Below are 57,671 nucleotides of genomic sequence, written 5' to 3'. Positions count from 1 at the left end.
GGCCATGCTGCTGTCGCTGCTGCCCACCGAGCGGGCACTGCGGCGGCGATTTGACCGCGACGGGCGGCCGCGGGACGGCATAGACGGGCAGTGACCGCACCGCCCGGCACACTGTGACCGGGTACCGGGGACTGGGGACCGGCTCCCCTTTTGCGTCCTGTAAGACGGATGCAGACGGATGCAGACGGATGCAGACAGATGCAGATCGATACAGACAGATGACCGAAAGAGGCGTCTTTATTCTCGCGCGGCGGGAATAAAGGCGCTTTTTTGATGGGACGATGGGGGCCGCTGCGCAGCGAGCTGGGGCGTTGGCTGGAGTTGGTTGGGATCGGCCAGGACGGTGTGGGGTGGGCTGGAGGTGGGACAAAGGTTGGCGGGGCGGCGCTGGGCCGCAGGGTGACGGCAGGTGGCGGTGGGTAGCAGCGGGCGACAGCAGGTGACAGCAGGTGACAGCGGCGGTCAGGGCTTTGCGGGCGGCGGCCCGCGGCTTATTTGTATGACGGCTCTCCCCTGTTTTTTGCCGGGTGATAGCGGGCGAAAAAAGCGCCCCCACTCTCTGATCAGAGTGGGGGCGCTTTATGGGCACAGCCGAGTCACTGCTGCTCGGGTGACTTATAGTGCTCGGACAGGCGGATGAGCTCGTTGCCCCAGTCGGGGTCTGCCTTGTAGCGCCGGTGCTCGCTGCACCACTCGGGCAGCAGATCGATCACCTTTTCTTTGTCGGGGTAGGCGCTCAGCAGCAGCACCTTGAGCTCTTTGGCGGTGATGGAGCCGGCGGCGCAGAGAAAGCTGAGGTCATTTTTGGCCGTTAGGCGCATGTGCGTCTCGGTGGCGAGAAAATCGCCCCGGGCACAGGCGGCGGAAAAGGGATTGTCGTCGCCGAGGATGCGGCCGAAGAGATAGTCGGGCCAGGAGGCGTGCATATCCTCTGCGCAGATGGTCTTGTAAAAACGGCCCCAGCAGCTGGCCAGCTGGGAAAAATCCTGCCCGAAGGCGCTGCACAGCGCATCGAGCGCCTGGGCGCCGGGAGACTGGGCCACCCGGTCGTACAGAGCCACCATATGCAGGTAGATCTTGACGGTATCGAACTTGTTCATGCCGCACCTCAACACAGGGGCCGCAGTATGTGCGGCCCGGAATTCTACTCTATTCTACCTTTTTTGCGCGCCGGTTGCAAACCGGTAAAACTGCACAAACCGGACCGACCAGATTTTACATAAAAAGTGACCACTGTCTTTTACGGCCGGCCTGCCGGGCCGCTATACTGGTGGTAGCAGCCGGCGCAGCGCCTGCTCGTCGAGCAGCTGTACCCGGTGGGCCGAGGCGCGGATGAGCCCCTCGTCCTGCAGCTGGCGCAGCGCCCGGTGCACACTGCGCAGGGTGATGCGCAAAATGTCGGCGGTCTCCTGTTTATCCAGCACCACTGTGCCGCCGGCGTCGGCGCTGTCCAGCAGCAGCTGGGCCACCTTTTGGCGCACCGTAAAGCTGCGGCGGGCGTCGACCCGGGGGACTTCCTCCAGCTGCAGGGCGGCCAGCTTGTGCAGCAGGTACATGCACAGCCAGTTCTCGCGGGCCAGCAGCGGCAAAAAGTCGGCTGCCGGGATGCGGTAGCCCCGGCAGTCGGTGGCGGCGTACACGGTGGTGGCGACGTTTTGGCCGCAGATGAGTTCCAATTCGCCGAAGAGCTCGCCGGGCAGGTAGCGGTGGAGGATGGTGGAGCCGCCGCGGCTGTCGAGTGTGCGCACCACCGCCTGACCGCTCTCGAGCAGATAGGCGCCGTCGGGCGGCTCGCCGGCCAGCAGGATGGCCCGCTCGGCCGGGGTGTGGAAGGACGGCAGCTGCGAGAGCAGACCGTGGCGCTCGAGCTGTGTGAGCAGATCCCCCATTTTAATCCCCCCCTTTTTAAGTACATCATACAAAATAGCCGGTTGCCCGTCAACCGGCGGCAGCGGCCGCTTTTAAGGCGGCAGAGAGGAGCACCTATGAAAAAGATCATCATCGACACCGACACCGCCTCGGACGACGCGGTAGCGCTGGTCATGGCCCTGCGGGAACCCGCTTTGGAGGTGTTGGCCATCACTGCGGTGGCCGGCAATGTGACGCTGGACCTGGCCACCAAAAACGCCTGTTTGGCGGCCACCTACGCCGACACCTACCTGCCGCCCATTTACGCCGGCGCTGAGCGTCCACTGGTGCGCGCGCTGAATACGGCCACCAACGTGCACGGCGAGGACGGTATGGGCGATATGCCGGCCGGTTTTTTTAAAGAGCCGGCGACGGAGCCGCAGCCGCAGCGGGCGGTGGATGCGATCATCGACCTGATAGCCGGCGGCGACGGCGATATCGAGCTGGTGACACTGGGGCCGCTGACCAACATTGCGCTGGCTATTTTGCAGGCGCCGGAGGTGATGAAAAAGGTGCCCCACATCACCATGATGGGCGGGGCCGCCTTTGCCGGCAATGCCAACCCCACCGCCGAATTTAACATTTGGGTGGACGCCGAGGCCGCCGACGTGGTGTTTGCCAGCGGCATCCCCATCACGATGGCCACCATTGAAGCCTGCTTTGGCAGCGCCAAATTTACGCCAGAAGAGATAGAGCAGCTGCAGCGCAGCCAGTCGGAGGTCGCGCACTTTTGCGCCGACTGCAATCGCACACTCATCGATCTAAATGCCAGCCTGCTGGGCGAGCCGGGGCTGGACCTGCCCGACCCCACCGCTATTGCCATTTTGGCCCGGCCGGAGCTGATACAGGGATACTTTACCGGCTATGCCCGGGTGGAGACTGCCGGCAGCGCGCTGACCGACGGCATGGTGGTGTGCGACCGGCGGGCGCCCCAGACGGTGCAGGCCATGGCTAAGGGCAGCAGCCTGCACCGGCACAACGCCACGGTGGTTTACGAGATAGATGGGCCCGCCTTCAAAGAGTACCTGCTGAGCCTGGTGCTGTAGGCCGACACGAGAGGAGCATACTGCATATGAGAAAGATCATCATCGATACCGATACCGCCTCGGACGACGCGGTGGCGCTGGTGTGCGCACTGCGCGACCCCCAGCTGCAGGTGGTGGCCATCACCACGGTGGCCGGCAACGTGCCGCTGGAGCTGGCCTCCTACAATGCCCGCATGAGCGTGGAATACGCCGGCACCTACGCGCCGCCCATTTACGCCGGCTGCGCCGGGCCGCTGTTTTGCCCGCTGGAGACCGCCGACCAGGTGCACGGCAAAGACGGGATGGGCGACTTAGACCAGACACCGGGCTGCACCCCGCTGCGCGCCTCCACCATCCCGCTGACGCCGGGACACGCGGTGGACGCGCTGATCGCACACATCGAGGCGGAAAAAGAGCCGATCGACCTGATCACCCTGGGGCCGCTGACCAACGTGGCTACCGCCATGCGCAAGGCGCCGGAGGTGATGAAAAAGCTGCGGCACATCACCATAATGGGCGGCGCACACCACTACCACAACCCCCACACCGTGTGCGCGGAATTCAACATCATGGTCGACCCGGAGGCGGCGGACATAGTGTGCACCTTTGGCGTGCCCATCACCATGGTGACACTGGAGGCCTGCGCCGGCAGAGCGCGGCTGGGGCCGGACATGATCGAAAAGCTGCGGGCCTGCGGCGAGATCGGCGACTTTTTTGTGGACTGCAACCGCACCATGATCGAAAACGCCCGCGCCGCCGAGGGGGTGCCCAGCTTTGACCTGCCCGACCCGGTGACGGTGGCGGTGTTCTCGCACCCGGAGATGGCCACTACCCGCTTTGAGAGCCACCTGCGGGTGGAGACCAAAGGCGACTACACCCGCGGTATGACGCTGTTTATAAAGCCGGACGACTTTTACAGCCTGACCCTGCCCGAGCCGCTGCCCCTGACCGCTGAGATCGTGACCGAGGTGGACCCCCAGCAGTTTTGGCAGTACCTGCTGGCCTGCGCCCGAAAGTGACGCCGACGCGCCGAAAACTGATATAGAGACAGTAGCGGGAGGCCGATGGGGCCCCCGCTTTTGTTTTGCGGCGAGGAAAATGCGGCGAGGCATGACAATTGTCATAGGTGGGTGAGCGGCAGCGGCGGTATACTGGGAAAAAAGAAAGGAGCGATACCATGATCACACAGATCTACGGCATTATCTCGAAGGAGCAGGCGCTGGCATGTTTGGAGGCCGGTGCCGACTACATTGGGCTGGTGCTCAACGACTCGATCAAAAAAGACCACGTGATGCTGCCGGAGGCCCTGGATATCTTTGCGGCAATCGGCGACCGGGCCAAAAAGGTGGCTATTTTAGACCTGGGGCTCTGCGGTGAGGAGGCCGTGCTGGCGCTGGCCAAAGAGCTGCGCCCCGACATTTTACACCTGTGCGGCAGTGTGACCACCAACCGCGATTTTTACCGGCGTTGCCGCCAGGAGATGCCGGGTATGGAGATCATGCAGGCGGTGGGGATGGTGGGGCCCGAGGCGGTGGACTTTGCCACTGCGCACGCCGAGTGGGCCGACTACTACATTTTAGACACGGTCAAGACCGGTGAGAGCGGCGTTGGGGCGGCGGGAGCCACCCACGACTGGAACCTGAGCCGCCAGATCGTGGAGGCGGTGGGCGACCGGGTAAAGGTGATCCTGGCCGGCGGGCTGGGGCCCCACAACGTGGCGGCAGCTATTGAGGCGGTGCGGCCCTACGGGGTGGACAGCCTGACGATGACCTCGATCGAAAAAGACGGCGTGTTTTTGGGCAAAGACGTGGAGAAGGTGCGGGAGTTCTGCCGTATCGCCCACACCTACTAGGCGCCGCATGGACGGGCAGATACTCTGTGTGGGGGACCTGAACCCGGACCTGGTGGTACCCTACGGGGAGATGAAACGGGCGCTGCGGCAGGACCTGCCCGGGCCGACGGCGCAGCTGCTGCCGGGCGGCGGGATGGGCAACACGGTGACCGCTCTGGGGCGCATGGGGCTGCGACCGCTTATTTTAGGTATGGTGGGAAACGACAGCACCGGCGACATGATTGCCGCCGACCTGCAGAAAAATGGCGTAGACACCCGCTTTTTGCGGCGGCAGCAGGCCCCAGCCATGGCAGTGGTGAGCGTGATCGAAGAGGACGGGGAAAAGGTGTTTTTTCAGTGGTTCCCCCCGGGGGGACAGGACAAAGCCTTTACCCCGGCGGACTTTTCCGAGCCGGTGTTGGAGCGTTGCAGCTTGCTGCACCTCAACGGAATGGTGGTGCAGGACGGCGGGCCCAGCGCCCGGGCAGTTACCGAATTTTGTGAGCTGGCGGCGGCGCGGGGGATACCGGTCTCGATAGACTTGAACCTGCGCTGTGCACAGTATCCCCTGACGCCGGAGCGCCGGGCGCTGTTGGGCCGGGTGCTGGCAGTGGCCAGCCACATTTTGGGCTCTGGCGCCGAGGAGTGGTGCACGCTGACGCCGGGGCGCACCAAGGAGCAGGCCGCCCGCCGCTGGGCCACCGCGCAAAACACTGTAGTGTGCCGGGACGGGGCACAGCCGGTGCTGCTGATAGACCGCCTGCACGAGAGCCGCCATGCCCCGCCGCCGGTGGAGGTGGTGAGCCGAAACGGCGCCGGCGACATGTTCGACGCGGGATACCTGGCCCGGCTGGCGGCCGGCGGCACACCGCGGGAGGCCGTTTTTCACGGTCTGGCGGTGGCGGCCCATGCGATCTCGCACCGGCAGCCGCGCAGCGTGCCGGGGCCGGCAGAACTCGCACATCTGCTGGCCTGTATAGACCCATAGCCGGGAGTTTAAGAGCAGCTCCCAGACCTGAATAGACCGGGGCGGCCTACTCTTAAAAAGTGTAGGCCGCCCCGACTTTATTTTTTCAGATACCGGAGATGACCTGCGCTGCCGGGCGGGGGACAAGAAAGCGGTACCCCTACCCCGCCCGAGCGGCCGCGGCTATTTTTTTGCGGGGCGCGGCGGCGCGTATCACTGGATCTCGTCAGCCAGTTTTTGCAGGGCGGGATGATCGCTGATGCGATAGCCGTCTGCCTGCTTTTGCAGCAGCCCCTGTTTTTGCAGGTCGCCCATGACGCGCAACAGGTGGCGGTAGGTGACCCCCAGATAGCGGGCAACACCGGTGAGCGGCTGGGAGAGCGGCGCCCCTTTGGGGATGACCAGCAGCAGATAGGCCGCCAGCCGATTTTTGAGCGGATAGGCCTGGCCGGCAGTGAACACGTCGCGGTTGGCAATAAGCTTGTGGCCCATGAGCTGACAGAGATGCTTTAAAAACAGCGCGTCGCCCAACAGCTTTTCGCGGCACTGTTTTAGCGGAAAGCCCAGACACCACACATCGGTCATGGCACAGGCCTCCTGTGGGCCGCACTGGGCGCCCACCAGTTCCAGCTCACCCAAGACCCCCTGCCCGGGCACCAGCTCTACGGTGCTGGTGCGGCCATTTTTTTGAGTGAGCGACACCGACACCTGCCCGGACATGACAAAATAGAGGCAGTCGACCGTGCCGTTTTCACGGTATAGGGCGGTCCCTTTTTTAAAATAATAAAGCTGGATATAGGGGCGGATATCAAATGAAAAAAGATGTTGTATACCGCTTTTACGGATAAAGTCGTCACGGCGCGCCCAGTTGGTGCTGCGCACAGCGATCACCTCCTGACCCCAGTATGCAGCAGCGGCGGCGGATATGCAAGTGGTGCGGCGCGGTTGGACGCAGCGCGGATCTTGTAGTAGGATAGGGATGTATATTGACAGCAGCGCCTTTTTACAGGGCATGGCCGGCGCCGGACGCCGGATGGGGAGGAAATGACAGTGCTGATACGAGACGGCGAGAGACGGCTGCGCGACTTTTCGCGGCAGAGCTACCGGGAAGAGGTGCGCGAGGTGGCCCCGGGCGTGTGGTTCGTGCTGGGGATGGGGCACAGCAACGCGGTGTTTATAGAGGGGCGCACCGGCGTGTTGCTGGTGGATACGCTGGACACGCTAAAGCGGGGCGAAAAGCTGCGGGCGGTGATAGGAGAAAAGACCGGCAAAGAGGTAAAGACCATCTTTTACACCCACGGGCACCCCGACCACCGGGGCGGCGCCGGGGCCTTTAGCGACAGCGTGTCGGAGATCATCGCCTTTGCGCCGGCGAACCCGGCCCTAAAATATAGTGGGTACCTGGAGGAGATCGGCCGGCGGCGGGGCGAGCGCCAGTTTGGCTACGGCCTGACCGACGAGGAGGCCATATCGCAGGGGATCGGCCCGCGGGAGGGCATTACCCACGGCGAGCACCGCGCTTTTGTGGCGCCGACGACGCTGTACCAGCAAAGCCGCGTGGTGCGGGAGATAGATGGGGTAAAAGTAGAGTTGGTGCGCCTGCCCGGCGAGGCCGAGGACGGCATGATGATATGGCTGGAACAGACGGGGGTGCTCTGCTGTGGCGACACCTACTACGGCTGTTTTCCCAACCTGTACGCGATACGGGGCGGGCAGTACCGCGATATTGCGGTGTGGATAGAGAGCCTTGAGACGCTGCGCAGTTACCCGGCGGTATGCCTGCTGCCAGGACACACCGGTGCGGTACTGGGCCGGGATCAGGTGGAGGCGACGCTAAAAAACTTTGCGGGTGCCTTTGACTACCTGCTGACCCATACGCTGGCGGGCATGAACGCCGGCAAGAGCGCCGAGGAATTGGCCGCCGAACTGGTGCTGCCGGCAAAGTACGCCGAGCTACCCTACCTGGCGGAGCACTACGGCTGTGTGGAGTGGACCATACGGGCCATTTACACCGCCTATTTGGGGTGGTTTGACGGCAACCCCACCCATCTGCACCCGCTGCCGCCGGCAGAGCACGCCCAGAAAATGGTGGTGCTGATGGGCGGGGCGCCGGCGGTGCTGCAGGCGGCCCAGCGCGCCGCCGCAGACGGCGAGCACCAGTGGTGCCTGCAGCTGTGCGACCTGCTTTTAGACAGCGGCGACCGGGAGACAGACCGCGCCGCCCGCGGGCAGAAGGCAGCCGCTCTGCGGGCGATGGCGGCGCTGGAGACCAGCGCCAACGGGCGGCACTACTACCTGGCCTGTGCCCGCGAGCTGGAGGAGGAGTAGGCGGGGCACCGGCACACCGGCGCGCCAGGCGACTGCGGGGGCGCTTATGGCCGAGATGCGGCGAGGCTCTCCCGCCTTTTGGCTGTTTTGAGCGGCGGTCAAGAGTGGAACACGGCCTTTTTATAGCTGTACTAAAAGCGGTGCTCTGTCAGGTGCGCCGGGACAAGCGGGGCGACTGGTATCGATATCTGTACAGAGCGGGTACTGAGCGCTGCAAACGCCCCTTATCCCCTGCCTGCCGAAGATCGATAGCAGGCAGCCCACCCGCTATCGATCCTATTTTAGGCGGCGGTTCGGCGCGCGGACGGAACGCGGACGGGCCGTGGCGCGGGCGGCTGATCCTGCGCAGGGCCTGCACCTGGGGCGGCAAGCGGTCGCCGCTGCATATGCCCGAGGTGAGAACCCCCCAACATCGGTGTGGTACCGGTTGTGGCCCTGATCGCAGTGATCTGCCGCTCTTTGCTATGTGGAGTAAGAGCTCTTCCCCGATAGGAGATGACGGGGGGCGCTATGGCAAGCGGTCGCCGCCTGTATTTTGGGCATGGCCGCCGTAAAAAGCAGCGATCCGGCTGCAAAAAGAGCCCCCCGTACCGAGACGGGGGGCTCTTTTTGGTCTGTAGGGCGCTGGAGGCAGAGTTTTTTTACCCGATGCGGTCAGCTCTCGGTGAGGATGCCGTCGAGAGCCAGGTTCACCTTGAGGACATTGACCCGCTCCTCGCCAAACACGCCCAGGAAACGGCCGGTGGTATAGCGGTCGATGACGGCCTGCACCTCGCTCTCGCTGACGCCGCGGGCAGCGGCGATGCGCGGCACCTGATAGGCGGCGGCTTTGGGCGATATCTCGGGGTCGAGGCCGCTGCCGGAACAGGTGACGAGATCGACGGGGATGTTGTCGGGATCGGCCTGCGGGTCGGCGGCGCGGAGCTTTTCGACGCGCTGGGCGATGAGCTGCTCGTACTCGTCGCTGGCGGGGCTGAGGTTGGAGGCCCAGGCGTACAGCACCGGCTGGCCGTTTTCATCGGTAAAGGTGCTGACGTCTACATACATGACCCGGCCCCAGAGGTGGCCGTCGTCGCTAAATTGCTGGCCCAGCAGCTCGGAGCCGTAGGTCTTGCCATCGATTTCGATGATGCTGCCACCGGCCTGGTGGGGAAAGAACAGCTGGCCGATACCGGTGACTGCCAGCGTGTAGATGAGGCCGCACAGCAAGCTCATGCAGAGCAGCAGACCGGCGGCGCGGGACAGAACTTTTTTCATGGGTGATCTTCCTCCTTAAAGCGGGGTAACTACAGGACGGCCAGCAGCGGGGCGACGACGAGATCGATGAGCTTGATGGCGATAAACGGCACGGCGATACCGCCCAGGCCGTACACCAGCAGATTGTGGCGCAGCAGCTTGCCGGCCGGCACCTCGCGGTATTTGACCCCTTTGAGGGCCAGCGGGATGAGGGCCACGATGATGAGGGCGTTGTAGATGAGCGCCGACAGGATGGCGCTGGCCGGGCTTTGCAGATGCATGATGTTGAGTACACCCAGCCCGGGGTAGAGGGCCATAAAGATGGCCGGAATGATGGCGAAGTACTTGGCGATATCGTTGGCGATGGAAAAGGTGGTGAGGCTGCCGCGGGTCATGAGCAACTGCTTGCCGATGCGCACGATATCGATGAGCTTGGTGGGCGAGGAGTCGAGATCGACCATATTGCCGGCCTCTTTGGCCGCCTGGGTGCCGGAGTTCATGGCCACTGCCACATCGGCCTGGGCCAGAGCGGGGGCGTCGTTGGTGCCGTCGCCGGTCATGGCCACCAGGTGGCCCTGCGCCTGATATTTGCGGATCATCTCGAGTTTTGCCTCGGGGGTGGCCTCGGCCAGGAAGTCGTCGACCCCGGCCTCGGCGGCGATGGCGGCGGCGGTGACCGGATTGTCGCCGGTGATCATGATGCTCTGGATGCCCATTTTGCGCAGGTCGGCAAATTTCTCTTTAACCCCGTCTTTTATGATGTCCTTTAGGTGGATGACCCCCAGTACACGGTGGTTTTTGGCCACCACCAGCGGGGTGCCGCCCTGACGGGCCACCTCGGCCACCAGCTGGCGGCACTGCTCGCTGTAGCTGCCGCCGCCCGCTTTGACGTAGCGCTCCACCGCCTCGGCGGCGCCTTTGCGCACCTGACAGCCGGGGTAGTCGACGCCGCTCATGCGGGTCTGGGCGGTAAAGGGGACAAAGGTGAGCTGATCTTTTGGCACCGACACGTCGCGGATACCGAATTTGCGCTTGGCCAGTACCACCACCGAACGGCCCTCGGGGGTCTCGTCGGCCAGGCTGGAGAGCTGTGCGGCCTCGGCCAGCTGGCGCTCGGTGCAGCCATCGACCGGTAAAAAGGCGGCGGCCTGACGGTTGCCCAGCGTGATGGTGCCGGTCTTATCCAAAAGCAGGATATCCACGTCGCCGGCGGCCTCGATGGCGCGGCCGCTCATAGCCAGGACATTGGCCTGGTTGAGCCGGCTCATACCGGCGATGCCGATGGCCGAGAGCAGCGCGCCGATGGTGGTGGGGGCCAGGCAGATGAGCAGCGCCACCAGCCACACCACCGAGGTGGGATTTTCCACCCCCAGCTGGCCGGCGGAAAACAGCGAGTAGGTGTAAAGCGACGCGGTGACCAGCACGAAGATGATGGACAGCGCCACCAGCAGGATCTCCAGCGCGACCTCGTTAGGGGTCTTTTTGCGGTCGGCCCCCTCGACCATGGCGATCATCTTGTCGAGAAAGCTCTGCCCGGCCTCCTGGGTGACCCGGACCACCAGCCAGTCGGAGAGCACGGTGGTGCCGCCGGTGACGGCGGAGCGGTCGCCGCCGGCCTCGCGGATGACCGGGGCCGACTCGCCGGTGATGGCGCTCTCATCTACCGAGGCGGCACCGGCCACCACTTCGCCGTCGGCGGCGATGAGCTCGCCGGCGCGGGCCAAAAACAGGTCTCCCTTTTTGAGCTGCGGGGCGGCGACGTCCTGAAAGTGGTCGCGGTCGTCGGGCGACTGCAGCAGGTGGGCGGTCATGTCGCGCTTGGAGGCGCGCAGCGTATCGGCCTGGGCTTTGCCGCGGCCCTCGGCTATAGCCTCGGCGAAGTTTGAAAACAGGGTGGTGAGCCAGAGGATGACGGCGATGGCGGCGATGTAGCCGGCGCCGACGATGCCGTCAGATACCCCACACAGCGCCAGTATGAACAGGGCGGTGGTGAGGATCGCCGAGAGGTAGACTAAGAACATGACCGGATTTTTTATCTGGTCTTTGGGGGCGAGTTTTAAAAAGGCATCTTTGATGGCCCGCCCCAGCATGGCGCGGCTGGAAAAGGCCGCTCTTTTTTGTTTTGCAAGCACAGATAACACCTACCTTTAGCCGAGGCCCAGCATCTGGGTGAATTCGGCGATGGGGCCCAATGCCAGCGCGGGGAAGAAGCTGAGCGCGCCGACGATGAGCACGATGAGGATGAGCAGGAACACGAACATAGCATTACTTGTGGAGAGCGTGCCGGCACTGGCCGCCACCCGCTTTTTCGCCGCCATGCTGCCGGCGATGAGAAGCGTGGCCACCATGGGCACGAAGCGGGCAAACAGCATGACCAGGCCCAGGCTGACATTTAAAAACGGGGTGTTGGCGTTAAAGCCGGCAAAGGCCGAGCCGTTGTTGCCGCCGCAGGATGAATAGGCGTAGAGCATTTCGGAAAAGCCGTGGGCACCGGCGTTGTTTAAGCTGGCGGCGGTGGAGGGCAGCATAGCGGCAATACCGCTGCCCACCAGGATGGCGATGGGGGTGGCCAGGCACACCAGCACGGCCATACGCATCTCTTTGGGGCCGATCTTTTTGCCCAGGTACTCGGGCGTGCGGCCCACCATGAGCCCGGCGATGAATACGGTGAGCAGCACAAAGCCCAGCATGCCGTACAGGCCGCAGCCCACACCGCCGAATATCACCTCGCCCAGCTGCATGAGCAGCATGGGGACCATGCCGCCCAGGGGGGTGTAGCTGTCGTGCATGGAGTTGACCGAGCCGTTGGAGGCGGCGGTGGTGAACGCCGCCCAGGTAGAGGAGGTGGCGATGCCGAAGCGGGTCTCTTTACCCTCCATATTGCCGCCGGCGTAGCCCTGCTCGGCGGTTATCTGCACCGCCCCGTTTTGGGCCAGCTGGGGGGTGGCCTGATGCTCGTTTATGGCGACCACCGACAGGGCGGCGATGAGCACCAGCGTCATGGCCACCAGGATGGCTACCCCCTGCTTTTTGTTTTTGACGCTGCGGCCAAAGGAGATGCACAGCGCGGCGGGGATGAGCAGCAGGGAGATCATCTCGATGAGGTTGGTGGCGGGGTTGGGATTTTCAAACGGGTGGGCGGAGTTGTTTCCCAGCACCCCGCCGCCGTTGGTGCCCACCTGTTTGGGCGCTACCTGGCTGGCCTGGGGGAACAGCGGGACCGCCTGCTTGGTGACGATCTTGGCGCCGTCTACCGGGCGGCCGTCCAGAGTGACGGTGCCGGCGTCGAGGTCGATCTTTGCCCCCTCGATCACCTCTCCCTGCTGGGAGACGGCGATAGGCTCGAGCAGGTCGACTGTTTTGCTCTCGCCCAGCGACTGGGGCACGCCCAGCGCCACCAGGGCGATGGACATGACAAAGCACAGCGGCAGCAGCACGTACACCACGCTGCGCACCAGGTCGGCCCAGAAGTTGCCGATACCTTTGGCCTTTATGCGCACAAAGCCGCGGATGATAGCAAACAGCACGGCGATGCCTACCCCGGCAGAGACGAAGTTTTGCACGGTGAGACCCAGAGCCTGTGAGAAGCTGGAGAGCGCTACCTCGCCGGAATAGGCCTGCCAGTTGGTGTTGGTGATAAAGCTGACGGCGGTGTTAAAGGCAAGATGCCAGCTCATGCCGTCGACATTTTGCGGGTTCCAGGGAAGAATGTTTTGGAATTTGAGAATCAGTGTGAGCACAGCCAGGCTGATGGCGGAGAAGGCCAGCGCGCAGCCGGCGTATCTCTTCCAGTTCATATCCTCCTGGCTGTCGATGTGCAGCAGGCGGTACAGGCCGCGCTCACAGGGGGCCAGCAGCCGGGTGAGCACAGTCTTTTCCCCGCCCATGGCTTTGCTGATATAGATGCCCAGCGGGATCGCCAGTGCCAGCAGTACTGCAATGTACAGCACATATTGTAGAGTTGCATGCATGGTCAGCTATCCTCCTTCATCAGGACGCGCCCCAGATAGACCAGGACCGCCACCGTTAAGATACCAATACCGATTATGACGATTTGCACAGATGCTCCCTCCTTCTTTCGTGGACTATCATAGCGCAAAAAAAATAAGGGTGGCGTTAGGGCCGACGGCGATCCGGTTAAGAGCGTGTTAAAGTGCGTGGCAGTAGTGGGGCGGTGGTGGGGCGGGAGGACGGGTGGGGGCGGGCGGGTGCAGGGCGGTGCAGGCGGGGCTCCAGGGCATAGTGGCATAGGGACACGGCAGTATAGGGGCGCGGGGACGCTGCCCGGGGAACAAGGTGGTGCGAAGGGGGCAAAAGAGCGGGGCGAGCAAAACGGCTTGAGACAGCGTGATGCGGGGGACCTGGCGGTAAAACGGCGCTAAAAAAGCCCCGGCCAAAATATGGCCGGGGCTTTTGGGGATGGAAAAAGGCGGTGTTTTAGAGATCTTTTTGCATGACGAAGTTTTGCAGGGTGAGCCCGCCGCGCTCGACCTGCTGGGCGCGCAGCACCCGGTAACCGCGGCGTTCGAAAAAGGGACGAGCGGTGATGGAGGCGTGGGTGGTGATGGCCGCGACTGGATAGTGCCGCTCGAGCTGATCGCACAGCGCGGTGGCGATACCCTGATGTTGGTAGCGGTGGTGGACATAGAGGCGGTCGAGATAGCCGGTGGCATCGATATCGCCAAAACCGATCACCGTGTCGCCGCTGACGGCCACCATGGTATAGTGGCTGCGAAAAGAACGGTCCCACCCCACTTTATCTATTTGGCCGGTGGCCCACACGGCCAGTTGGTCGGGGGTGTAATCGGCGGCACAGACGGTGTGTACGGTCTGATAAAACAGGCCGGCGATCTGGTCGATATCGGACGGCTGATAGGGGCGGATGTGCATGGGAAGCTCCTTTACATGTCTACAGGTGGCTAATATGGGCGGGCGAACATATTAGGGGCGGCAGAAGTAAACACTCTCTCGAGCGCCCGCTTCTAGGCGTGGGAGAGGATGGGGAACATGCGCTGCTGACCGGTGAACAGGTCTTCCCCGCCGCCGCGGATGAACAGCGTGTCGCCGTCGGTAATGGGGGCAGCGGTCATACCGGCGGTATCATCGGGGGTAAAGCCCAGCACGGCGGTGGTAGTGGCGGGGCCGGCCAGCTGGGGCAGCAGCTCGGGCAGCGGCAGCGAGGCCGGTCCAAATATGTCAAAGCAGTAGAGGGTGTCGCCATCCTGGGCTGCGAGGCAGACCACATCGAGCTGCGGACTGTAGTAGACGCTATTTTTCATGGGGCCGAGGCAGTAGAACATGAGCAGCCCGAAATTGTTTTTCCAGGTGAGCTGGGCGCAGGGGTTGCCGGCCTGATAGCAGCGCTGCAACAGGCGCACGCTTTTGGTGCGGGACATATCCAGCTGGTGAAAACTGCTGGGCGCGGCAGTGACCGGCAGCGCGTATTGGTACTGGGGGCAGCGGACAAAGCCAAACTTGGGATAGAAATCGAGCACCGAGTCATTGGCAAAGAGATAGACCGCGGCGTTGTCGTCGTCCCAGTCGGCCAGTGCGCGCTCGAGCAACCGGCGGGCCAGGCCTTGGCCGCGATAGGCCGGATCGGTCATGACGGTGCCCAGCTGGATATAGTGTCGAGTCTTTTTTTGCCACACGATATCCATGGTGTTGATCGACACGTTGGCGACTACCCGACCACCGTCGGCCAACACGTAGGGGATGTAGCGGTCGGTCCAGTAGCCGGCTTTGTACCAGCTGTCAAAGGCGATATCGAAGGTGCGCCGAGCCAGCTTCATAAAGCTGCGGCGCAGGGCAGTGCTTTGGCGGATGCCAGTTTGCAGAGTATGCTGCATGGATGAGGTCTCCCCTTTTTTTCGTTACTACCAGCATACCTGAAAATGGGGGCGCTGTAAAGATGGTGCGCTAGGGGCGGTGGCTGGCGGGGCGGTAGTGGTAGCGCAACAGCAGGGCCGAGTGGATGATGACCACCACCGAGCCGGCATTATGTACCAGCGCCCCCACCACCGGGCCCAGCAGGCCAGTCATGGCCAGGAGGATAGCCAAGAAATTGAGGGCCATAGAGAAAGCCATATTGGTGCGGATGGTACGCATCATGCGGCGGGACAGGGCCAACAGGTGGGGCAGCGCCGAGATATCGTCGCGGACCAGGGCGATATCGGCGGCATCTACGGCGATATCGCTGCCGATGCCGCCCATAGCAATACCCACCTGTGCGGTTTTGAGGGCTGGGGCGTCATTGATGCCGTCACCCACCATGCAGACCGGTCGACCCTGGTGCTGCAGGTCGCTGATGACCTGTAATTTGTCTTGCGGTCGACAGCTGGCCCGGTACTGGGTGATGCCCAGTTGGGCGGCGATATGGCCCGCCGCCTGGGGGTGATCGCCGGTGAGCAGCAGTGGAGCGACACCCAGATCTTTCAGCTGGGCCACTGTTTGGGCGGCGCTGGGGCGCAAAGTATCGGCCAGAGCGGCAAAGCCGACATAGGCTCCATCGACGGCGATGTGGATGAGGGTGCACCCCTGATCGGCGTAGTGCGTGCCCTGACCAGTGGGGACAGCGATACCCCGGTCGGAAAGCAGGACCGGATTGCCGGCCAGCACTGTGCAGCCGTCGACTACCGCCTGGACCCCTAAACCGGGGAGCATTATAAACTGCTGGGGCTGGGGTATAAAATAGCCCTGACGGCGGCAGCCGTCGACCAACGCCCGGCCCAGTGGATGTTCACTGCGCAGTTCGGCGGCAGCAGCCAAACTGTACAGCTGCTCGTTGGAGATAGCGGGGACGGCACTGCGGACGGCCACCGCTTGGGGACGGCCATAGGTGAGCGTACCGGTCTTATCGAAGGTGAGACAGCGTATTTGGGACAGGCGCTCAAAGGCGTCGCCCTGACGGACCAACACCCCGTATTTGGTGGCGTTACCGATGGCAGCCATGATGGCCGTAGGGGTGGCCAGCACCAGCGCGCAGGGACAGAACACCACCAGGATAGTGACTGCACGGATGACCTGTGCGGTGATGAGCCAGGTGAGGCCAGCCGCGGTCAGGGCGATGAGCACGATCCAGGTGGCCCAGCGGTCAGCTATACCGACGATCTTGGCTTTGCCGGCATCGGCCGACTGGACCAGGCGCACCATGCGCTGGATGGAGCTGTCCTCCCCCACCCGGACGGCGCGCATCTCGAAGGCGCCGAACTGATTGGTGGTGCCGCTCTGCACCAGGTCGCCCACCGCTTTATCGACCGGCAGAGACTCACCGGTCATGACTGACTCGTCGACCGAAGTGGCACCGGCGGTGATGACACCATCGGCGGGGATCGCCTCGCCGGGCAGTACCCGCAGCACATCATCGACCTGTACTCGCCGGGCAGGGATCACCGTCTCAGATCCATTTTTGAGCACACGGGCGGTGCGGGGGGTGAGATGGACCAGCTTTTCGAGACCGGCACGGGCTCTGGATACGGTGAGATCTTCGAGCAGGGCGCCCAGCTGCATGATGAAGGCCACCTCGCCGGCTGCAAATATTTCACCAATAGCCACCGAGGCGATGAGCGCCACAGAGACCAGCAGGTCGGCTTTGATATCGAAGGCGGTGATGAGACCGATAACGGTCTCGAGCAGGATAGGCACACCGCAGAGCAGGATGGCTACCCAGGCCGCATCCAGTGGCAAAGGCAGCAGGTGAAATATACTGGCAAGCAGTCCCAGCGCTGACAGTGTCAGGCAGGTGATGTCTTTTTTTATACCGCCCCACGCCAGCAGAGCCTCGAGTTTTTTCATGATGACACCTCTCTTTTCGTCTATATACTTATAGGGGTATAGGTTCTATTTGCATTATATACCTATAGGGGTATACCCTGTCAAGCAGACAAAAAAAGAACAGCCGTAAAATCGGCTGTTTACAGGTGCATATAGACACCTCTGTGCGGCGGGCACAGGGGTGTACATCTAGATCATATTGGCAAAGCGCTCGACAGCTTTGGTGAAGTTTTTGATAGTGGCGTCAGCATCGCCATGCTCGATACCGTCGCGCACACAGTGGTTGATATGCCCCTCCAGCACTACCTGGCCCACCTTATGCAGCGCCGATTTAGCGGCGTTTATTTGGGAGAGGATATCCTCACAGGGAATGTCTTCATCGACCATGCGGTCGATCGCCTGTACTTGGCCGACGATCTTTTTTAAGCGGCGGTGCAGATTTTCTGCATCCATACATTGTTTCATGGCAGACGCCTCCTACTACTGCCCTGCGGAGCAGGTGTTTTCTTTGATTATGGGGTGGCGTGTAGATTTTGTCAAGACGGCAACGGCCTAAAAGTCGGGAGATCCGGGAGGCCGCGCAGGTCGGTCAGTGGGACTCGGACAGCAGTTTGGGCTCGATCTCCAAGGCGTCGGTGCTGTCGAACAGGGCGGTCAGGGCTGGCGGTGCGGACAACTGCGGCACCTCGATCTGGCTGCCCCCCCCCCCACAAATGCCGGCAATGGGAGATACTTATATCCATCTGGTAACAGCGCTCACTCTGATCAGCCATTTACTCCACCTGCCTCTAACCTACTGCAGAGGATCTAGCCACCTGTTCGGGTTCTGCTATACTGAGCGGTTGCCATACTAAAAATTGCAAAAATTTATTCAGATAGAGCAAAACAAAGATTTTTGAATGACGGGGCGCACTGGGCTGAAACTGCGATATAGGCGAATACAATCGCAGGCAAGCATTGAGCGTTTTGGGGCAAAGCGGTCGTCTGGTAAAAGAGTTGCCGGGAGACAAAAAGTACCGTATGGTGGGGGGATAGCCGCCATGTGAACGGGCAAGCGGCAGATATTATTTATCGTTAGGTGCCGCCACTTTATAGATATAACGGCGCAATCCCGTAAAACTGACGATCTGGTGCGTGGAGACAACGTTTAAAAAACGAAAAAAAGAGCCGCTGGCCCATGTGCGGGGGCCGACAGCTCTTTTTTCATAATCAAGGAAGTTTGCCGCGCGCGGGCGGCGGTGGCACCTGACGGCGCCTATTATAAGGTACTACATTTCAAGCTTACAGCGATATGGAAAGGAGTTTTATTTACCCGCTTCCTCTACGGCGACCGCGCAGGCGACGGTGGCACCGACCATGGGGTTGTTGCCCATGCCGATGAGACCCATCATCTCGACGTGTGCGGGGACCGAGGAAGAGCCGGCGAACTGGGCGTCGCCGTGCATGCGGCCCATGGAGTCGGTGAGGCCGTAGGAGGCCGGGCCGGCAGCCACGTTATCCGGGTGCAAGGTACGGCCGGTACCACCGCCGGAAGCCACCGAGAAGTACTTGACGTCGTTCTCGAACGCCCACTTTTTGTAGGTGCCGGCGACCAGGTGCTGGAACCGGGTGGGGTTGGTGGAGTTGCCGGTGATGGATACATCGACCTTCTCGTGTTTCATGATGGCCACGCCCTCGAGTACGTCGTTGGCGCCGTAGCACTTGACGGCAGCGCGCTCGCCCTCGGAGTAAGCGGTCTCGTTTACCACTTTGAGCTCGCCGGTCTTAAAGTCGTACTCGGTCTGGACGTAAGTAAAGCCGTTGATGCGGGAGATGATGTAAGAGGCGTCTTTGCCCAGGCCGTTGAGAATGACGCGCAGGGGTTTTTTGCGGGCCTTGTTGGCGGTGCGGGCGATACCGATGGCGCCCTCGGCGGCGGCGAAGGACTCGTGGCCGGCCAGGAAGCAGAAGCAATCAGTCTCTTCGCGCAGCAGCATGGCGCCCAGGTTGCCGTGGCCCTGACCGACATTTCTCTGCTCGGCGACCGAGCCGGGGATGCAGAATGCCTGCAGGCCGATACCGATGGCCTCGGCGGCGTCGGCGGCTTTGGTGATGCCTTTTTTCAGGGCGATGGCCACACCCAGGGTGTAGGCCCAAACGGCGTTTTCAAATGCGATAGGCTGTACGCCTTTTACGATCTCGTCTACATTGATCCCCTTGGATTTGCAGAGCTCGTCGGCAGCCTCGAGGCTCTCGAAGCCGTATTCGGCCAGGCATGCCTCGATCTTTGCCATTCTTCTCTCTTTACCTTCAAACTGTGCCATGTACGCTAACCTCCTTTTCCCTATTCCTCACGCGGGTCGATGTATTTGGCAGCGCCGTCGTAACGGCCGTATGTGCCGATGTTCTGCTCGTAAGCGGTGGTGGGATCTACGCCGTGGCGGATATCCTCGAGCATTTTGCCCACTTTGCAGAATTTGTAGCCGATGACCTCGTCGTTTTTATCCAGGGCGATGGAGAGGACATAGCCCTCGGCCATCTCGAGGTAGCGGACACCTTTGGCGCCGGTGGAGTACATGGTACCCACCTGCGAGCGCAGGCCTTTGCCCAGGTCCTCCAAGCCGGCGCCGATGGGCAGACCGTCCTCGGAGAAAGCAGTCTGGGTGCGGCCGTAGACGATCTGCAGAAACAGCTCGCGCATGGCGACGTTGATGGCGTCACACACCAGGTCGGTATTCAGGGCCTCCAGAATGGTTTTGCCGGGCAGGATCTCGGCGGCCATGGCGGCCGAGTGGGTCATGCCGGAGCAGCCGATGGTCTCGACCAGGGCCTCCTGGATGACGCCCTCTTTGACGTTCAGGGTGAGTTTGCAGGTACCCTGCTGGGGGGCACACCAACCGACGCCGTGGGTGAGGCCGGAGATGTCGGGTATCTGGTAGGCTTTTACCCATCTGCCCTCTTCGGGAATGGGAGCCGGGCCGTGGTGCGGGCCTTTGGCCACGACACACATTTTCTCAACTTCATGAGAATAGTTCATTTGAAAACTCCTTTCGATTTTACTGACTTCCTTTTAAAGCTAAAAGTACAAATCGGCAAAATACATGCTCTGGACCCATTATACTGGGTCCGCCTGCTTTTCGCAAGTCGAAAACGCCGTTTTCGCCGGGGTGTGTGAAAACGTGAACAGGTGCTGTGCACCGGCCGTGCGGGAAAAGAGGGGGTGTTTAGGGCGATGTTGGGGATGGTGTTGGGGGCGACATTTGGAGAGGAGGGATATGTGGCGGCAGCGGTGGGAGGCTGCAGATCGTGCGGGAAACAGGTCGGGCTGTGCTGTACTGGATTGGGCTGGGCCGGGCTGGATTGGGCTGTGCTGGGGTGGGTCGGGCTGAACCGAGTGGGGCGTTTGATGCTGGTGCAGTAGAGAGGGGCGCGCAGACAGGTGTACAGGTATACAGCTATACAGGCATACAGATATGTGCCCAGCACAGCGGAGCCAAGCAGTATAGGGCCGGGGCGGGCGACAACGCGGTATGTGGGCGCAGAGCGACGACACTGCCTAAAAGAAAAAGGCGTGCCCGCCCAGCCAGAGGTGGAGGGGACGACCCTGGTGGCGGGGACCGCGGCGGTATGGGAGGCGGGGCGGCGGACAATCCTTAAAAGTGTATGACGATCGCGGCGGGAAAGCCCCGCTTTGATTGACAAGCCCAAAACCAACAGGTACAATGTAATTTGGTATCTTATTCTTATTCCTGTTCTTGTATACACGCGTGATGATACGCTTACCCATCTGTGCGCAGCCGCTGTGCACCGATATTTTGAGGTGATTATTTTTGGGACTGAAAGAGATGTTGTTTGGCTCTTACAGCAAAAAAGAGCTGAAGCGGGTAGACCCCATCGCCAAAAAAGTATTTGCGCTGGAGGACACCTACCGCGCATACAGTGACGCCCAGCTGCGCGAGACCACGCAGAAGCTGAAAGACCGGCTGGCTGCCGGGGAGACGCTGGACGACATTTTGCCCGACGCCTTTGCCTGCTGTCGCGAGGCGGCCGACCGGGTGCTGGGCATGCGCCACTTCCCGGTACAGGTGATCGGCGGCATCGTGCTGCACCAGGGGCGCATTGCCGAGATGAAGACTGGTGAGGGCAAGACGCTGGTGGCTACGCTGCCGGCCTACCTTAACGCCTTGGCCGGTAAAGGGGTGCACATCGTCACCGTCAACGACTATTTGGCCAAGCGCGACAGCGAGTGGATGGGCAAGGTATACCGCTTTTTGGGCCTGAGCGTGGGGCTGATCGTAAATGGGATGGACAACGCCCAGCGGCGTGAGGCCTACGGCTGCGACATCACCTACGGCACCAACAACGAGCTGGGCTTTGACTACCTGCGCGACAACATGGTCATCTACAAGGAAAACAAGGTGCAGCGCGGGCACAACTTCGCCATCGTCGACGAGGTGGACTCGATCCTCATCGACGAGGCCAGGACCCCGCTGATCATCTCGGGACAGGGCGACAAGTCGACCGAGATGTACAAGATTGCCGACCAGTTTGCCAAGAGCCTGCGCATGACCAAGGTGGCCGAGCTCAACGACAAAGAGGACAACGACGAGATCGAGGGCGACTACATCGTCGACGAGAAGGCCAAGACCGCCACCCTGACCAAAGAGGGCATTAAAAAGGCGGAAAAATATTTTAACATCGAAAACCTCAACGACGCCGAGAACATGGAGATCGCCCACCACATCAACCAGGCCATCCGGGCCCGGGGCATTATGGTGCGGGACGTGGACTATGTGGTGAAAGACGGCGAGGTCATCATCGTCGACGAGTTCACCGGGCGCCTGATGATCGGCCGCCGCTTCAACGAGGGCCTGCACCAGGCCATTGAGGCCAAAGAGGGCGTGAAGGTGCTGCGGGAGTCTAAGACGCTGGCCACCATCACCTTCCAGAACTACTTCCGGATGTACCAGAAGCTCTCGGGCATGACCGGTACGGCGCTGACCGAGCAGGTGGAGTTTACCGAGATCTACAAGCTGGACGTCATCGAGATACCCACCAATCGGCCCAACGTGCGGCAGGACCACAACGACCGCATCTACAAGACCGAGGCGGCCAAGTTCCGCGCGGTGATCGAGCAGATCGTGGAGAGCCACAAAAAGGGCCAGCCGGTGCTGGTGGGCACCATCTCGATCGAGAAGTCGGAGCATTTGAGCAGCCTGCTGAAAAAGCAGGGCATCAAGCACGAGGTGCTCAACGCCAAATACCACGAGAAAGAGGCCGAGATCGTGGCCCAGGCCGGCCAGAAAGGCGCGGTGACCATCGCCACCAACATGGCCGGGCGCGGCACCGATATCGTGCTGGGCGGCAACGCCGAGTTTATGGCCAAGACCGAGATGCGCCGCCAGGGCTATGCCGAGGAGCTGATCGCCGAATCGACCGGGCACTCGGAGACCGAAGACGAGGAGATCCTGGCGGCCAGAAAGACATTTGCCGAACTGGAGGCCAAGTACAGAGAGCAGATCCGCCAGGACGCCGAGGCGGTAAAGGAGGCCGGCGGCCTGTTTATCATCGGCACCGAGCGCCACGAGTCGCGCCGTATAGACAACCAGCTGCGCGGCCGTGCCGGCCGCCAGGGCGACCCGGGCGAGACCATCTTTTTCCTGTCGCTGGAAGATGACCTGATGCGGCTGTTTGGCGGCGAGCGGGTGCAGAACATGATGGGCTCGCTGGGGCTGGAGGAAGACCAGCCCATCGAGATGAAGGTGCTGACCAACGCCATCGAGAGCGCTCAGCGCAAGGTGGAGGGCCGCAACTTTGGCATCCGCAAAAACGTGCTGCGCTACGACGACGTGATGAACAAGCAGCGTGAGATCATCTACGCCCAGCGCGACAAGGTGTTAAACGGCGAGGACGTGCATCAGAACATCGTCACCATGCTGGAGGACACGGTGCAGTCGGCCGTGTCGAGCTACATCGCCGCCGACTCAGACCCCAGCGAGTGGAACATCAAGGGCCTTAAGAGCCACTACCTGGGCTGGATACTAGACGAGGACGACCTGCACTACACCGAAAAAGAGCTGGCCGACCTGACCCCCGACAAGCTGCGGGAGACCATCATCGAAAAGGCCAAGGCCCTGTACGCGGCCAAGGAGGAGCTCTACGGCGCCAAGATCATGCGCGAATTGGAGCGGGTGGTGCTGCTGCGGGTGGTGGACACCAAGTGGATGGATCACATCGACGCCATGGAGGAGCTGAAGCAGGGCATCTACCTGCGCTCCTACGCTCAGAAAGACCCGGCGGTGGAGTACCAGATCGAGGGCTTTGACATGTTCGACGAGCTCATCGAGTCGATCAAAGAGGACACGGTGAAGATGGTGCTGACCATGGTCATCAAGACCCAGGAGGAGCCCAAGCGCGAGCAGGTGGCCAAGCCGGCGGCGGCCAGTGCCGGCAGCGGCGACGGCACTGCCAAAAAAGAGCCGGTGCGCAAAAAGAAGATCGGCCGCAACGACCCCTGCCCCTGCGGCAGCGGCAAGAAGTACAAAAAGTGCTGCGGCAGAGACCTGTAGCCATAAAAGCGACGGCGCTTTAGGGGCCGCCGGTGTGCACGGGCCTTTGTCCACGACATTTGGAAGGTATGGAACAGATATGAAAAAGTGGTTGCTGGGAACGCTGCTGGTGGCGATACTGCTCTCGGGCGCGGTGGTGTACTTTTTGTACGACGCACTGGGGGTGGATGTGTTCGGCGGCAAGGAAGATACGGCCGAGGTCACCTATTCGCTGATGACCGAAGACACCGAGCGCGACGGCAACACTTACAGCCTGCGCACGCAGACGGCTGAGGACGGCAGCCAGACCAGAGAACTGGTTTATAAAGAGCCGCAGAGCGACGGCGACAAGGTGGTGGCCAGCGGTCTTACCAGCTGTATTTTGGGCAAGAACAACCTGTATTACCAGCGGGGGCTGGAGCTGCACGCCGCCAAGCTGGACGGCACGGATGACAAGCTGCTGGCTACCTTACCCGAGGGCAGCGAGATGATCTCGCTGACTTCGGGCTGGATGTACATAGTGGTGAATCGGGTGAAGCTGGTGCGGGTGGCGGCAGACGGCAGCGGCGCACAGAACGACGTGACCGACCTGTCGCTGTCGGGGCAGGTGTTTGCCACCCCTGCCAACGCCGAGGGGTTCACCTTTGCCATCAGCGGTGACTGGGTGGAGATCGGCAACTACAAAAACGGCGGATTTCGCATCCATGCCGACGGCAGTGGCGAGAGAAAGCCGCTGTAGTCGGAGCCACTGACCGCCGGGGCAGACCGTATAAAGAGGAGCAGCTGCACAAATGTGTGCAGCTGCTCCTCTTTTTGATGAAATGGGCATGTGGTGCGGGTAGGGTGGCGTTGGAACGTTGGGGCGGGGGTGTGATCTGGGGCAGTATGTACTGGATAAACGGGGCACAGCAGCGGGCATGGCGGCAGGCACGGTGGGAGCGGTAGGAACGATGGGGCCGGTGAGGGCTTTTGCTGCCGGAGCGCTATAGAGTTCGCCAGCGGGCCATATGGGGGTTTAGGGCAGGCTGTTGTTGGGAAGGCAGCTCAAATTATTAAGGCAGAACGTTAGCGCGGACACAAGAGCCAAATTTTGCCGGTGGTGCTGCCGGGCAAAGCGCGGTGCAGCGCAACATGTATCGGCGGGGGCGATGTCGCCGGCAGGTATAGGGCTGACTCCCCGGACCGGACCGCAGAAAAGCTGCACAAAAAGGAGCCGGTAGGCGGTGGTCTCCCCTCCCCGATGGGTACCGGGCGGCGGGGATATTACAGCAGGCCGCTCTGTTTGTAGGAGTGTTGGCGGTCTGAGGGAAAACGGGTCGAGCCCCGGAGAGGGGCAGTGGTGATAGTGGGGATGGATGAGCGTGGACGGCGGCGGGCAGCAATGGCGATATAGCTGCCTGCCCGCCCGCCAGGAAAATGACAGGACTGTGCTGCGATCGTGCCACCTGCCACCGGGCCGGTGAGCAGTTGGCAGGTCGTGGCGTCATGGTATCATGGCATCGCGGTGTGCTGTGTGCTGTATGCTATGTGCGGTGTACAGTACCGGGACAAATGCCGCCTTTGGCCCTGGCGAGAAGACCTGTACCGGGGCGGCGTGGACAGACGCGAGCAGGGCCCCGGTACCTCTTTGGGTGCCGGGGCCCTGCGGGAAATGGGGCTGAGCTATTTATTTGAGCAGGCCGGGGAGACTGGTGGCATCTTTGAGCTTTACAGACACCGTTTGGGCTGTGTCGGCGTTAAAAGAAGCCTCCAGCGCAAAGATGGGCTGGGTAGCACTGTCTTTGCGCACCGGATCGCCGAAGGCAAAGCGGCGCAGCGCATCGGGGTTTTCGGCGGCGACGGCCTGATCCTGCAGGCCGTAAGCATCGAGATCTTGCCGGATGCCGTCGATGGCGGCCTGCTCGCTCTCGTAGCGCTGGGCGGTGCCCGGCTCGACCGCTGTATCGAACAGGGTGATGCCTTCTCCGGTGTAGCGGTTGCCCGCCTCGCTGTGGGTGAAGGCGTAGGACCGCACCGGTCGCAGCTTTCCGTCTTTAAGCTGGTACACCCAGAGAGCGCTGCCCCAATCGGGCAGAAACGGGGACTGCATGCTCTGACTGGTGACACAGAGATAGCGCACCCCGTCTTTTTCGCGGATAAACAGCTGTTTGTGCTCGCTGCCGTACTGCAGGGTTGGCAGGCTGCACAGCTGGCCTATCTGCCGGACCTGCCCATCCCGAAGGCCGTACACCGCCGCCACGAACTGGGCACTGCCCTGCTGGTCTTTGGGGATGGCGGCGGTGAGCAGCTCTTTTTGGCCGTCGCCGTCGAGATCGCCGATATAGGCGCTGCACAGGCCCAGCTTTTGGCTGGAGCTGGTGGGGGTGCGCCAGGGAAAGGTATAGGTGCTCTGCTGCAGGTAGCCCATCTCGGCGGCCTGTTCGCTGATAAAGGTGCGGTAGAGGTTCGTCGGTTCGGGTGCCGGGTCCTGCTCTGCACCGCAGCCGACCAGCGACACAGCGGCCAGCAGGGCCAACAGCAGCCGCGTCGGAGCACGCAGACGGGTATGCATTTAGGCGATACCCGCCCGCACGGCCATGGTCTGCATGTGCTCTTTGGCCTGGGCGAGGATCTTTTTCTGGTCGAGGGTGAGTACCTGGCGGTCTTTCATGACCAGCTTGCCGTCGATGACCGAGTCGACCACGTCGCCGCCGGTGACCGCCTCGACCAGCGTGCTGACCAGGTTGAAGGTGGGGCTGATATGGGGCTGGTCGATATCGATACAGATGATATCGGCCTTTTTGCCCACCTGCAAGCTGCCCAGACTGTCGCCCTGCAGCAGCGCGTTGGCGCCGCCCTGGGTGGCCATGTCGACGATCTGCTCCACCCGCAGCACCACCGGGTCGAAGATGGGCAGGCCCCAGTAGGCGATGATGCCGTTGCGCAGTACCTTCATCTCGTCGAACAGGTTTAGACTGCTGGAACAGCAGCCGTCGCTGCCCAGGCCCACCGACAGGCCCTGCTCGAGGATGCGCGGCGTTTTGGGGAAGCCGTGGTTGGAGAGGTTGGCGCGGGGGCAGTGCACCACCTTAACCCCCCGCCGGGCCATGAGGGCGATATCGCTCTCGGACAGCACCACATTGTGGGCGGTGAGCAGGTTGTCGCGCAGCATGCCCATCTCCTCCAAGTACTCGGCTGGGCGCAGGCGGTAGTTCTGCAAGCAGAAACTGACCTCGTCTTTGTGCTCGCACAGGTGGGCGTGCACGCCGGTGCCCAGCTCGCGGGCGCGCTGAGCGGTGGCGCGGACCAGCTCGGGCGAGCAGGTCATGACCTGACGCATGCCAAACCAGATATGTACCCGGTCGTTACCGGCGCCGTGGAACTGGCGGTAGAGCTCCTCGGTCTGGCGGATGTTCTCCTCCGGCGAATCTTTCATGCTGTCGGGGATGGCGGGACCGATGTCCATGGTGGAGCGGGTGATGCAGGCGCGCATGCCCGACTCGAGCACGGCGCGGACCACCTGGTCCATGTGGCGGCCGCCGGAATCGGCAAAAGAAGTGGTGCCGGATTTTATCATCTCGAGGCAGGAGAGCTGGGCGCTGACATACACGTCCTCCTCGTCGAGATTGCTCTCGAACGGGACCAGAAAGCGGGTCCAGATCATGGGGTACTCGTCGGTAACTTTGGCGCGCAGCAGCTGCTGGCAGGTGTGGTGGTGAGCGTCGACCAGGCCGGGCATAGCCAGCTTGCCCCGGCCCGACAGCGTTTGGGCCGGCTGGTATTTGGCGGCCAGGTCGGCGGCGGGGCCGATCTCGACGATATTGCCGCCGGTGACGGCGATGGAGACGTCCTCTTTGACGGTGTAGTCGGGCATGAGGGCCGACGCGCCGCTGATGAGCAGGTCACAAACCATAGTTTTTCCTCCTGTGCAAATAGGTGGCGGGCGTATAGGACGGCCGGTGGGGCCGGGGCGCTAGATGGCAGAAAAATCCTGGATGGCGGCCGTCTGTACCGCCGCCAGCGCCGCCGGACCGTACTGACCGGCAAAGTCTTGCTCGGCCGTGGCGATCACCGAGTCGGCACACTGGGGCAGCTGGGTGCGCAGTGTGTCGGTGAGCGCGCGGTAGAGATGGGCGGTGTGGTAGAGGAAATCGCGCTGGTTTTGTTCTCCCATCTGGGTTTTGCGGCGGGCAAAATCGGCCATTGCCTCTCCGCTGAGATCGGCCCCGTACCAGACGAAATGGCAGTGGTCGGCCCCAGCTGAGAGCACGCCTTCGATGCCCAGGTGCAGTGCGGGGGCGAAACCGCGCACTAAGTTTTCGTCGACATACTGGCAGTAGAGCTTTGCGTACTCCAGCAGGCCGAGTTTCTCCCACGCCTCGCACCAGCCGCAATGGGTGGTAGCGGTGGTGTAGTGGGGCGAAACAGACAGCGGCTGCGAGATGTTTTTGCCCTCTTTGTCGGCCCATTCGCCGTACAGAAGATAGCTGTTCATATCCAGCTGCGCCCCGTCGCGCACAGCGCGCAGCGCCATGCGGCGGCCCCGCTGCTGGCCGTAGAGGCAGGTGGCCTCGGCCATGGCACGACGGCCCTCCTCCCCAGCGGCGACGATGGCGGCGCGGGCAAAGTAGCCGTAGAGCGCGGCGTGGTGTTCGATCAAAAATTCCATGATCTATCCCTCCCTGTACTGTCTATTCTAGCGGTCGGGGATCGACCTGTCCAGACAAAATTTGCATCTTCACTTTGTGTAGCACCCAGGGCAGTTCGGGATAGATATACAGCTGCCCCTGCCCGGCGCGGGCGCGGATCTCGGCGGTGGTGGCCCAGCGGGCGGCGGCGACTTCTTCGGGCTGCAGCGTCAGCGCGCCGACCGGGCAGGTGAGCGCGGCGGCATAGACATCCCACAGTGTGTCGCCGTGGGGCAGCAGCCGGGCGACGGGTTGCAGCGCTGTGGGGGACAAGGTAAGGCCCAGCTCTTCTTTGGCCTCGCGCAGGCAGGCCTGCTCACTGGTCTCGCCGGTCTGTACGCCGCCGGTGGTGGCCCCCCAGTACCCCGGCAGCACGTGGCAGCTTTTGGCCCGCCGGCACAGCAGGAGCTGGCCGTCTGGCCGGTATAGCCACAGCTCTACTGCCATAAAGTAGCAGCCGGCGGGGGCGGCGGTGCCGCGGGCGACCGGCCGGCCGACACGCCGACCGCAGCGGGTATAGAGATCGCGGTATTCGGTTGGCATGGCATTTACCTCCCCTGCTGGTCGGGCAGCTGCCCGGCCAGCGGTCCCAACAGCTGAAAGTGATCTTTGTGAAAAGAGATGAGACCGTCGGCGCGCATGCGGGAGAGCTCGCGGGAGAGCGCGCTGCGGTCGGCATCAAGGTACTGGGCCATTCCGGCCCGGTCGAGCGGGACCACGACATCGGCCCGCCGCTGCCGCCCGGCCAGCTGCAACAGATAGGTGAGCACCTTTTGCCGCAGCGTGGGGCGGATGAGACAGTCGTTGCGATCGTGCAGGGCCATAGCTTTAGCGGCCAGTTGGGCCTGATAGTTTGTAAGCAGCTGCCAGTGGGCCGGGCAACAGCGGCCGCAGTAGCCGGTGAGCCGGTCGGCAGGGAAAAACAGCACGGCCAGATCGCTGACCGCCCGTACCGCCACCGGGCTGGAACGGCCGCTGGCGGCCAGCAACACCCCGACGGAACTGCCGGGGACCAGCAGGGTGATGGTCACCTCTTTGCCGGTGATATCGCTTTTGACGCTGTGGGCCCGGCCGCTGAGCACCACCCCCACCTGCGACACCTGCTGCCCGGGCCAGAGCACTGTTTGCCCGGGGCGGTACCGGCGGGTAACGGCCTGCAGGCAGTGCAGCAGTGCCGGCAGCGCCGCCGGCGGTATGTGCGCAAACAGCGGTGCCGAAGCGGGCAGCTGTATCATGGTGGACCCCTCCCCTATTTGCCACTTATGTTGCGCGGGCAACTTACGGCACTGCCCCTATCATACTATAGTGTTGGCAGCGCCGCAAGTGAGGCGGCGATGAGTGAGGAGGGCAAAAAATGGTTTATACGGCGCTTTTATACGCGGTCACGGCGGCGCTGCTAGGGGTGTCGCTGTGGCGGGACCGGGGCAAGACCCGGCAGGCGCTAGGTGTGGCCTGGCGGATGTTTTGCCGGGTACTACCCCAGTTTGGGGGGATCTTGCTGCTGGTGGGCTCGCTGCTGGCGGTGCTGCCGCCGGCGGTGATCAGCCGCTATTTGGGCGGTGGCAGCGGGTCGGCGAGCATGCTGGTGGCGGCGGGACTGGGCGCGGCGGCGGTGGTGCCGGTACTGGTGGCTTTTCCCATCGCGGCCCAGCTTTTACAGGGCGGCGCCGGAGTGGCACAGATCGCCGTGTTTTTGGGAACGCTGACGACGGTAGGGCTGGTGACGCTGCCGCTGGAGATACGATACTTGGGGGTCAAGGTAGCGCTGTGGCGCAACTTGCTGGCACTGGCTGCCGCCTTTGGCAGTGCATATATATTAGAGGTAATATTTTTATGAAGAGATACTTATTGCTATTTAGCTCTCTACTGTTGTTTTTGATCCTGTGGGCGCTGGACCCGGCGGCGGGCACCCAAGCCCTGCGGCTGACCGGGCAGAGCGCGCGGACCTTTATGTTGGCGCTGCCGCCGGTGTTTTTGTGTGTGGGGCTGCTGGAGGTGTGGGTGCCCCGCCCAGCCATGGCCGCACTGATGGGCGAGCAGGCCGGCTGGCGCGGCGCCGGACTGGCCTTTTTGCTGGGGATGGTGACGGCGGTGCCTTTTTATACGCTGCTGCCGGTAGCGGCCATGCTGCTTAAAAAAGGGGCCCGCATACGCAATATGCTGCTTTTTTTGTGTGCCAGCAACGCTGTGCGGGTGCCGCTTTGGCTGTTTGAGGCCGGGGCGCTGGGTTGGACCTTTGCACTGGTGCGATTGGGGGTAAACACGGCGGCGGTGTTTGCCACCGCCCAGCTGATTGAGTGGCTGCTGACCCCGGCGCAGCGCACAGCGCTGTACCGACGGGCCGAAGAGTTGTGAGAGCGGACACCAAAAAAGCCGGGCGCTGCCGCCCGGCCCGGTGATGCCGCTCTGTGGGTGTTATAGGATAACGTAGAAGTAGATGGCCAGAAAGTGGAAAAAGGTGCCCACCAACACAAAGATATGAAACAGCTCGTGATGGCCAAAATTGGGCCACAGATCGGGCTTTTTGAGGGCGTACATGACCCCGCCCACCGTGTAGGAGACCCCACCGGTGGCCAGCAGCGCCGTCATACCGGCGGGCATGTGGGCAAAGATGGAAAAGTCAAACACCAGCGCCCAGCCCATGAGGATATACACCGCCGCCGACAGCCAGTTGGGGGCGGTGATCCAGCACATTTTTACCAGGATACCGGCGATGGCGATGCCCCACAGCACCCCCATGAAGACCAGCGCATGGGGCAGCGGCTGGTAGCGGAAATAGATGGGGGTGTAGGTGCCAGCAATGAGCACATAGATCATGGAGTGATCGAACTTGCGCAGGCGGCGCAGCCGGTCGGCCCGACCATTATAGTAATGGTACACCGAGCTGGCAGTATACAGCGCCAACATGGAAATGCAGAATACCAGGCCTGCCGCCGCATAGGTGCGGGGCGTGCCGGCGATAAGGCCGGTGGTCACGACCAGCAGCGTGCCGGCGCCGGCCAGCAGGATACCGATGAAGTGGGTGAAACTGTCGATGGGGTCACGGGCGCGCTGAAAGTAGGTCCACATAGCGATTCTCCTATCATAAGCAAGCACAAACTTTATTATGTAGTTTTTAAAACTACATTTATGTTAGTATATTACCACTTATTGATATTATATGCAAGCGACATATTGATTTCTATACCAGTTCATAGTATGATAAAGACATAGAAGCTGTGAAGAGGTGATCGCCATGGAAAAAGTGACCGAGATCGTACAGAAAGCACTGCACCGCGAGGATATGCAGCTGCGGGACATCCCCCAGATCGACCTGTATATGGACCAGGTGCTGACCCTGTTTAGCCAGCACGGCGGCGACAACATGCTGACCAAGACGATGATCAATAACTACCGCAAAGAGGACATTATACGCCCGCTGGCGGGAAAAAAGTACACCAAGAACCACATCATACAGATGCTGCTCATCTACAACCTGAAATCGGTGCTCTCTATCAGCCAGATCGGACAGGTATTGGGCGAGTGCTACGGTGCACTAGAGAGCGACAATGCCCTGCAGATGGCCTACAGCGAATTTTTGGAGCGCGCGCCGCAGCTGGAAGAGACCACCGCCGGGCTGCTGTGCGACCTCATCCCCCAAGAGACGTTGGACGACAGCGGCGACTTGTTGGCCGCGGTGCTGGTGCTCTCGCGGCTGAGCCAGCAGGTACAAGATGTGGCGGCGGCGCTGGTAGAGCAGCACTTTGCCGCCGAGAAGTGACCGCGACCGGCTGTTTTTGCCGCAGGGTGCGGTCGTTTTCCGGAGAGACCGTTCCTGCGCGGCGCCAGATGGGCCGATCGACTGATCACGGCGGTGGGATACGATTTTTTGTAGCGGTGGGCTGGCGGCGGCTATAAGCTATAAGCTGCTGTTTGCGCCAACGACTGTAAAAATACTGCCCCGTTTGGCGGCAAAAAAAGCACCCGTACAGGAAAAACCTGTACGGATGCTGATGTATTGGTGTACTGGTATGCTGGTGTTACGGCTATTTTACGCCGAAGAGGGCTGCCACCGCGCGGGTGCCGCTAGAACCAGGAGGTCACTCGGCCACACCGCACCAGTCGAGAATGGTCTGGGCGATATTTTTGGTGCAGCGGATGAGCTGATCGATGGAGACGTACTCATCCACCTGGTGGGCCTTCCAGGCCGGGCCGGGGCCGTAGTTGATGGTGGGGATGCCCACATTGCAAAACCAGCCCATGTCGGTGTGGCCCAAGGCGCCAGTGATATCTGGCTTTTGCCCCTCTACCTGCTCCACCGCGCCGACGACCGTCTGCACAAAATCACTGTCGGCCGGGGTCTCGCCGCAGTCGGCGTTGAGGATCCACTCGACTTTGGGCGGGTTCTCGCGCAGCCAGGGGTCGGTATCGGCCACCTGCTTGACGAAATCGAGCACCTGCTGCTTGACCTTGGAACCCATGCCGTTTTGGTCGTTTTCCTCCGGCAGGTACTGCACGTCGAAGATGATCTCGCAGCTGCCGGCATAGGTGGTGGGGTACTCGCCGGCATTGATCTGGGCCACCTTGAACTGGCAGGGGATGGGCAGCAGCGGGTGGCGCTTAGTAAAGCCCCACTCCTCGTTGAGGCGATCGATCTGATCGAGGTAGAGGCGGGCCTTGTCGATGGCGTCGACAGCGCCGCCGGTGCGCCAATCGGTCTTAAAGTGCTCGATGTGGCCGGGGCGGCCGGGCACGATGAGCTTGCCCCACAGGATACCGCGGCATAGCGGCTCGACAAGCATCTCGGTCCCCTCGGTGATGATGCAGGCGTCGGCCCGGCGGCCGTCGCCGCCCACCAGCGCCAGTGTACCCATGCCGCCGGCCTCCTCATCGACGACGGTGCCGATACGCACATCTCCCTTTAAGGTGATGCCCGCCTGTTTGATGGCCTTGAGGGCCATGATCATTGCCGCTACACCGCCTTTCATATCGGTGGCACCGCGGCCATAGAGCTTGTCGCCGTCGATATCGCCGCCGAAGGGATCGACCGTCCAGCCCTCACCCAGCTGCACCACATCGACGTGGCCCGACAGCATGATGGAGCGGCCACCACCGGCACCTTTGCACTCGGCGTACAGGTTGGGGCGGTCCTCGAAGGTGTGACCCTCCATGTAGCCGGCCTTGTCGGCGTATTTGCGCAGCGCCTCAGGGTCGGGACAGCGCAGCTCGGACTCGAGGCCCAGCTCGTCTTGGAGATACTGCTGGATGTAGCGCTGGACGTCCCCCTCCCCTTTGAGCTCCTCTTTTTCGTCGAAGGCGGGGTTGACTGACGGGCGGCGGATGAGCTCCTGCAGAAAACCGATGATCTGCTGACTGTTTTGATCGATCCAGTCCATGACCTGTTTATTTTCCATGGTGCGCTCCTTTCAAGGCGGGTCTATCAGGCGGTGTGTAAAAGCGTTTTTACTCTCTCATGTATCACCACTATACCACCTGTGGGAGCGGGTTTCTATTGACAAATTGGCTATCGTTTTTTCCTCTTTTTTGGCAGGGGTGAAAAGTGGCTGTGCGCCGGCGGCTGGGGAAGTGGCGGATGGACCGACGTAGGGCGGCCTGTCGATACCGACTGGCCCGGACACATCCTATCTGCGGCATGCTGCGTGCCGGCCGCAGATAGGCGTTGACAGCGGTACGTATGGTGTGCTAGGATAATGGGGCCGGCTTTGGAGCCGGTGGGGAATGATGTCCTCCCCGGGCCCAGAGCCCGAACCGCACCGGAGATAGTCGGGGCTGATGGCTTCTGCGAGAGATGCTCGCGGTAGCTGTCGGCCCTTTTTTGTTTGCCGGCGGCAGCCGCCGGATAAGAGAGATAAGGGGGAATGTATCATGCTGACAGATATGGCACTGTTGTTTTTAGGCGGCTGGTTTTTGGGTGAGCTGTGCAAAAAAATAGGGCTGCCGGCGCTGGTGGGCATGCTGCTGGCAGGCGTTATTTTGGGACCGGGGGCGCTGGGGCTGCTGCAGGGGGGGATCTTGGCCATCTCGGCCCCGCTGCGGCAGCTGGCGCTGGTGATCATTTTGGCGCGGGCCGGGCTGGCGCTGCACCCAAAAGACCTGTTGGCCGTGGGGCGACCGGCGCTGTTGCTGTGCTTTTTGCCGGCGACTTTTGAGGTATTGGGCATGCTGCTGTTGGCCCCGCCCCTGCTGGGGGTGAGCGTGCTGGAGGCCGGCATCATCGGCGCGGTGGTGGCGGCGGTATCGCCGGCGGTGGTGGTGCCGCGGATGCTGGCGCTGATCGAAGATAACCGCGGACAGCAGCGGCACATCCCGCAGATGATCATGGCCGGGGCCTCGGTGGACGACGTGTTCGTCATCGTGGTGTTTACCGCCCTGACCGGGGTGGCGGCCGGGGGCGGCAGTTTTTCGCCTGCTGTACTGGGACAGGTGCCGATATCCATTTTGTTGGGGGCCGGGGCCGGGGCTCTGTGCGGGCTTTTGCTGGGCGTATTTTTTGCCCGGTCTTTTCTGCCGGTGCCACTGCGGACGGTGTTGTTTTTGGCTGTCTCGTTTTTGCTGCTGGAGGCGGAAAACCAGCTGAAAGGCTACTGCCCCTTTTCGGGTCTGCTGGGCATTGTGGCCATGGGCATGGCGCTTTTATGGCGTACGCCGGACCGGGCAGCCGAGCTGGCCGGCAGTTTTTCCTCGCTGTGGGTGGGCGCCGAGATCCTGCTGTTTTCACTGGTGGGGGCAGCGGTGGACCTGCGGTATTTGGCGCTGTGCGGACTGGCGGCGGCCTGTTGTGTGGCCGGTGGGCTGATCTTTCGCGCGCTGGGGGTACTGCTGTGTGTGATAAAGACCCCGCTGTGCAAAAAAGAACGGCTTTTCTGCGCAGCCGCCTATCTGCCCAAAGCTACCGTACAGGCGGCCATTGGTGGGGTGCCGCTGGCTATGGGGCTTGGCTGCGGCAGCACCGTACTGGCGGTGGCGGTAGTGGCTATTTTGCTGACTGCCCCGCTGGGGGCGCTGCTCATCGACAAACTGGGGCCCCAGCTGCTAAAAAAAGATGGGGGGAGGCCGGTCTAAATACAGAGCGAGCCGCCGGCTACAAGGCCTGGCGGCTCGCATTTTGTTCTCGCTGTGCCCCTGTGCCTGCAACATAGCATTGGTCGCACGGCTAACACCTGCCGCGGTGCTGCGCATACAGCTCGAGAGCAGCTCGGGTGCGATGTTGGTGCCGTGCGGGGAAAACCATAAGAGGGATGTCAAAGCAAGGCGAGTAGGCAGATCCTGCGTGTCCGCCGCGACTGGGCACTCTCTTTTGAAAGCGATCACTCACGTTTTACAATACCTGTATCACTGGAACCATTTAATACCGTCAGGCGCACGCCTGACTCCTATCATAGGGCGGACAGCGCGGCATGAACGCGCTGTCCGCTCTGTGTCGAGAGATTGCAAAGAGAGAGTGTCCAGAGCAAGGCGAGCAGGCAGAGCCTGTGCGTCCGTCGCGACTGGGCACTCTCTTTTGAAAACAACGATTCACGTTTTACGATACCTGTATCACCGGAACCATTTGATACCGTCAGGCGCACGCCTGACTCCTATCACAGGGCGGACAGCGCGGCACGGGCGCGCTGTCCGCCCTGTGTCGAGAGATTGCAAAGAGAGAGTGCCCAGAGCAAGGCGAGCAGGCTAAGCCTGCGCGTCCGCCGCGACTGGGCACTCTCTTTTGAAAGCAATCACTTATTTTTTATACAACACCGGCAGCACCGGATCGGGGTTTTTCTTGGCGGCGGAAGTATCGACTTTGGCCTCTTCCCCATCGCGCACCTGGCGGGCGACCACCACCAGCCGCTGGCCGTCGTAGTCGTACTCGCAGGTGGAGAGAGTGAGCAGCCGGTCGTCGAACTGGACGTCTACCCCGGTATCGATGAGCGAGCGCGCCTTGAGCTCGGACACGAATTGGTCGTAGGCCTCGGCAGTGACGAAGTTGAGGCGGTTGTAGTAGTCGAACACCTCGCCCACAGAGGGGTCGGTGTTGGCAGTGAACACGGCAAAGATCTTATACACGCCTTCGCCGTAGACGGTATCCATGTAGATGAGCGGCGACTTTTTGTAAAAATCGAGATCTTTATACTTGGTGAGGTCGCCGAACATTTGGCTGTCTTTCATGTTGTGGCCGTACACCACCAGGTTCTCACCCCGGGCCTGCAGGTCGTTGCGGTAGTCGAAAAACAGCGTTCCGTAACGGCTGTAGTCGTCGTAGTAGTCGACCTTTAAGTAGTAGCTGTTGTCGGAGTACTGGACGATGGGATAGTTGATCTGCGTTTGGGGGATGCGGAGGAAACCGGCGATATCCTGATTGTAATAGTACAGCGACTTGAATTTGGGGAGGTACCCTTCGGGCAGTTGTACGTCTACATCTTTGCCGTCGGTATAGAGGCTGGAGAGACCGGACACCTGCTGCTTATTCTGCCAGCCCTCATAGAGGTACTGGCCCACCAGAGTAAGCGAGCCGATAAACACGCAAAGCGCCAGGTAAAACGCCACTGCGCGCAGCCCGTCGAGACGGCGCAGCCAGCGGTCGCCGGCGGTGAGTTTTTTGATTTCCAGCGCGGTGTAGGCCGAGCAGTCGAGCCCGGCGGCGATGCGGCGGACCATATCGAAGGCGTGCAGGCTGGCCAGGTGGCGGATCTTGTCGCGGCTGGTGTTGCCGTTTTTCAGCTGCAGCTTTTGCACATAGACAGTTTTTTTGTAGGCCACGCCGACGTAGACCAGCCCCTCGGGGTTGCCGTTTTCATCGGCGCCGGGGCCGGCCACGCCGGTGACCCCCACGCCGATATCGGCCCGGCCGCGGCGCCGGGCGCCGACGGCCATGCGCGCGGCCACCTGCTCGCTGACCGCCCCGCCTTTAAAGAACTTTTTGCGGATGCCCAAAAGCGACCGCTTGGCCCACACCGCATAGGTGGCGGCCCCCAGGTCGAACACCTTGGAGGAGCCGGGCACCTGGGTGATGCGCTGGCTGATGAGGCCGCCGGTACAGGACTCGGCGGTAGAGATCTTGAGCCCTTTTTGGATGAGCAGCTCGACGGCGGTATGGTGCAGCCCGGGGGTATCCTGCCCGTAGACGTGATCGCCCAGACGGCGCTTTACCTCGTCGGCCAGCTGCTGGCACTGGGCTCTGGCCGCCTCTTCACTGGCGGCCTTGGCGGTGATGCGCAGCTCCACCTCCCCCTCTTTGGCGTAGAGGGCGGCGGTGGGGTTTTCCCCTGCCAGCAGGTCCTCGACCTTGGGTTCCAGCGCCGACTCGCCGATGCCGAACACCCGCAGAGTGGTGGAGTAGATGGTCTGGCCGGTGATGGCCTGCAAAAACGGCATGAGGTGCTCATCAACCATGGGGCAGCACTCGGACGGGGGGCCGGGCAGCAGCACCACGTGCTGGTGGCCCTTACGGCTGGAGACCACGCAGCCCGGCGCTGAGCCGTGGTGGTTTAAAAACACCTTGCTGCCGGCGGGCACATAGGCCTGTTTTACGTTGTTGGGGGTCATTTGGCGGCAGGTGTTTTTGTAGTAGGTCTCGATGGCGTCCATGCTGGGCTGGTGCAGGATGAGCTCGAGGCCCAGCAGGTCGCAGACGGTCTCTTTGGTGAGGTCGTCTTTGGTGGGGCCCAGGCCGCCGGTGAGGATGACCAGCTCGCTGCGGCGCAGGGCGGTGGTCAGCGTCTCTTTTAGGCGGTCGGGGTTGTCGCCCACTACGCTCTGGTAGTACATGTCGATGCCCAGCTTGGCCAGCTGCCTGGCGATATACTGGGCGTTGGTGTTGAGTATGTCGCCGAGTAGCAACTCGGTGCCCACACAGATGAGCTCTGCTCTCAAGATCGTCGCCTCCTCGCCTTAGCGGCTACTGTAATATGACCACCGATTTGGCCGCCCCGGCCACCGCGGCCTCTACCAGCTCGTCGACAGCCAGCTTCTCCTCCTCTTTTAACACGTATTCCAGCACCGGCCTGGTCTTGGGGTGGCGGGGGGTGAACACGGTGCAGCAGTCCTCGTAGGGGAGGATGGAGGTCTCGAAGGTATCGATCTTCTGGGCGATGTCGACGATCTCGGATTTATCCATACCAATAAGCGGCCTGAATACCGGCAGCTCGCTGGCGGCATCGGTGCAGCCGATGGCCCGCACCGTTTGGCTTGCCACCTGGGCCAGGCTCTCGCCGGTGATCAGCGCCTCGCACCCGTTTTGGGCGGCCAGGCGGCTGGCGATCTTCATCATCATGCGGCGCATGATGATGGTAAAATACTCCTCGCGACAGTGGGCCTTTATCTTTTCCTGAATGTCGGTAAAGGGGACGATGAACATCTCGCAGGTGTTGGCGTACTCGGTGAGCTTTTGCCCCAGCGCCACCACCTTTAAGCGGGCGCGCTCGCTGGTGTAGGGGGGGCTCTCGAAGTGGATGTAACACAGCTGCATGCCCCGCTTGGCCATCATGTAGCCGGCCACCGGCGAGTCGATCCCGCCCGAGAGCAGCAGCGCGCCGTGGCCGCTGGAGCCCACCGGCATACCGCCGGCCCCTTTTTTTGCCCCGGCGTGGACATAGGCGCCAAAGTCGCGCACCTCCACGAACACCCGCACCTCGGGGTCGTGCAGGTCGACTTTTAGGTGGGGGTAGTGCTCGAGCAAAATGCCGCCCAGCTCGGCGCAGATCTGGGGGGTGTTCATGGGGAAAGACTTGTCGGAGCGGCGGGCCTCGACCCGAAACGTCTTGACAAAGGGCAGGATATCCTGTACGTAATCGAGCACCTTTTGGGTGATGTCGGCAAAGTCCTTCTCGGCCACTACCGCCCGGGCGATGGTGGAGATGCCAAACACGTGGGAGAGGCGCTCTTCGCAGCGGTCGAGGTCTACCTCTTCCAGGGGTTGGACGTAGACGGTGGACTGGGCTTTGCGCACCTCGAACCGGCCCAGTTTTTTGATGCGGTGCCGCACGTTTTTGAGCAGCACCCCTTCAAAGTTATTTTTGTTGAGACCTTTGAGGGCGATCTCGCCGTATTTTAAGAGCAGTATCTCGTTCAACTTAACACGTTCCTATCTGTTTAACTTGGGCGCCCAGCCGGCGCGGCGGCCGGCCGGGGACCGGGGTATTTGGGTGGCTTTGAGGGGAGCGGGGCGCTGTCAGCGCCGGGACAGGGTAGCCTGCGCCTGGCAGATGCCCTGATAGAGACAGTCGATCTCGCGCTCGTCGGTGTAGGCGCTAAAGCTTATGCGCAGGGCGCTGTCGGCGCGGGCGAGGTCCATACCGGTGCTGCGCAGCACATGGCTGGGGCCGCCTTTGGCACAGGCTGAGCCGCTGGAGACATAGATCCCCTGCTCGGCCAAGAAGTGGAGCAGGGTCTCGCTGCGGATGCCCAGTACCGATAAATTTACGATATAGGGCAGGCCGTCGGCGGGGGAATTGACGGCGACCTCGCTGTTTTGGGCGCACAGGCCGAGCAGCTTGTCGCGCAGGGCGGTGGCGTGGGCGGTATTTTGCACCCGGCCCTGGTCGGCTATTTGCGCGGCCTGGGCCAGAGCCACCGCATAGGCGACGTTCTCGGTGCCCGGGCGCAGCCGCTTTTGCTGCTGCCCGCCGCGGATGATGGGCTTGAGGTGTACTCCTTTTTTGATATACAGAGCGCCGATGCCTTTGGGGGCGTGTATCTTATGGCCGGTGACGGTGAGCATATCCACCCCCAGGCTGTGCACCGACAGCGGCAATTTGCCAAAGCCCTGTACTGCATCGCAGTGGACGAGGACCTGGGGATTTTTGCGCTTGATCTGGGCGGCGAGGGCTTTGATGGGCAGGATGGTACCCAGCTCGTTATTGACCAGCATAAGGCTGACCAAACCGGTGTTTTCGTCTACCGCGCCGAGCACGGCGGCCGGGTCGATATGGCCGGTGATGTCGGGGGCGACAAAGGTGGCCTGCGCCCCTTTTTCGGCCAAGAACTGCACCGGCTCGATCACCGACGAGTGCTCGAAAGCGGTGGTGACGATGCCGGTGGCCCGGCGGCGACGCAGCTCATAACCGCTGTAGACGGCCCAGTTGTTGGCCTCGGTGCCGCCGGAGGTGAAGTAGACCTCGCTGCTGTCGCAGCCCAGCACCTGGGCCAGATCTCGGCGGGCCCCCTCTAAAATGAGCTCGGCCTCCAGCCCTTTTTTGTGCAGTGAGGAGGGATTTCCGTACTGCTGGGTGAGGACTTTATACACGGTATCGGCCACCTGGGGCAATACCCGGGTGGTGGCGCTGTTGTCGAGATAACATTCCATGGTGTCACTCCTAGATTGCGGCCCCACGTACAGCGGGGCACGATTGATAATTAGTATACTATATTCCCGGTCAATGCGCAATGCGACTGCAGGGGCGGCGCTGTACAGAGAGGAGAAGATCTGATATACTGTGTGCGAGATAATTTTACCGGCGACCGTGTCGCCCGACACCACCGGCGCCCGATGGGCGCCTTTTTTACAAGGGAGGGACCGAATATACCTTTTACAACTATACAGCCCGGCGAGATCGGCGATTGTATCGACCGTATCGGCCGCCAGTGGATGCTGATCACCGCCGGTGATGAGCAGCACTTTAACACCATGACCGCCTCGTGGGGCGGGATGGGCACACTGTTTAATAAGCCGGTGGCCACCATCTACGTGCGGCCCCAGCGCTACACCTACCAGTTTACCGAGCAGCAGGACACCTTTTCGCTGTGCTTTTTTGACCCCTGCTACCGCGACGCACTGACGCTGTGCGGGACCAAGTCGGGGCGGGACATCGATAAGCCGCGCGCCTGCGGGCTCGACCCGATCTTTGATACAGCCCCCTATTTTGAGCAGGCCCAGCTGGTGGTACTGTGCCGCAAGCTGTACTACACCGACATGGGGGACGGCGTTTTTGTAGACAAGAGCGTAGAGGCAGCCAACTACCCGGAAAAGGACTATCACCGGCTGTATATCGGCGAGATCGAGAAGGTGTACCGCCACCTGTAGGCGGCGCGGTACAGGTCTTAGTCGCCGCATATTATACTTATTGTAATATTTAATAATACATTTCGTATATAGGAGGGATCACTTTGAGACTGATCGATATCTCGCATGAGCTGTTGTCGGCGCCGCTGTACCCCGGTGACCCGCCGGCCGAGGTGGAAAAGACGCTGAGCCGCGACCGGGGAGACGACTGTAACTGCACCAAACTGAGCACCTCGGTACATAAGGGGACCCACACCGATGCCCCCTGCCACTTTACCGACCTGCCGGTGGCGATCGCCGACATGCCGCTGGAGCACTATTTTGGCGACTGCCTGCTGGTGGACTACGACGGCGAGACGGTGGACGACGATTGGCTGCGGGCGCTGGATATGCAGGGCTGCCGTATACTGATCGTGCGGGGCGGGGCGTTTTTCAGCGCTAATGCCGGGGCCATTTTAAGAGAGAAAGGCGTGATCACCCTGGGGACCGACGCCTTATCGGTGGGACCGGTGGGCGGTGAAAAGCCGCCGCACCAGAGCATCTTGGCCGAGAAGATCGCCATCATCGAGACACTGAAGCTGGACGGTGTGGCGCCGGGCAGGTACTTTTTGAGCGCGCCGCCGGTCAAGATCGCCGGCAGCGACGGCGCCCCGGTGCGGGCGGTGCTGATCGAGTGGTCGTGAACTGCCGTCCATGCCTGGACTTGTGTAAATCATATATGATCGCCCAAAGGGCCCTGACGCGTACATGCGTCGGGGCCCTTTTTTAGGGAGATACGAAAGCTTGTTTGGGATGGCGCTTTGGCAGAGACTACCTGGGGCGTGATGCAGCCCCAAAAGGAGCTGTATGAAATCCTGGGGCGTGAAAGAGAGCGTTGAGGACCTGCTTTCGAGGCCCCCCGCACACGCTGGGAGTGGGGCTGTGCGGGATTGCTCGGAACGGCAGTTTTTTAAACCGTGCCGCCGAGCAGGGCGGTCTCCCCCTCCACTGGGTGGGCGGCGGGAACTGTTGGGTTAATAGGATGGACAGTACTGCCGACAAGATCTTGACTGCCCATAGGGAGATAGCCGGCCAACAGCTGTTTACAAAAGCAGGAGAGCCGTAGACGGCGCGCCCGAATTTGAAAGAGCGACCGGAGCGGGAGAGCCGCCGATGGCGTGGAGACTATGCCGTGCGTGGAGCCGGAGCCACACGCGGTATTACCTTCCGAGCATTTGGGTGCCGTGCATGGTGCTATCGCCTGGATGACGCTTTTATTGGGACCGCACGTGTGATCACATTATATGTCTTAAAGGCTATCTATCGTTATTCCATGTATATTTATTGTTTATCGATAAAAAATACTTGCAAATCAATATTTCACATGTTATAGTACTGGTAGATGAGAGCCGCTGATGACAATACTTGCACGGCGTAAAACAAGGAGGAACGATATGACTGGACATGAGGATGGCCGCGGGTGGACCAGCACCCGGTCGATGCAGCTGTCGCTGGTGGCTGTGCGCAGCTTTTTGGTGCTGCTAGCGCTGGCAGCAGCCAGCGCCCCATTTTGGGTAAAGTGGTATGTGCAGCTGCGGGAATTTGGCCCGCAGCTGCACACTGCGCTGCTGGTGGCGCTGTACTGCTGTTGCCCTCCGGGCTTTTACCTGCTGCTGTGCCTGGACCGACTGCTACAAAATCTGCTGGCCGGACAGGTGTTCATCCACCACAACGTGCAGCTGTTACGGCGGATATCGTGGTGCTGCTATCTGGCGGCGGCTATAACCTTGGCCGCCAGCTTTTGGTACCTGCCGTTTTTGGTGATCGCCGCTGCCGCGGGCTTTATGGGCCTGGTACTGCGGGTGGTCAAAAACGTATTTGACCAGGCCATTTATCTGCAGACCGAAGTAGACTACACGATCTGAGCGCCAAGCTGCCCACCGGGCAGGCTTTTAGGGGGAGGATACCATGCCCATAGTCGTAAACCTGGACGTGATGATGGCCAGGCGCAAAATATCTGCCGGTGAGTTGGCCCAGCGGGTGGGTATTACACCGGCCAACCTGTCGATCTTAAAAAATAACCGGGCCAAAGCTATACGCTTTTCTACGCTGGAGGCTATTTGTCGGGCCCTGGACTGCCAGCCGGCCGATATTTTGGAGTACCGGCAGGAGCCCGGAGACGGTGATGGCCAGGCGTCACCGGGCCAGTAAAACAACTATCTATATAAACAGTACGTATATATACAAACCGTATAAATTGAGCCTTTGATGAAAAGGAGGGTAAAAAAGTGAACAGCAAATATACGGGGGGCCAAGGACCCTCTACCGCTGGCGCGCCCAAAATGCAAAAAGCGCCGCCGTGTACCGCGGGCCGAGAGGCTCACACCCGGGACCAGCTAACCAGCAGCGCGCCGGGTGCGCCACTATTTAAAGGACAGCCCACCCCCGCCGCAGGGACGCCTACAGCTGCCAGCGCAGCAGGCGGCGGATGCGGCACCGGATCGGCCATTTGGGGTGCGCCGACGGCTGGGACAAACGGCGGCGGTTGTATTCCGTCTTCCCCGCCTGCAGTCCGGGCAGACAAAAAGCCGCTGCCGGTGGGCAGGGGTGACCGGGGACTGGCCATTTGCTGCCTGGTGCTAGGCTACCTGTTCGTGTGGCTGATGGACCCGCTGCAGCCGGGGCTGGGCGCGGCGGTGTGGACGCTCTGCTTTTTGACCGTCACCGCGGTGTACGCCAAGCTGAGCGGACTGCGGCTGGGCACCGAGGGGCTCTTATACATGATGGCCACCGGCTTTTTGGCGCTGGGGCTAGCCATACATGACGACCTGCTGTTAAAACCGCTGCAGCTGCTTTTGTGTGCCGCGCTGGCGGTGTATTGGGTGTGCTGTATCACCGGTGCACGGTTGGGCGGCGCCGCCAGTGGCTATCTGGCCGCCGACTGCCTGCAGGGCGGGCTGCTCACCCCCTTTAAAAACCTGTTTGACCTGCCGCAAGTGCTGCTGCGCAGCCACGGCCAAAACACCAGCGAACGCCATACCGGGCTAGGCCTTTTACTGGGCGTGGCGCTGGCGATACCGGTGCTGGCGGTGGTGGCCCTGCTGCTGGCCCGAGCCGACCACAACTTTTATGAACTGACGCGCAAGCTGGCTTTTGGCTTTTCGGAACAGGTGGCGACGGTATTTTGGCGTCTGGTGTTTACTGTGCCGGTAGCGCTGTACCTGTTTGGCCTTTTGTATGGCAGTGTGCGCCGAATACGCCGTCAGAGCCTGACGGCCAGCGGTGTGCGCCAAGTACAAATGGACTGCCAGGTACTGCCGGCCAGCACCTTTTTTGTGGTACTGGGCGGACTAAACGGTCTATACCTGCTATTTTTTGCCGCCCGCGCGGGGGTATTGAATGGCAAGGCGACGCTGACGGCGGCGTTTTGGGGACAGCTGCCGACGGGATACTCTTACGCCACCTATGCCCGGGAAGGTTTTTTTGAGCTGTGTGCAGTGGCGGCCATCGATCTGCTGGTGACGGTGGGCTGCTACCTGTTCTGCCGGCGAAAAGACGGCAGGCTACCGGTAACGGTGCGGATACTGGTGGCGCTGATGGCGGTGCAGACGCTGTTTTTGATCGTCACCGCCTTTTCTAAAATGAAGCTGTACATGGACCGCTACGGCCTGACCCCGAGGCGGCTGTACACCTGCTGGGCCATGGGCCTGTTGGCGATACTGTTTTTGCTGATACTGGCCGGTCAAGTGGTGTTGTGGGGGCGGCAGTTGCGGCTTTGGCCGCTGTGCCTGGCGGCGGTGGCGCTGGGACTGTGTCTGCTGCTGTTTGGCGACGTGCGGGGCATCGTGGCCCAAAATACGGTAAACCGGTACTTGGCTGCCGACCGGGAGCTAGAAGTGCAGGTGCTGACCGACTGCGGCAGCGCCGGTGTGCTGGCAGCCTATGCGGGCAGTACCGAGACCCGGCGGTCAGACAAGCGGCAACAGCTACAGCTGTTTGTGTGGCAGAGCCAGCTGCGGGAAGTAACGGTGCAGAATGCCGACTGGCAGCTGCTGACTGCCCACCGCTGCCGGCAGCAGATAGACCCCACTGCGCTATCCCGATACTTGCTGGCCGAGACGGCAGATAGCAGGTGATAGGCAAACACAAGATGGGACTTATTTTGCGAGTGGAGACTGTACCGCGCTGCAGTAAACGCCGCCGCAGCTGATACGGTGGGAGGAACTTTTTTTAGCAGTCGCCCGAGACCAGCTGGCCGGGCAGGCAAAAGGCTGAGCGGCGGAAGGTGCGGGAGATAGCGGCCGGTATAGAGCACAGCACACAGCATACTGCACACAGTGCACAGCGCACAGCGTATAGACACCGACAGCGGCACCCGCTTATAGGTGGCCATCCCACTGCCCAAAGAGAAACTGTCGGGCGCAAGGTGGCCGGCCGCAACTGTGTGTACCACACGGCTGGCGACCCTGCCCGACGGACAGATAAAAAAAGAGAGACCCGACAGGTCTCTCTTTTTTTGCTGCACGCATCTTTTGCAGCGTCTATTTTTGATAGGGGGCAAACAGGTGGGCGTGCTCTTGCCGGCAGCGGCCGGTGATATGCACCCCATCGGCGGTGTAGTCGAGGCTGGTGATCTGCCCGTAGTCGCGCAGCACGGTCTCGAGCTGGCCCTGCGAGAAAGGCAGCACCACATCGATGGGCAGATAGTCCCGCCGCAGGATGTCGGCGATACGGGCGCACAGCTGCTCCAGGCCAAAACCGGTCTTGGCGCTGACCGCCACGTATTTATCCCGCTGTACACCGGCGGGAATGCGCTGCATACATTCAGTATTATCACATTTATTAAATACAGTTAGTATTTCTGTGTCACCGATATCCAGCGCGTCGAGGGTGGCTTTGGTCGTCTCGAGCTGCAGGGGCAGCTGGTCGGACTGGACATCGCACACCTGTAGGATGAGATCGGCATAGGCGCTCTCGCGCAGGGTGGACTGAAAGGCCTTGACCAGGTGGTGGGGCAGCCGCGAGACAAAGCCCACCGTGTCCACCAGCAGGATGGTGGTGCCATCCGGCAGTGCCAGCTTGCGGGCGGTGGGATCGAGGGTGGCAAACAGCTTGTTTTCCACCAGCACCTGAGCGCCGGTAAGACGGTTGAGCAGGGTGGATTTGCCCACATTGGTGTAGCCGACGATGGCCACCGTGGGAATGCCGGTCTTGAGCCGGTTTTTGCGGGTCAGCTCGCGGTGGTTCTCGATCTTTTTCAGGTCGCTCTGCAAAAACTGGATGCGCCGCTGGATGTGGCGGCGGTCGCTCTCGAGCTTGGATTCACCGGGTCCGCGGGTGCCGATACCGCCGCCCAGGCGGCTCATTGCCTTACCGGCGCCCATTAGGCGGGGCAGCCGGTAGCGGTGCTGTGCCAGCTCCACCTGTACCTCGCCCTCACGGGTCTTGGCGTGCATGGCAAAGATATCCAGTATGAGCATGGTGCGATCGACAGAGGCCAGACCGGTCAGCTCCTCGATGTTGCGGATCTGCACGGGCGACAGCTCATCGTCGAAGAGCAGGATATCGATCTGCTCGTTTTCGATGAGTTGCCGTATCTCCTCGAGCTTTCCTTTGCCCACAAAGGTGGCGTTGTCGGCCCCCTCTTTGCGCTGTACCACCTTGAGCACCACATCGATGCCGGCGGTGTCGGCCAGATCGCTCAGCTCGCAAAGCGAGTTCTCCACGTCGTATTCTCCGCTGTCGAGCGCTACGGCCAGAGCTCGGGGGCGTTTTTGCTGTGTCTCGTACAAGGGGCGTCCCTCTCGTTTCTGTATGACGGGCGCCCATCCGCTTTGAGGGTGGGGCGCAGTGATTAGTTTTGGGGCTTAAAGTCGTGTAAAAAGTTGGCCGCATACTGGCAGGTGGCCTCTACGCCCATCTGCAGACAGTCCTGATCCACCTCGAAATGGGGGTTGTGGTGCTCGGCGGTCATACCTTTATCCTCGTTGCGGCAGCCCAAAAAGGCGAAGATGCCCGGGCAGTGGCGGCAGTAGACGGCAAAGGGTTCTGAGCCGTACCAGGGCTCGGTATCGGCCAGCCCCTCTTTGCCAAACAGCGGCAAAAAGCACGCGGTGGCAAAGGCCGAGGTCTCGGGGGCGGTGGTGGCGATGTTGCGGCTGACCTCGCAGTCGGTCACCTCGGCGGTGCAGCCGTAGAGGCGAGCCGTATCTTTACACACGCGAATGAGCGTATCCATGGCCTGCTTACCGGCCTCATAATCGAAGTAGCGCATCGAGCCGGCAAACTCACAGCAGTCGGGGATGATGTTGGCCTTGGTACCGGCGTGGATGCTGCCGATGCTGAGGGTGACGATCTTGGTGATATCGCGCTGAGATATCCAGGCGTTTGAGAGGTTTTGGATCATGTTGGCGGCGGCCATAATAGGGCTGCGGCACAAATCGGGCCGGGAGCCATGGCCGCCCTGACCGTTTACCCGAATGGCAAAGCCGCCAAAGCCGGACATGCGCTGACCGGGGGTGACGCAGATCTTACCGGTCGCAAGTTTGGCGTAGACATGGATGGCCCAGGCGCAGTCGAGGTGGATATCGGCAAAGTACTGCTCCATGATATCGGCCACGCCACCGGTCTCCTCGGCCTCTTCAAACACAAAGTACAGTTTGCCCACCAGCTTCTCTCTCATACCGCACAAAGCGCGCACTGCACCCAGCAAGATGGCGGTGTGGGCGTCGTGGCCACAGGTGTGGGCAGCGCCGGAGACCTGGGCCACGCACTGCTTGGGGCCCTTGTCGTTTTGCGGGGCCTCGTCCATGGGCAGTGCATCCATGTCGGCGCGCAAGAGCAGGGTATTGCCGGGGCGGCCGGTGTCCAGTAGAGCGATCACCGAGTAGTTTCCGACGATCTCAAACGGCACGCCCAACTCGCGCAGCTGCTGCTGTACCAGCGCGCTGGTATTTTTGGTGTACATGCTGAGCTCGGGATTTTGGTGTAACTGGGTAAATGTCTCTTTGACAAAGGGCAGCTGCTCATCGGCTGCCCGGCGCACCATCTGCGTATCGAGCACGGTAAAGACCTCCTTGATGGCGGGGCGCGGCGGCCCAGCCTGCTTTCTGCCGCAGCGCGAGCTGTTGAGGCAGGTGTGTTTTGTCAGTGCTCGCTCTCGAGCAGGTAGTCGAGCACCTCGACCATTTTGCACTGCCGGTAGTAGAGCCGCTGCACCCTCCGGCCGAGGATGCACAGCAGCTCGTAGTTGATGGTGGAACACAGGGCGGCCACATCCTCGACAGTGACGCCGTCGGACTCGTCACCGAAGAGCACCACCTCCTGCCCGGGCGAGACGCCCAGACCGGTGACATCGACCATCATCTGGTCCATGCACACCCGGCCGATGATGCGCGCGCGGCGGCCGCCGATACCCACCCAACCGCGATTAGAGAGCTGGCGGGGGTATCCGTCGGCGTAGCCCACGGCGATGGTGGCCACCTGGGTGGGGGCTTTGGTCTGATAGGTGTTGCCGTAGCTGACAAAGCTGCCGGCGGGCAGTGTTTTGACCATGCTGACGACACTTTTGAGCTTCATGGCCCGGCGCAGCTGGATCTTATCGCCGGCGCAGGGCCAGTGGCCGTAGAGGATGAGGCCGGGGCGCACCATATCCAGGTGGTACTGGGGGTAAAATACGGTGCCGGCGCTGTTGCAGCAGTGCCGCAGTGAAAAGTGCACGCCCCGCTCCTCCAGCTCGGCGATGACGCCCATAAACCGCTGGTACTGGGCGTGGGTGTAGGCAATCCCCTCGGGGCTAAAGTCATCAGCCGAGGTGAAATGGGTGAAGATGCCCTCGATATCGAGGCCGGGCAGCGCCGCCACAGCGGCGATCTCGGCGGCGGAGTCGGTGCCGAAAAAGCCCAGACGGCCCATGCCGCTGTCGACTTTGATGTGCACCTTGACACTGGCCCCCAGCGCGGTGAGCGCCCGGCTGAGCGAGCGGGCATAGTCGGGGCAGTAGACCGTTTGGGTGATGCCGTACTGCACCAGTTTGTCGGCAAAGTCGAGCGGGGTGAAACCCAGCACCAAAATGGGGTCTTTTACCCCACATTCGCGCAGCGAAATGGCCTCGTTAATGGCCGACACGGCAAAAGCATCGGCCCCGGCAGCCTTGAGCACGGCAGCTGTTTGGCGGTCGCCGTGGCCGTAGGCGTCGGCCTTGACTACCGCCATCATCTTACAGCCGGGGTCCAGCAGGGCCTTGATCTGGCGGGCATTGTGTTCGATGGCGTCCAGGTCGATCTCGGCCCAGGTGCGCCTGAATGGCTCTCTCATGGAAGATCATCTCCATCTATATCGGCAAAAATAGTTGCGTACAGCAAACTGTATGTGCCGGCGAATGCGAAAAGTCGCCGGGCGGGCACCGGACGGTAGCGCCGTCTGCCCTATTTTCTTATTATAGTATATCCCGCCAGCGGGCACAAGCGGCAAGCCGCACTGCGCTTGGCGGCGCTGTGTGCCGGCAGTATGCTGCAGGCAGAGTAAACGGGGCCGTTCCGGCTGGTCCGTCGAGCGTATAGAGGGTGGGAGTCGAGCGCGCGAAAGATGGATACTACTTTTGACGGCACTGCCCAGCTGCTTGCTGCCAGGCGGGTGTACGGCCAAAAAGGAGCGGCGGCCGGCGCTGATCAATGAAAAAAGGCGGGACCTATGATCAGCGCTTACCTGCAGCCGCACTGCGGTGGCGGACAGGCAGGCTCGCTGACCCGCCTGGATCGGCACAAGAGAGGCGGGCCAATTCCCGACCCGTTCACCCGCGGCAGCGGCTGGGCGAAGGCACCGGTGCAGAACGCTGATGGGCGCAGTTTTACGGCGCTGGTGAACGTGCCGGAGCACCTTCTTTTAGACGACGCCCGTCGGGGCCTGCTGCGGCAGAGCTTTGTAGAGCGCGGCGCCAACCTAGCGCCGGGGCGGAGCTGTACTACCGGTACGCCGACGCCAGCGGGCTGGGCAGCGATACCTTTCTGGGCTTTTACTAGCCCGAGGTGCGCACCGCCGAGCAGCTGACGGCCAGCGGCAACTACCGGATCAAAGTGGCGATAAAGTGCGGGTATGGGCTGCTGGCGCCACTGCCGCCAGACGATATCGATCTGAGCGACTTCTTCCCTACCGGTGTCCACCGCGACCGGCAGGCGGTGGTGACGCTGTACCGGCAGAAGCACTTTATGGGGGGCTGCTGAGCAACTGGGGCTACGAAGTCGACGAACAGCAGCGGGCTTACCGGCTGGAGGGGCTGTACAGCACCACCTACCGCGGCCGGTACGACAGTGAGACCGGGGCGACCCAGACCGTGGCCCCGACCGGAGATCGACCGCCTGCGTTACGCGCGGGTGCAGATGGCGGGCAGGGAGCCGGCGTGGGATGCCGGGCAGGCAGCGCTGCAGCAGCGCGAGCAGCCGGTCCCAGCTGAAGTGACTGCCGACCGGCGGTGCAGTGTGGCACGCCAACGGCGATCGACTGCCCAGAGCAAGATGGGCTTGGTGAGGAGGTACCGCAGGTAGCGGTGTACCGCTATTTTTCCCCGGAGGGTCTGGGACGGGAGGTCTTGGTGGCCAGCCGCAAGCTATGACAGCTGGCGGGTAGAGATGGAAAATGTCCTGTGCTGCCGGATGCTCTGCCGCACGGCGGGCAGCACTATACTGGGCTTTTACGAGCCGCGGCAGGACCCGTCGGAGAGCGGCGGGGACAGCAAGAACGGTGGGGGCGATGGAAACAGTGCGCCAGAAGGTTTTGACAGGCAAGGCGAGGCGCCGGCGGGCGGCACCTGTTTGGGGCCGGCGGCATGAGCGGCACGGCCGCTGAACATTTAAGAAAAGACCACAAAAAGAGCGCCGCTCCCCGTTGTGGGGAAGCGGCGCTCTCACTATGCCGTGATCGAACCCGAGGCTCTACGCCTCTACTTTTTGCAGAATGTGACTGATGGCGTGGGTGGGGCACTCTTTGATACACTTACCGCAGTTGATACAGATATCCTGGTCTACCACCGCCAAATTCTGATCCATATGAATGGCCTCGACCGGACAGGCCTTAGCACATTTTTGACAGCCGATACAGCCGATGGTACAGCCTTTGCGGGTGATACCGCCCTTGTCGTGGTTTTGGCACAGCACAAAGGCGGTGGGTTTCTCGGCGTCGACCAGCTTGATGACCGACTTGGGGCAGTTGTTCACACAGGCGCCGCAGCCGGTACAGAGCGCCTGATCCACTACCGCCACCCCGTTTTGGATGGAGATAGCGCCGAACATGCAGCTCTCGACACAGTCGCCAAAGCCCATACAGCCGTAGGGGCACACCGCACGGCCGGCAAAAAATTTGTCACAGGCCTTGCAGCTCTCGATACCGCTGTAATCCATCTTGTCCCAGGTGTTGTCGTAGCTGCCCTGACAGGCCACTACCGCCACCTTTTTGGCCACTGCACCGGCCGCCTTACCGGTGATGGCAGCGATGTCGTCTGCCGTTTGTGCGCCGCCGGGCACACACAGGTTGCCCTCGGCTTCGCCGGCGGCCACCGCCTTGGCGTAGTCGTCACAGCCGGCATAGCCACAGGCGCCGCAGTTGGCGCCGGGCAGCACTTCGCGGATCTTTTCGGCCCGCTCGTCGGATTTGACTTCCATCAGCTTGGAGAACACCACCAGCACGATGGCGCAGGCCAGGCCCAGGCCGGTGACGACCCAGACGCCGTTTAATAAGGTCACCATCTGTTTGTCCTCCCGTTACTTAAACATGTTCTCGGCCAGGCCCGCAAAGCCCATAAAGGACAGCGAGACCAGCGAGGCCGCCACCAGCGTGATGGGCAGGCCCTGGAACGATTTGGGGATATCGCAGCTCTCGAGCTTGCGGCGCACGCCGGCAAACAGCACCAGCGCCACCATAAAGCCGATACCCGCGCCGATGCCGTTGACCACCGCCTGGATGAAGGTGTACTGGCTCTCGATGTTGAGCAGCGTGACGCCCAGCACGGCACAGTTGGTGGTGATGAGCGGCAGGTAGATGCCCAGCGCCCGGTGCAAGGCCGGCAGGTACTTTTTCATAATGGTCTCGACCAGCTGGACCAGCGCGGCAATGATCAGGATGAACACGATGGTGCCCATGTAGTCGAGTTTTAAGGGGGTGAGCAGGTAGGTCTGTATGGGCCAGGTGGCCGCCGAGGCCAGCCCCATGACAAAGATGACGGCGCCACTCATGCCCAGAGCGGAATCCATTTTTTTAGATACGCCTAAAAACGGGCAGCAGCCCAGGAATTTGGAGAGCACGAAGTTGTCTACCAAAATGGCGCTGACTAGAATCGTAAAGATCTCTTTCATTTACTTGTCCTCCCCTTTTTCGACGTGGGGATGGTCGTTTTGCGGGGCCTCGGCATCGGCGCCCTCGGCGTGCTGTGCACAGCCGGCACAACCGGCGCAGCCCCCTGCACAACCGGCCGTGCTCACGGCGGGCTTACCGCGCTTGCGGTCGCTCAGCCAGTTGGCCAGTGCCATGAGACAGCCAAAGACGAAAAAGCCGCCGGGGGCCATTTTGAGGATGCCCATAGGGGTGATGGCATCGGCGGTGAGGACGATGCCCATCCAGGTGCCGCTGCCGATGATCTCGCGGATGGAGGCCATGATGAACAGCACCACCGTAAAGCCCAGGCCCATGCCCACCCCGTCGAGCACCGACTCGATCGGGCCGTGCTTGGAGGCGAACATCTCGGCCCGGCCGAGAATGATACAGTTGACCACGATGAGCGGTAAAAAGATGCCCAGCGCGCTGTCTATATCGGGGAAAAAGGCCTTGATGAACAGCTGGACGATGGTGACGAAACCGGCGATGATGGTGATATAGGCCGGGATGCGCACCTGTTTGGGAATAAAATTGCGCAGCAGCGAGATGACCAGGTTGGAGCAGATGAGCACCACTGTGGCCGAGAGGCCCATGCCGATGCCGTTAACAGCCAGGGTGGTGACTGCCAGCGTGGGGCAGGTGCCCAGCACCAGCCGCAGCACCGGGTTTTCTTTGAGCAGGCCATTGGTGAGGTACTGCAGTTTGCCTTGTTTTTTCATTATGCTCCCTCCCCTATGAGTTTTTGGGCGGCGATGGCATTTTGTACGCTGGTCTTGACCGAGGTGGAGGAGACTGTGGCGCCAGCCAGTGTGTTGACGCCGCTGATATCGCCCTGCAGGCCGCTGAACTGGCCGTAAAAGCTCTCTTCCTCCACCCGCTTGCCGACGCCGGGAGTCTCGGAGTTGTCCAGGATCTTGATACGGGTGATGGTACCGCCGGCGTCAAAGCCCACCATGATGGGCAGTTCGCCGCCGTAGCCCTTGGACTGGACGTTTATGACCATGCCGCCGTTGTCGGCGACCGCCGCTTCGGTGACGCCCAGGTCACTGAGCTCCTGGGTGAGCTCGACCACGGTAAACTTGTCGGCATCTGGCAGAACCTCCTGCCGGCCGGCATTGTTGACCGCATCGAGGTTGGCCTGGATCTTGGCGCTGGTCACCATGTTGGTGGCTCCCAGTGCCAGCGAGACCACGATGCAGATGATGGTCAGTGACAAGACGGGCCAGATGATCTGTTTGAATATGCTGTTTTTCATGCCGCCTTCCCTCCAAATACCTTGTTTTTGGTGAGCCGGTCGATCTGCGGAGAGAGGATATTCATCAAAATGATGGCGTAAGACACACCTTCGTTGCCGGTACTGTAGAGGCGGATGAGCACCGTGAGCAGGCCGCAGCCGATGCCGAAGATGAGCTTGCCTTTACCCGACATGGGGCTGGTGGAATAGTCGGAGGCCATGAAGATAGCGCCCAACATAACGCCGCCCGACAGCAGCTGCTGCACGGGGTTGGCGTCCATCACTGCCGTCAGGGCAAACACGGTGCCCAAAAAGCTGAGCGGGATGATGGGGTTGAGCACCCCGCGGATGACCAGGTAGATGCCGCCGATGATCAGCGCCAGCGCACAGGTCTCGCCCAGCACGCCGGGCTGGATGCCCAGGAACATGTCGGAGTTGGCGGGCAGTTTTTCCCAGGTGTTGTTTTGAAACATGGTCTTCATGGTGCCCAGGGGGGTGGCCGACGCCATCGACTGTACCCCCACCTTATAGAAAAAGGCGTTGGGGTAGGCGGTCATGGCCTCGGTAAACGAGAGCGCCAGCACGATACGGCCGCCGATAGCCGGGTTGACAAAGTTTTGACCCAGGCCGCCAAACAGCTGTTTGACGATGACGATGGAGACGAAGCTGCCGATGATGGCCATCCAGATAGGCAGGGTGGCCGGCAGGTTAAAAGCCAGCAGGATGCCGGTGATGACGGCGGAAAAATCGCCCACCGTATTCTGCTTTTTCATGACCAGGTCCCAGATGTACTCAAAGCCCACGCAGGAGACCACACACACGGCGATGAGCACCAGCGCCTTGCTGCCAAAGAGGATGCCCGAGGCGATGATGGCAGGGATCAGGGCGATGACCACGTCGCGCATCACCGAGGCGGTGGTGCGGCGGTCGCGCAGATGGGGCGATGAGGAGACGACGAGACGGTTTGCGCTGTTGACTGTATTCACGTTTTAGCTCCCCTCTTTTACTGTTTTTTGGCCGCCGCAGCCCGCAGGGTGGCTTTGGCCTCCCGCATGGACTGGGTGACCAGGCGCTTGGACGGGCAGATATATGAGCAGCAGCCGCACTCCATACAGGCATTGACCTGTAACCTGGTGAGCTCGGCGATGTCTTTGACCTTGTTGGCCTCGTAGATCTGGGGCGGCATGAGGCCCATGGGGCAGACCGAGGCACAGCGGCCGCACTTCATGCAGGCCAGTACCCGCTGCTGGCCCGCCGCGTCGGCGCTGAAAAACAGCAGCCCATTGGTGTTTTTGGCCACCGGGTAACTATCGGCGTACACACAGGTGCCCATCATGGGGCCGCCCAGCAGGATCTTGGCCGGGTCTTTGTCGCAGCCGCCGCAGGCCTCGGCCACATCGGCGATCGCTGTGCCGATAGGCACCAGCCAGTTGCCGGGGTTCTTGACGCAGTCGCCGTCGACGGTGACCCGCTTTGCGACCAGCGGCATACCGGTGCGCAGATACCTGGCGATAAAAGAGGTGCTGGTGATATTGAGCACCACCACCCCCACATCGGCCGGCAGCTTGCCCATGGGCACCCGGCGGCCGGTGATCTCGCTGATGATGACCTTCTCGGCCCCCTGCGGATAGCGGGTGGCCAGCTCTTTGATCTCGATGCCGTCGAGGCCCTGCACCTTTTCTTTTAAGATGGCGATGGCCTCGGGCTTGTTTTTCTCGATGCCGATGTAACAGTGCTGCAGGTTCAGGTATTTTTTGACCAGCTGTACCCCTTCGATCACCGTGTCGGGGCTCTCGAGACACTCGCGGTAGTCGCTGGTGAGGTAGGGCTCGCACTCGGCGCCGTTGATGATCAGGGTATCGACCTGGTCGAGATTTTTGGGGCTGAGCTTGATCCAGGTGGGAAAACCGGCCCCACCCAGGCCCACCAGGCCCGACTGCTTGACGGCGGCAATAAAGCTCTCGAAATCGTGCACATCGGGGGGGGTCACCGACTCGTCGGGGGTCTGGAGCTTGTCCGCCGCGATGACCACCGCCTTACAGCGCGCCGAGGTGGGCATGATAAAGTCTTCGATCGCCTTGACTTTACCGGATACGCTGGCGTGGATGGGGGCGGTCATAAATCCCTCTCCCAGACCGATAACGGTGCCCACCGCCACCGTGTCGCCCACCTTGACGGTGGGCTGGCACGGCGCGCCGATGTGCTGGGCCATGGGGATGCGCACGGTATCGGGGATGGGCAGCTGCTCGGTGGCACAGTCCCTGGTATTTTTAAAGTGCCCCGGGGTGACGCCGCCCCGCGTTCTTTTAAAGGTGTTCTTTCCAAAAGAAAACACTGTTAACTCCTCCTGTGTAGCTCGGATAATCCACCGCCGAAAAGTGGGCCAGGCGGCGGCCGGTCACCGCGCGGGACGGGGCAAAAAAGCTGTCCCGTCCCACTTTTTTGGGGCCAGCAGCCCCAATTTACAATGTATTATTATAGCACCGAATATTTTTTATGTACACAGATTTGTTGTCGAATTGGTGATTGAGCCAAAAAGCGGCGGTATTCCTGCACATTCTATTGCGATTGTACGATCTTATGAGACGGATGCTGTCAAAATTTTCACAGAAAAAAGGCGGCTCAAGCCGCCTTTTTACCTGTTTTAATTATAGTTTTTCTATAGCTTTCCATCGCCGTGCGGGTCTTGACGTTCCTTTTTCGCGCTGTGAGAGAGGATGAGCACCCCCATGATGATAGCCGCTGCCAGAGCAAACAGCATGGGCGCATCCAGCCCACAGCCGGAACAGGCCCACAGCACACCGCCGATCAGCGCGGCGGCGGTGAAAAACAGCAGATCACACAGTTTCATGATCTCCTCCTTGTCTTTTGCAGCGGCTAGAAAATTTTAGCCAGCCAGCGCGCAGCAACGTGTAGGTTATGGTGGCCAATGTGGCCAGCAGCGCCAGCCAGTGCAAAACACAGCCGCCCACGGCGCTGCCGGTGTTGGGCTGTGAGATAGGGGTGTTTTCCAGCCCACCGCCATCGGCGCCGGTACTTTCGGGAGCCACCGGGTCTATATCTACCTGGGGCATGCGCAGCGCATAGTGCAGGGTGATGGTGACGCGGTTGCCGGCGGTATCCTCGACCGTATAGCGGATGTCGTAGGCGCCGACCTTTTGGGTGTCTATCCCCTTTTTGGTGATGTCTTTGCCGTCTTTATCGAAGATATACAGACCGATGACCTGCAGCTTTTTACTGCTTTGGCCGGAGAGGATGCGAAAGCGCTGCTGCATGATAGACAGGGCCGTTTGGCGGTCTATGCTGCCATCGTACAGCGCCGGGTCTCTGCGGATGACTTCGGTGGCCCAGTCCTCGTAATAGGCGTGGTTCTTGCCTGTTTTGGGGTCTTTTTTCACGGTGGGATCGGCCAGCGGCTTATCCGGGTCGATGGGCGGGCCGACGATCGGATCGACATAGTCGGGGTAGACCACCACCGGCGGGGCGTTGGGATCGGTGAGGATATCAGTGAGATACAGGGTGGTCGTGTTGCCGTCGGCATCGGTGACTTTATACACCACGGTAAAGCTGCCGGCTGTGGTGGTATCGGCCCCGGCGGCAGTGACGTCTTTGCCATCCTGCATGATCTTCAGTTCGCTGGTCATATCCCCGGCGACGTTGGCGGAGAACTGATAGCGGTACTGCAGCAGCGCCCGGGCGTCGGCGGCGTCAAAATTGCCGCCGTAGAGGGGGTTGCTCTCGTCGATCTCCTCGTTTATGCTGTCGTAGACGGCGGCGTGCTTGAGGCCGTTTTCATCGGTATCGATCTGAGGGCCGGGCACCGGATCATCCGGCTTTACCTCTGGGCCCACCA

51 protein-coding genes (1 of these 51 running past the window's edge) are annotated in these 57,671 nt (G+C 61.5%); 18 read left to right on the top strand and 33 right to left on the bottom strand.

Going from position 1 to position 57,671, the window contains the following annotated elements; all coding sequences use genetic code 11:
- Positions 1–94, top strand: the end of a protein-coding gene (locus H8K20_RS00255; protein ID WP_105203166.1) for an SdpI family protein. The gene continues 296 nt to the left of window position 1, outside the view; 94 of the gene's 390 nt are visible here — the last part of the coding sequence; its start codon lies off the left edge, out of view; the stop codon is at positions 92–94.
- 502 nt (positions 95–596) lie between these two features.
- Here the strand turns inward: H8K20_RS00255 and H8K20_RS00250 are convergent.
- Both H8K20_RS00250 and H8K20_RS00245 read right to left on the bottom strand, forming a co-directional pair.
- Entirely contained in the window at positions 597–1,100 is a 504-nt protein-coding gene (locus tag H8K20_RS00250; RefSeq protein WP_105203165.1) for a hypothetical protein, read from the bottom strand.
- Positions 1,101–1,262: 162 nt separating this feature from the next.
- The gene (locus H8K20_RS00245; protein WP_186487087.1) at positions 1,263–1,889 is read right to left on the bottom strand and encodes a Crp/Fnr family transcriptional regulator; all 627 of its coding nucleotides are present in this window, start codon (positions 1,887–1,889) and stop codon (positions 1,263–1,265) included.
- A gap of 96 nt (positions 1,890–1,985) precedes the next feature.
- On the opposite strand from H8K20_RS00245, the gene H8K20_RS00240 reads away from it, so the two are divergent.
- The 4 genes from H8K20_RS00240 to H8K20_RS00225 all read left to right on the top strand — a co-directional run bounded on the left by H8K20_RS00240 (position 1,986) and on the right by H8K20_RS00225 (position 5,752).
- Entirely contained in the window at positions 1,986–2,954 is a 969-nt protein-coding gene (locus tag H8K20_RS00240; protein WP_186487085.1) for a nucleoside hydrolase, read from the top strand.
- A gap of 26 nt (positions 2,955–2,980) precedes the next feature.
- Complete coding sequence (locus tag H8K20_RS00235; protein ID WP_186487083.1) at positions 2,981–3,952, top strand: nucleoside hydrolase; 972 nt, start codon at positions 2,981–2,983, stop codon at positions 3,950–3,952.
- Positions 3,953–4,110: 158 nt separating this feature from the next.
- Positions 4,111–4,785 (top strand): phosphoribosylanthranilate isomerase, encoded by a 675-nt coding sequence (locus H8K20_RS00230; protein ID WP_105203162.1) that lies wholly within the window; start codon positions 4,111–4,113, stop codon positions 4,783–4,785.
- 7 nt (positions 4,786–4,792) lie between these two features.
- A complete protein-coding gene (locus H8K20_RS00225) occupies positions 4,793–5,752 on the top strand; it encodes a carbohydrate kinase family protein (RefSeq protein ID WP_186487081.1) in 960 nt (319 codons plus the stop codon).
- Positions 5,753–5,944: 192 nt separating this feature from the next.
- Here H8K20_RS00225 and yeiL read toward each other — a convergent pair whose 3' ends face one another.
- Positions 5,945–6,613 (bottom strand): transcriptional regulator YeiL, encoded by a 669-nt coding sequence (gene yeiL, locus H8K20_RS00220; RefSeq protein ID WP_186487079.1) that lies wholly within the window; start codon positions 6,611–6,613, stop codon positions 5,945–5,947.
- Between the two features lie 168 nt (positions 6,614–6,781).
- On the opposite strand from yeiL, the gene H8K20_RS00215 reads away from it, so the two are divergent.
- The gene (locus tag H8K20_RS00215) at positions 6,782–8,059 is read left to right on the top strand and encodes an alkyl sulfatase dimerization domain-containing protein (RefSeq protein ID WP_186487077.1); all 1,278 of its coding nucleotides are present in this window, start codon (positions 6,782–6,784) and stop codon (positions 8,057–8,059) included.
- 654 nt (positions 8,060–8,713) lie between these two features.
- Here the strand turns inward: H8K20_RS00215 and kdpC are convergent.
- The 9 genes from kdpC to H8K20_RS00170 all read right to left on the bottom strand — a co-directional run bounded on the left by kdpC (position 8,714) and on the right by H8K20_RS00170 (position 20,084).
- Entirely contained in the window at positions 8,714–9,316 is a 603-nt protein-coding gene (kdpC, locus tag H8K20_RS00210) for a potassium-transporting ATPase subunit KdpC (RefSeq protein WP_186487075.1), read from the bottom strand.
- A gap of 29 nt (positions 9,317–9,345) precedes the next feature.
- Positions 9,346–11,385, bottom strand: a complete 2,040-nt coding sequence (kdpB, locus tag H8K20_RS00205; RefSeq protein ID WP_105203639.1) for a potassium-transporting ATPase subunit KdpB — start codon at positions 11,383–11,385, stop codon at positions 9,346–9,348.
- Positions 11,386–11,442: 57 nt separating this feature from the next.
- Positions 11,443–13,266, bottom strand: coding sequence for a potassium-transporting ATPase subunit KdpA (kdpA, locus tag H8K20_RS00200; protein WP_186487073.1), 1,824 nt, complete (start codon positions 13,264–13,266; stop codon positions 11,443–11,445).
- 466 nt (positions 13,267–13,732) lie between these two features.
- Positions 13,733–14,185 carry a GNAT family N-acetyltransferase gene (locus H8K20_RS00195; protein ID WP_186487071.1) on the bottom strand — a complete coding sequence of 151 codons (453 nt, stop codon included), beginning with the start codon at positions 14,183–14,185 and terminating at the stop codon, positions 13,733–13,735.
- A 92-nt stretch (positions 14,186–14,277) separates the two neighbouring features.
- Complete coding sequence (locus tag H8K20_RS00190) at positions 14,278–15,144, bottom strand: GNAT family N-acetyltransferase (RefSeq protein WP_186487069.1); 867 nt, start codon at positions 15,142–15,144, stop codon at positions 14,278–14,280.
- A 70-nt stretch (positions 15,145–15,214) separates the two neighbouring features.
- A complete protein-coding gene (locus H8K20_RS00185) occupies positions 15,215–17,089 on the bottom strand; it encodes a heavy metal translocating P-type ATPase (RefSeq protein ID WP_186487067.1) in 1,875 nt (624 codons plus the stop codon).
- A 168-nt stretch (positions 17,090–17,257) separates the two neighbouring features.
- On the bottom strand, positions 17,258–17,533 hold the full coding sequence (locus H8K20_RS00180; protein ID WP_105203152.1) for a metal-sensing transcriptional repressor: 276 nt from the start codon (positions 17,531–17,533) through the stop codon (positions 17,258–17,260).
- An 839-nt stretch (positions 17,534–18,372) separates the two neighbouring features.
- On the bottom strand, positions 18,373–19,371 hold the full coding sequence (locus tag H8K20_RS00175) for a GGGtGRT protein (RefSeq protein WP_105203150.1): 999 nt from the start codon (positions 19,369–19,371) through the stop codon (positions 18,373–18,375).
- Between the two features lie 20 nt (positions 19,372–19,391).
- On the bottom strand, positions 19,392–20,084 hold the full coding sequence (locus H8K20_RS00170; RefSeq protein WP_105203149.1) for an iron-sulfur cluster assembly scaffold protein: 693 nt from the start codon (positions 20,082–20,084) through the stop codon (positions 19,392–19,394).
- Positions 20,085–20,877: 793 nt separating this feature from the next.
- On the opposite strand from H8K20_RS00170, the gene secA reads away from it, so the two are divergent.
- Together secA and H8K20_RS00160 are read left to right on the top strand one after the other, a co-directional pair.
- On the top strand, positions 20,878–23,616 hold the full coding sequence (gene secA, locus H8K20_RS00165) for a preprotein translocase subunit SecA (RefSeq protein ID WP_279287397.1): 2,739 nt from the start codon (positions 20,878–20,880) through the stop codon (positions 23,614–23,616).
- Positions 23,617–23,695: 79 nt separating this feature from the next.
- Complete coding sequence (locus tag H8K20_RS00160; protein ID WP_186487065.1) at positions 23,696–24,334, top strand: hypothetical protein; 639 nt, start codon at positions 23,696–23,698, stop codon at positions 24,332–24,334.
- Between the two features lie 927 nt (positions 24,335–25,261).
- Here H8K20_RS00160 and H8K20_RS00155 read toward each other — a convergent pair.
- The 5 genes from H8K20_RS00155 to H8K20_RS00135 are packed head-to-tail and all read right to left on the bottom strand — an operon-like array spanning position 25,262 to position 29,497.
- Complete coding sequence (locus H8K20_RS00155; protein ID WP_186487063.1) at positions 25,262–26,146, bottom strand: FG-GAP repeat domain-containing protein; 885 nt, start codon at positions 26,144–26,146, stop codon at positions 25,262–25,264.
- Positions 26,147–27,487, bottom strand: a complete 1,341-nt coding sequence (locus H8K20_RS00150) for an amidohydrolase family protein (RefSeq protein ID WP_186487061.1) — start codon at positions 27,485–27,487, stop codon at positions 26,147–26,149. It lies immediately after the preceding gene.
- A gap of 60 nt (positions 27,488–27,547) precedes the next feature.
- Positions 27,548–28,243: an L-2-amino-thiazoline-4-carboxylic acid hydrolase gene (locus H8K20_RS00145; protein WP_186487059.1), complete on the bottom strand. Its 696-nt coding sequence runs from the start codon at positions 28,241–28,243 to the stop codon at positions 27,548–27,550.
- Positions 28,244–28,265: 22 nt separating this feature from the next.
- Complete coding sequence (locus H8K20_RS00140) at positions 28,266–28,805, bottom strand: NUDIX domain-containing protein (protein WP_105203142.1); 540 nt, start codon at positions 28,803–28,805, stop codon at positions 28,266–28,268.
- A gap of 5 nt (positions 28,806–28,810) precedes the next feature.
- A complete protein-coding gene (locus H8K20_RS00135) occupies positions 28,811–29,497 on the bottom strand; it encodes a Crp/Fnr family transcriptional regulator (RefSeq protein ID WP_186487057.1) in 687 nt (228 codons plus the stop codon).
- Between the two features lie 119 nt (positions 29,498–29,616).
- On the opposite strand from H8K20_RS00135, the gene H8K20_RS00130 reads away from it, so the two are divergent.
- Both H8K20_RS00130 and H8K20_RS00125 read left to right on the top strand, forming a co-directional pair.
- The gene (locus H8K20_RS00130; RefSeq protein ID WP_186487055.1) at positions 29,617–30,099 is read left to right on the top strand and encodes a permease; all 483 of its coding nucleotides are present in this window, start codon (positions 29,617–29,619) and stop codon (positions 30,097–30,099) included.
- A complete protein-coding gene (locus H8K20_RS00125; RefSeq protein ID WP_186487053.1) occupies positions 30,096–30,617 on the top strand; it encodes a permease in 522 nt (173 codons plus the stop codon). Before H8K20_RS00130 ends, H8K20_RS00125 begins: the two co-directional genes overlap by 4 nt.
- A 60-nt stretch (positions 30,618–30,677) precedes the next feature.
- Here the strand turns inward: H8K20_RS00125 and trhA are convergent, their stop codons facing one another.
- Complete coding sequence (gene trhA / locus H8K20_RS00120) at positions 30,678–31,331, bottom strand: PAQR family membrane homeostasis protein TrhA (RefSeq protein ID WP_105203138.1); 654 nt, start codon at positions 31,329–31,331, stop codon at positions 30,678–30,680.
- Positions 31,332–31,497: 166 nt separating this feature from the next.
- Between trhA and H8K20_RS00115 the strand changes: the two genes are divergently transcribed.
- Positions 31,498–32,022, top strand: coding sequence for a DUF1836 domain-containing protein (locus tag H8K20_RS00115; RefSeq protein ID WP_186487051.1), 525 nt, complete (start codon positions 31,498–31,500; stop codon positions 32,020–32,022).
- Between the two features lie 319 nt (positions 32,023–32,341).
- Here H8K20_RS00115 and H8K20_RS00110 read toward each other — a convergent pair whose 3' ends face one another.
- The gene (locus H8K20_RS00110; RefSeq protein WP_105203136.1) at positions 32,342–33,655 is read right to left on the bottom strand and encodes a M20 family metallopeptidase; all 1,314 of its coding nucleotides are present in this window, start codon (positions 33,653–33,655) and stop codon (positions 32,342–32,344) included.
- Positions 33,656–34,127: 472 nt separating this feature from the next.
- Between H8K20_RS00110 and H8K20_RS00105 the strand changes: the two genes are divergently transcribed.
- Positions 34,128–35,324, top strand: coding sequence for a cation:proton antiporter domain-containing protein (locus H8K20_RS00105; RefSeq protein WP_186487049.1), 1,197 nt, complete (start codon positions 34,128–34,130; stop codon positions 35,322–35,324).
- 657 nt (positions 35,325–35,981) lie between these two features.
- On the opposite strand, the gene H8K20_RS00100 is transcribed toward H8K20_RS00105, so the two are convergent.
- The 3 genes from H8K20_RS00100 to H8K20_RS00090 form a co-directional block, all read right to left on the bottom strand.
- On the bottom strand, positions 35,982–38,114 hold the full coding sequence (locus H8K20_RS00100) for a competence/damage-inducible protein A (protein ID WP_186487047.1): 2,133 nt from the start codon (positions 38,112–38,114) through the stop codon (positions 35,982–35,984).
- Positions 38,115–38,139: 25 nt separating this feature from the next.
- The gene (thiI, locus tag H8K20_RS00095) at positions 38,140–39,312 is read right to left on the bottom strand and encodes a tRNA uracil 4-sulfurtransferase ThiI (protein ID WP_186487045.1); all 1,173 of its coding nucleotides are present in this window, start codon (positions 39,310–39,312) and stop codon (positions 38,140–38,142) included.
- A 99-nt stretch (positions 39,313–39,411) separates the two neighbouring features.
- A complete protein-coding gene (locus H8K20_RS00090) occupies positions 39,412–40,545 on the bottom strand; it encodes a cysteine desulfurase family protein (RefSeq protein WP_186487043.1) in 1,134 nt (377 codons plus the stop codon).
- A gap of 132 nt (positions 40,546–40,677) precedes the next feature.
- Between H8K20_RS00090 and H8K20_RS00085 the strand changes: the two genes are divergently transcribed.
- From H8K20_RS00085 to H8K20_RS14120, 5 genes are all read left to right on the top strand, one after another.
- Positions 40,678–41,262, top strand: a complete 585-nt coding sequence (locus H8K20_RS00085; protein WP_341480795.1) for a flavin reductase — start codon at positions 40,678–40,680, stop codon at positions 41,260–41,262.
- Positions 41,263–41,345: 83 nt separating this feature from the next.
- Positions 41,346–41,924, top strand: coding sequence for a cyclase family protein (locus H8K20_RS00080; RefSeq protein ID WP_178089779.1), 579 nt, complete (start codon positions 41,346–41,348; stop codon positions 41,922–41,924).
- A gap of 750 nt (positions 41,925–42,674) precedes the next feature.
- Positions 42,675–43,145, top strand: coding sequence for a DUF2975 domain-containing protein (locus H8K20_RS00075; protein ID WP_164998042.1), 471 nt, complete (start codon positions 42,675–42,677; stop codon positions 43,143–43,145).
- Positions 43,146–43,188: 43 nt separating this feature from the next.
- Positions 43,189–43,431: a helix-turn-helix domain-containing protein gene (locus H8K20_RS00070; RefSeq protein WP_154866184.1), complete on the top strand. Its 243-nt coding sequence runs from the start codon at positions 43,189–43,191 to the stop codon at positions 43,429–43,431.
- 386 nt (positions 43,432–43,817) lie between these two features.
- Positions 43,818–45,356, top strand: a complete 1,539-nt coding sequence (locus H8K20_RS14120) for a DUF4153 domain-containing protein (protein ID WP_186487041.1) — start codon at positions 43,818–43,820, stop codon at positions 45,354–45,356.
- Positions 45,357–45,761: 405 nt separating this feature from the next.
- Here H8K20_RS14120 and hflX read toward each other — a convergent pair whose 3' ends face one another.
- The 3 genes from hflX to alr all read right to left on the bottom strand — a co-directional run bounded on the left by hflX (position 45,762) and on the right by alr (position 49,536).
- Positions 45,762–47,012: a GTPase HflX gene (gene hflX / locus H8K20_RS00060; RefSeq protein ID WP_186487039.1), complete on the bottom strand. Its 1,251-nt coding sequence runs from the start codon at positions 47,010–47,012 to the stop codon at positions 45,762–45,764.
- A 62-nt stretch (positions 47,013–47,074) separates the two neighbouring features.
- The gene (locus tag H8K20_RS00055) at positions 47,075–48,283 is read right to left on the bottom strand and encodes an amidohydrolase (protein WP_186487037.1); all 1,209 of its coding nucleotides are present in this window, start codon (positions 48,281–48,283) and stop codon (positions 47,075–47,077) included.
- An 83-nt stretch (positions 48,284–48,366) separates the two neighbouring features.
- Positions 48,367–49,536, bottom strand: coding sequence for an alanine racemase (gene alr, locus H8K20_RS00050; protein ID WP_186487035.1), 1,170 nt, complete (start codon positions 49,534–49,536; stop codon positions 48,367–48,369).
- A gap of 710 nt (positions 49,537–50,246) precedes the next feature.
- On the opposite strand from alr, the gene H8K20_RS00045 reads away from it, so the two are divergent.
- Positions 50,247–50,441: a hypothetical protein gene (locus H8K20_RS00045; RefSeq protein WP_186487033.1), complete on the top strand. Its 195-nt coding sequence runs from the start codon at positions 50,247–50,249 to the stop codon at positions 50,439–50,441.
- A 708-nt stretch (positions 50,442–51,149) separates the two neighbouring features.
- Here the strand turns inward: H8K20_RS00045 and H8K20_RS13955 are convergent.
- The 8 genes from H8K20_RS13955 to H8K20_RS00005 form a co-directional block, all read right to left on the bottom strand.
- A complete protein-coding gene (locus H8K20_RS13955; RefSeq protein ID WP_186487030.1) occupies positions 51,150–51,959 on the bottom strand; it encodes an RnfABCDGE type electron transport complex subunit B in 810 nt (269 codons plus the stop codon).
- A 15-nt stretch (positions 51,960–51,974) separates the two neighbouring features.
- Positions 51,975–52,565: an electron transport complex subunit RsxA gene (gene rsxA / locus H8K20_RS00035; protein WP_105203119.1), complete on the bottom strand. Its 591-nt coding sequence runs from the start codon at positions 52,563–52,565 to the stop codon at positions 51,975–51,977.
- Positions 52,566–53,303, bottom strand: a complete 738-nt coding sequence (gene rsxE, locus H8K20_RS00030) for an electron transport complex subunit RsxE (protein ID WP_105203118.1) — start codon at positions 53,301–53,303, stop codon at positions 52,566–52,568.
- On the bottom strand, positions 53,303–53,839 hold the full coding sequence (locus tag H8K20_RS00025) for an RnfABCDGE type electron transport complex subunit G (protein ID WP_186487028.1): 537 nt from the start codon (positions 53,837–53,839) through the stop codon (positions 53,303–53,305). The genes rsxE and H8K20_RS00025 overlap by 1 nt, the downstream gene beginning before the upstream one ends.
- Complete coding sequence (locus H8K20_RS00020; protein WP_105203116.1) at positions 53,836–54,804, bottom strand: RnfABCDGE type electron transport complex subunit D; 969 nt, start codon at positions 54,802–54,804, stop codon at positions 53,836–53,838. The genes H8K20_RS00025 and H8K20_RS00020 overlap by 4 nt, the downstream gene beginning before the upstream one ends.
- Before the next feature lie 17 nt (positions 54,805–54,821).
- Complete coding sequence (rsxC, locus tag H8K20_RS00015) at positions 54,822–56,153, bottom strand: electron transport complex subunit RsxC (protein ID WP_186487026.1); 1,332 nt, start codon at positions 56,151–56,153, stop codon at positions 54,822–54,824.
- Between the two features lie 324 nt (positions 56,154–56,477).
- Positions 56,478–56,669, bottom strand: a complete 192-nt coding sequence (locus H8K20_RS00010) for a hypothetical protein (RefSeq protein ID WP_105203114.1) — start codon at positions 56,667–56,669, stop codon at positions 56,478–56,480.
- On the bottom strand, positions 56,656–57,671 hold a 1,016-nt coding region (locus H8K20_RS00005; protein ID WP_186487024.1), incomplete at its 5' end, for a DUF5011/hyalin repeat domain-containing protein. The genes H8K20_RS00005 and H8K20_RS00010, both read right to left, overlap by 14 nt.

Origin of the sequence: Neobittarella massiliensis (ex Bilen et al. 2018) (assembly GCF_014269355.1) — a bacterium.
Classification (GTDB): domain Bacteria; phylum Bacillota; class Clostridia; order Oscillospirales; family Ruminococcaceae; genus Neobittarella; species Neobittarella massiliensis.
This window is presented reverse-complemented; position numbering and strand designations above follow the sequence as displayed.

What these genes read in the sequence shown, in the direction of transcription:
- H8K20_RS00145 (WP_186487059.1), bottom strand. Translation starts at nt 28,243, where the DNA reads ATGGAATTTTTGATCGAACACCACGCCGCGCTCTACGGCTACTTTGCC.
- H8K20_RS00180 (WP_105203152.1), bottom strand. Translation starts at nt 17,533, where the DNA reads ATGAAACAATGTATGGATGCAGAAAATCTGCACCGCCGCTTAAAAAAG.
- H8K20_RS00110 (WP_105203136.1), bottom strand. Translation starts at nt 33,655, where the DNA reads ATGGAAAATAAACAGGTCATGGACTGGATCGATCAAAACAGTCAGCAG.
- H8K20_RS00105 (WP_186487049.1), top strand. Translation starts at nt 34,128, where the DNA reads ATGCTGACAGATATGGCACTGTTGTTTTTAGGCGGCTGGTTTTTGGGT.
- H8K20_RS00175 (WP_105203150.1), bottom strand. Translation starts at nt 19,371, where the DNA reads ATGGCACAGTTTGAAGGTAAAGAGAGAAGAATGGCAAAGATCGAGGCA.
- H8K20_RS00125 (WP_186487053.1), top strand. Translation starts at nt 30,096, where the DNA reads ATGAAGAGATACTTATTGCTATTTAGCTCTCTACTGTTGTTTTTGATC.
- H8K20_RS00010 (WP_105203114.1), bottom strand. Translation starts at nt 56,669, where the DNA reads ATGAAACTGTGTGATCTGCTGTTTTTCACCGCCGCCGCGCTGATCGGC.
- H8K20_RS00070 (WP_154866184.1), top strand. Translation starts at nt 43,189, where the DNA reads ATGCCCATAGTCGTAAACCTGGACGTGATGATGGCCAGGCGCAAAATA.
- trhA (WP_105203138.1), bottom strand. Translation starts at nt 31,331, where the DNA reads ATGTGGACCTACTTTCAGCGCGCCCGTGACCCCATCGACAGTTTCACC.
- H8K20_RS00170 (WP_105203149.1), bottom strand. Translation starts at nt 20,084, where the DNA reads ATGAACTATTCTCATGAAGTTGAGAAAATGTGTGTCGTGGCCAAAGGC.
- alr (WP_186487035.1), bottom strand. Translation starts at nt 49,536, where the DNA reads ATGAGAGAGCCATTCAGGCGCACCTGGGCCGAGATCGACCTGGACGCC.
- H8K20_RS00025 (WP_186487028.1), bottom strand. Translation starts at nt 53,839, where the DNA reads ATGAAAAACAGCATATTCAAACAGATCATCTGGCCCGTCTTGTCACTG.
- H8K20_RS00140 (WP_105203142.1), bottom strand. Translation starts at nt 28,805, where the DNA reads ATGCCAACCGAATACCGCGATCTCTATACCCGCTGCGGTCGGCGTGTC.
- H8K20_RS00075 (WP_164998042.1), top strand. Translation starts at nt 42,675, where the DNA reads ATGACTGGACATGAGGATGGCCGCGGGTGGACCAGCACCCGGTCGATG.
- kdpB (WP_105203639.1), bottom strand. Translation starts at nt 11,385, where the DNA reads ATGCTGGGGCGGGCCATCAAAGATGCCTTTTTAAAACTCGCCCCCAAA.
- H8K20_RS00225 (WP_186487081.1), top strand. Translation starts at nt 4,793, where the DNA reads ATGGACGGGCAGATACTCTGTGTGGGGGACCTGAACCCGGACCTGGTG.
- rsxA (WP_105203119.1), bottom strand. Translation starts at nt 52,565, where the DNA reads ATGAAAGAGATCTTTACGATTCTAGTCAGCGCCATTTTGGTAGACAAC.
- H8K20_RS00115 (WP_186487051.1), top strand. Translation starts at nt 31,498, where the DNA reads ATGGAAAAAGTGACCGAGATCGTACAGAAAGCACTGCACCGCGAGGAT.
- H8K20_RS13955 (WP_186487030.1), bottom strand. Translation starts at nt 51,959, where the DNA reads ATGGTGACCTTATTAAACGGCGTCTGGGTCGTCACCGGCCTGGGCCTG.
- H8K20_RS00230 (WP_105203162.1), top strand. Translation starts at nt 4,111, where the DNA reads ATGATCACACAGATCTACGGCATTATCTCGAAGGAGCAGGCGCTGGCA.
- H8K20_RS00090 (WP_186487043.1), bottom strand. Translation starts at nt 40,545, where the DNA reads ATGGAATGTTATCTCGACAACAGCGCCACCACCCGGGTATTGCCCCAG.
- H8K20_RS00160 (WP_186487065.1), top strand. Translation starts at nt 23,696, where the DNA reads ATGAAAAAGTGGTTGCTGGGAACGCTGCTGGTGGCGATACTGCTCTCG.
- H8K20_RS00250 (WP_105203165.1), bottom strand. Translation starts at nt 1,100, where the DNA reads ATGAACAAGTTCGATACCGTCAAGATCTACCTGCATATGGTGGCTCTG.
- rsxE (WP_105203118.1), bottom strand. Translation starts at nt 53,303, where the DNA reads ATGAAAAAACAAGGCAAACTGCAGTACCTCACCAATGGCCTGCTCAAA.
- H8K20_RS00240 (WP_186487085.1), top strand. Translation starts at nt 1,986, where the DNA reads ATGAAAAAGATCATCATCGACACCGACACCGCCTCGGACGACGCGGTA.
- H8K20_RS00245 (WP_186487087.1), bottom strand. Translation starts at nt 1,889, where the DNA reads ATGGGGGATCTGCTCACACAGCTCGAGCGCCACGGTCTGCTCTCGCAG.
- H8K20_RS00185 (WP_186487067.1), bottom strand. Translation starts at nt 17,089, where the DNA reads ATGAAAAAACTCGAGGCTCTGCTGGCGTGGGGCGGTATAAAAAAAGAC.
- H8K20_RS00130 (WP_186487055.1), top strand. Translation starts at nt 29,617, where the DNA reads ATGGTTTATACGGCGCTTTTATACGCGGTCACGGCGGCGCTGCTAGGG.
- kdpA (WP_186487073.1), bottom strand. Translation starts at nt 13,266, where the DNA reads ATGCATGCAACTCTACAATATGTGCTGTACATTGCAGTACTGCTGGCA.
- kdpC (WP_186487075.1), bottom strand. Translation starts at nt 9,316, where the DNA reads ATGAAAAAAGTTCTGTCCCGCGCCGCCGGTCTGCTGCTCTGCATGAGC.
- H8K20_RS00135 (WP_186487057.1), bottom strand. Translation starts at nt 29,497, where the DNA reads ATGATACAGCTGCCCGCTTCGGCACCGCTGTTTGCGCACATACCGCCG.
- H8K20_RS00190 (WP_186487069.1), bottom strand. Translation starts at nt 15,144, where the DNA reads ATGCAGCATACTCTGCAAACTGGCATCCGCCAAAGCACTGCCCTGCGC.
- H8K20_RS00235 (WP_186487083.1), top strand. Translation starts at nt 2,981, where the DNA reads ATGAGAAAGATCATCATCGATACCGATACCGCCTCGGACGACGCGGTG.
- H8K20_RS00195 (WP_186487071.1), bottom strand. Translation starts at nt 14,185, where the DNA reads ATGCACATCCGCCCCTATCAGCCGTCCGATATCGACCAGATCGCCGGC.
- H8K20_RS00150 (WP_186487061.1), bottom strand. Translation starts at nt 27,487, where the DNA reads ATGGTTTGTGACCTGCTCATCAGCGGCGCGTCGGCCCTCATGCCCGAC.
- H8K20_RS00155 (WP_186487063.1), bottom strand. Translation starts at nt 26,146, where the DNA reads ATGCATACCCGTCTGCGTGCTCCGACGCGGCTGCTGTTGGCCCTGCTG.